Below are 57,671 nucleotides of genomic sequence, written 5' to 3'. Positions count from 1 at the left end.
CCAGACGGCCGTCGGTCCGTCGGGGGCATCGCGCCAGCGTTCGTCGACGCTCCGGCCCAGCATCACGTCGCCGACGAACCCGAGGCGTAGTGACGCGTCCGTCGGGACAGACGGCGGACACGACACGTCCGCGTCGTCGTCGGCACCTAGACACCCCGAAACGGCGGTGAGGCTCCCGAGTGCGGGGCCGCCGCTGGCGAGGACGGTTCGGCGGGTCGGTGCCACAGTGAATAGAACATCGGCTGGGACCGCCTTGAATCTCAGTGACGTAAAAACCATCCAGGGTGTGTCGTATTGAGACACACTCCGGACGGTTACTTTTAGTTACCAATCCTCTATCCAGGTATGTCAAGCGACACTGCACGGGACTACGACGGGGACGAAGAGTGTACGACCACGGAGTCGTTCGCCGACCACGGCCTCGACGACGGCAGCGTCCTCATCAGCCGGACGTACAACCGAATCGCGGCGGACGGCGAACCCACGTTCGAACCGCCCTCGGAGTTTTTCGACACGCTGGAGGCGGCGTTCATCTGGGCCTACGTCGGCACGATTGACGAACCTGGCGTCCCGCCTCATGTCGAAGCAGCTATCGAAGACGCTCGGGAGTTCACGCGCCGGGAGTTCGAAGACGACCCTGACGTGGGCCTTCGAACGGACGTGATTCCGACGTTCTACCAGCAGGTCGCCGGCTTCCACTGCGCCTATCGAGATTAAAAGAGCAACCGCAGGCGGACTGTTGGGTGGACCGCTCTATTCGAGGTGGTGATAGTCGAGTTCGTAGCCGACGTCGACCGCCTCGCTGACGGCCTCGCTCGGCTCGGCCACGCCGCGGGTCGTCAGTTCGAGCCCGGTGTCGCCGCGGTCCACGAGGATGTTCCGCCGCCACTCGGGGTCCACGCTGGGCGCGTCGGTGCGGTAGTGCGCGCCGCGGGACTCGTCGCGCTTGCGTGCGCTCAGCAGCAGGGCCTCGGCAACCGTGAGGCTGAAGAACAGATCGACGGCGAGTTCGAACGACAGGCTGGTCCGGTCGCCGTCGATACCGATGTCCCCAGTCCGTTCGCGAAGGGCATCGAGCGCGGCGAGGCCGTCCGACAGTGATTCGCCGTTACGGAGAATACCGGCGTGCTCCCACAGCAGGTCGCCGAGGTCCGCGAGTAGCCCTCCGGGCGTCTCGTCTCCGTCCGACGCCGCCAGTTCCTGCAGCGACCGGAACTCGCGCTCGGCGATGGCACGCTGACCAGCCGGCAGGGCGTCGTCGCGGTCGTCGTCTGTCACCTGCGCCGCGACGTGGTCGCCGACGAGCGCGCCGATGGCGACCGTCTCCGCCAACGAGTTCCCGCCTAGGCGGTTCGCGCCGTGGACGCCTGCGACCGTCTCGCCGACAGCGTAGAGCCCACTGACGCCGGTTTCCCCGGTCTCGAAGTCGATGTCGACGCCGCCCATCGAGTAGTGGGCGGTCGGCGCGACTTCCATCGGCTCCTCCGTGATGTCGACGCCGAGGTCCATGAACCGCTCGTACATCCGCGGCAGTCGGGACTTGATGTACTCGTCGTCGCGGTGGGAAATGTCCAGATAGACGCCGCCGTTCTCGGTCCCACGGCCCTCGCGGAGTTCCTGTGCGATGGCACGGGCCACCACGTCGCGCGCGTCGAGTTCCATCTGGTCCGGCGAGTACTCCTCCATGAACCGCTCGCCGTCGGCATTGAGCAGCCGACCGCCTTCCCCGCGGACCGCTTCGGTGACGAGGCGGCCGTCCCAGTCCTCGCCGTAGCGGTCGCCGACCATCCCCGTTGGGTGGAACTGGACGAACTCCATGTCCATCAGCGACGCGCCGGCTTCGAGCGCCAGCGCCGGGCCGTCGCCGTTGTTCTCCTCGTCGCGCGAGGAGTGGCGGTTATACAGCGCGGAGGAGCCACCCGCCGCCAGGACGACGTGATCCGACTCGAAGAGGATGAACTCGCCGCTCTCCATGTCGTAGCCGGCCGCGCCGTAGACGCGGTCGCCGTCGGAGAGCAGCCGCGTGATCATCACGTTGTCGCGGTACGGGATATCGAGCGACTGGGCCTTCGAGACGAGCGCATCCAGCATCGCCTCGCCCGTGCGGTCGCCGACGAAGCAGGTCCGGCGGAACGACTGCGCGCCGAAGTACCGCTGATTGATCTTGCCGTCCTCAGTGCGGTCGAACGCCATCCCCCAATCGTCGAGTTCCCGGATGCGGTCGGGCATATGCTTGGTCGTCAGCTCGACCGCTTTCGGGTCGTTGATGAAATGGCCCTCGTCCAGCGTATCGGCGGCGTGAATCGTCCAGTCGTCCTCGGGGTCGAGCGATCCCAGCGAGGCGTTGATGCCGCCGGCCGCCCAGGTCGTGTGTGCGTCGCCGTGGTCCCGCTTGCCGATGACCAGCGGTTCGACACCGTTCTGGGCAAGTCCGATAGCGACCCGCGCCCCGGCAGCGCCAGCGCCGACGACCAGCACTGGTACCGACACCGTCTCGTAGTCGACCGCCGGGCCTACGTCGGTCGCCCGACCGTCGGCAGCCTGCTCGCCGTCAGCGGATGGCTTCTGTGGTGTCATCGTCTAACGTAGGGGCTGTGGACTTATCAGGGCTTCGCGCGTACGCGCACGCGAGGGCCGCCAGCGTTCAGTCACGATCACACATTCACGACTGCTGGCAGCGCAAGGCGAATCAGTCCTCGCCTGCTGACACCGGCCCGGCACTACCGGACTGTCCGGGCGTGCTTTCGGCGTCGGTTCGGTCCGCATAGACGATCTGCCAGCCGGTGACCCCCATGAACAGAAGCACGAGCGGTGAGAGAAAGCCGAAGAAGTAGTACGGTGCGTATTCCAGCGTCGGGACGCCGAGCGTCCCGGCCATGAACAGACCGCCGCTACTCCACGGGATGAGCGCACTCGTCGTCGTTCCCGACGCTTCGATGGCTCGGGAGAGATTCTGACTCTTGAGCCCCTGTTCGTTGTACAGATTACCGAGCGTCATCCCCGGGACCACGATACTCACGTACTGTTCTGCTGCGAGAATGTTCATCGAAACAGCGGAAACAGCGGTCACGCCTGTGAGGCTCGCGACGTTGTGACAGAGTCGCCCGAGATGGTGAGAGAGGACCGCGAGCACGCCGGCTCGTTCGAGCAGTCCGCCCAGCGCGAGCGCGGCAATCGCAATCGTCACGATCCACGCGCCGCCGGTCAGCCCCCCGCTCTCTAGGAGTCCGTTCACGAGTTCCATGCCCGTCTCCGGCGCTGTTCCGGACTGTGCGGCCGACCAGGCGGCACCGAACCCGGTTCCCTGCACGAGCATCGAGGTTGCGACGCCAGCGAACACGCCCGTTCCGAGCGTCGGCAGTGCGGGGATGCCACGCAGCGCAAGCCCGAAGGTCACAACGACCGGTAAAAATACGAGCGGCGAGACGACGTACGTGCCCTCGATTGCCGCCTGGATGGACGCAACCCGGTCAGTAGGAATGGCCCCAGCGGCCCGCAGTCCGAGGCCGGCGTACAGGAGGACGGCAATCGTGAACGCGACGAGCGTGCCGGCCCGCATCGCGTTGATGTGTTCGTACAGGTCCGTGTCTGTCACTGCGGCGGCCAGGTTCGTCGTATCCGAGAGCGGGGACTGCTTGTCCCCCGTGTAGGCCCCGCTGAGGATGGCACCGGCGGTCATCGGCTCGGAAATACCCAGTCCCGAACCGATGCCGATGAGCGCCACCCCGAGTGTCCCGGCCGTCGTCCAGGACGAGCCGACGGCGAAGGAGATTATCGCAGAGAGGATGGCCGCTACTGGGAGAAACACTGTCGGCGTGAATAGCTCTAAACCGAAGTACATGAGGCTGGGAATCGTGCCCGCCTGAATCCACGACGCGATGAGCGCGTAGACGGTGAACATGATGAGAATTACCCGCATGCCCATGAGCAGGCTGCTGGCGATCCCGTCGTACAGGTCTTCCCACGACAGCCCGAGATGATACCGTGCGAACAGGCCGGTGAAGGCAATTCCCCAGAACAGCGGGAACTGTGGATCCAAGTCGAAGGCAATGAGGCCCACACTGAGGAACACAATCATTCCCGCAATCGGCACGAGAGCGGCACCCAGCGACGGCCGCTCAGCCGGATCGATATCGTCGAACAGCCGGGGTTCGAACTCGACCATCACTGCACCCCGTCGCGCCTAGCTGGCCGGACTCCGACATGGCTTTGGTTTGAAGCTGGGTGTTCCCGCCAGCCCTGTCGACACGCTCCGATACGCCTCTGCCGACCACCTGCGACGGCCCCGCGTGTCATATTTATATCGGCGATAACCACAGGTGGGTTAAAACAGGCTCCATTCCGGCGTGGGCGTGAGGATTGGTAGCTTACTACTGTCTGTCGACAGTGTGTGCGTCCGCCGGGTCGAAGCCGACTGTCACCGTGCCCGTCGGCGGGTCTTCGGCTCGTAACAGGATTTCTCGACCCTCCCAGTCGAGATGAACGCGCGTCGTCTCCCCGAGGAACTCCGCGCTCGTGACGGTCGCCGTCAGCGCGTTCCGGTCGGCATCGAGGGTAAGCCGCTCCGGTCGCACACAGAACGTGAGCCGGTCCCCGGCCGAGACAGCGGCCTCCGGGTCGCTGTCACCATCCAGGGCCACTGAGAGCGTCGTACTGTCGACCGTCACGTCCGCGATGGATCGTCCACTCTCGTCGCTGGAATCGTCAACCCTGTCGGTCGACCGAACTGCCGTCACCTCACCGCTGAGGACGTTGTTGTCGCCGACGAAGGTGGCGACGAACTCTGTCGCCGGCTCGCGGTAGATGGTCCGCGGCGGCGCGACCTGTTCCGGCGTCCCGTCTCGCATGACTGCCACGCGGTCTGAGACAGCTAAGGCCTCCTCCTGGTCGTGGGTGACGTAAATCGTCGTAATGCCCAGTTCCTGCTGAATCTCGCGGACCTGCACGCGCAACCGTTCCCGGAGCTTCGCATCCAGGGCGCTCATCGGCTCGTCGAGCAGGAGCACGTCGGGGCCGGGGGCCAGCGCGCGGGCCATCGCCACCCGCTGTTGCTGGCCGCCGGAAAGCGTGTCGGGGTCCCGGTCCGCCATGCCGCCGAGGTCCACCAGCTCAAGCAGTTCCCGAACCCGTGCCTCGTCGCTGCCGCCGCCGGGCGGGTCGGAGAACGAGAGGCCGTAGGCGACGTTCTCCCCGACGGTCATGTGCGGGAACAGCGCGTAGTTCTGGAAGACGACGCCCACGTCGCGGTCCTCCGGCGGGACGCCGGTGACGGACTCGCCGCCGAACCGGACTTCGCCCTGCGTGGGTTTCTCGAAGCCGGCGATGAGCCGGAGCGTCGTCGTCTTCCCGCAGCCGGAGGGGCCGACCAGCGTGAAGAACTCGCCGTCCCGAACGGAAAGCGACAGGTCCTCGACGGCGGTCGTCTCGCCGTAGCGTCTGGTGACGCCGTCGAGTTCGACGGCCGGCGGGGCGGTCCGGTTCACGGCAGCACTGTCCGACGGCGACTCCTTAGAACCCAACGTCGTCACCCCCCAGCCGGTCGATGAGCAGGAAGCTCGCGCTTGTGACCACGAGCAGGACGACGCCCATCGCTGTCGCGGGACCGAGCCGGCGGCCGATGAACCGCTCGATGGCGATGGGCATCGTGAACTGGTTCGTTCCCGAGGCGAGGACAATCGTCGCCGAGAACTCCCCGATAGAGATAGCGAACGCAAAGGCGGCCCCAGCGATGACCGCTGGCCACACGAGCGGCAGTTCGATGTCCAGCAGCGCTCTGGCACGCGGCGCGCCGAGCGCGCGGGCGGATTCGACCAGCGTGTGGTCGACTCCCTCGAGTCCGGGCGCGACCGTCCGGACGACGAACGGGTAGCCGGCGACGGCATGGGCGGCGACGATGGCGAGGCCGCCGCCGACGGCGAGACGAGTGTCGCTGACTTCGACGCCGAAGACGAGGCCTCGGAGCAGGCCGAGGCCGACGACGATGCCAGACACGGCCAGCGGGGCCATCGCCACGGCGTCGACGAGCTTCCGACCGCGGTAGTCCCGGGTCGTGAGGACGGCCACGACGACGCCCATCGGCAGGGCAACGGCGAGCGAGGCGACCCCGAACAGCAGTGAGTTCCTGACCGCATCCCACGGCTGGACCTGGAACGATGCGCCGGTCGTCTGGCGGTCGATGAGGAACTGATAGTTCGCCAGCGTCAGCCCCTCCGGGCCGCTGAGGCTGGCGAGCACCATGCTCGCTATCGGCGCGACGAACACCGCCAGCGCGACGACGGCGTAGACGGCGAGCCCCAGCCGGGGGAGCAGTTCCCGGACCGAGAACGACGGCGGTGTCAGCGGCCGCCGCGGAAGCGGTCGAATCCCCCGCGACCGGACAGTATGCTTGGCCTCGTACCGGAGGTACGCGTACAGCAGCCCCAGCGAGATGCCGAGTTCAATCAGCGCGAGGGCGGCCGCCTCGGCGTACTCCAGGTCTCGGATGAGCCGGTAGACGAACACCTCGACGGTCGCCAGCTGGAACCCGCCCAAGGCGAGGACGATGGGGAACGTACTGAAGGTGAACACGAACGTCAGTGCTGCGCCCATCAGCACCGACGGGTACAGCTGCGGGGCGACCACGTCGCGGAACGCTCGGACGGGGCTCGCGCCGAGGCTCCGGGCCGTCTCGACCGCACTGGCGTCGACGGACTCCCAGGCGGCGGTGGTCACCCGTGCCACGAGCGGGGCGTTGTAGAACGCGTGAGCGATGACGACGGCCTCCAGCGTGAACAGGAGATTGACCTGTCCCAGACCGAGCGCGCCGAGCACGGCGTTGAGCGTCCCGTTCCGGCCGAACGTGGCGACGAAACCGACGCCGACCATTATTGACGGGAGAACGAACGGGAGAATCGTCAGCGACCGGAGCGTCCGCCGTCCCGGGAACTCAAACCGGGCCAGCAGGTACGCCGCTGGCAGGCCGAGAGCGACGCTGGTGACGGTCGAGAGGGCCGCCTGATACGCCGTGAAGCCGATGACGCCCAGCCGCCGGTCCGACGACAGGACGCTCTCGATGACGGCCCCCACTGGTTCGCCGGCGAGCAACCGCGCCGGCTCTCCGAGGTAGAACGGATCCCGCAGTATCGAGACGAACACCCGGCCCGTCCAGCGGCCGTCGACGAGGACGCTGTCGATGAACACCGTCGCCACCGGGTAGTAGAAGATGCCGAGCAACAGCGCGATAGTGGCGACCGCGAGCCCGACGATTGCCCGACGCTCGATAGTGTTGCGGACGGTTCGGCCTCGCTTGCTGGATGGACTACTCGCTGTCTCTGTCATCTTTTCGCTGTCGGCACCATCCGCGCCGCCGTCGAAATCTCGGGCCACAGTCGGTCGTCGTTAGTTCGAGGCGAACTGCCGTTCCCAGTCGGAGATCCAGCCCGAGACGGAGCCCTTGAGTTCGTCGTAGCCGAACGTGACCGGCTCCGGGGGCTCCTGAGCCAGTTCGGCGTAGTCCTCGGGGAGGTCGGCGGATTCGGTCGCCGGGAACTGGACGTTCCGGACGGCGGTTTCGCCCTGAATCTCCGGGCGCAGCAGGAAGCCCATGAACTCCCGGGCGAGGTCGGGCGTGTCCGCTCCATCGAAGACCGCCATCCCTTCCGGGTTGGCGTAGCCCTGGTCGTTCAGGAAGCGGATCTGGTGTTCTTCCAGATTGGCGTCGTTCTGGTCCGCGAACACCTGGTCGGTGGAGTAGGAGACGACCATCGGCGCTTCGCCGCCCGACCACGCACTGTAGGCATCGCTCCATGAGCCAAGCACCCGAACGTCGTTCTCTTGCAGGTCGCTCCAGTAGTCCAGATAGCCGTCCGGGCCGAACTGCTTGACCGTGTGCAGCAGGAACGCCCGGCCGGTAGCCGAACTGGACGGATTCTGCGTGATGAGGTCGCCGGCGTGTTCCTCCGCAAGCAGGCCGTCGAAGGTCTCCGGTGCTGTGGTCTCCGTGCCGTCGAACACCAGGCTGATGTAGCCGGTGTCGTAGGGTATCGCCCGGCCGTCGGGGTCGAACTGCAGCCCCGGTTTGATGTCGTCCTGGCCGGCCACGTCGCCGACCCCGGGGAACAGCCCGTCGTCGAGGTTCTCGTCGACCCGGACGAGGTGGTCCGTGTTCAGCCCGAGGTACATGTCGGCCTCGATGTCGACGCCGGCGTTCCGGCGTTCGATGTAGTGGTTGACCTCGTTGCTCGGCGTCTGCCAGATCAGGCGGGCGTCGAACTCCTCCTCGAAGCGCTGTTTCACCCACGCGCCCGGACTCGTCGACGGCGAGTCGACGAAGGCGCTGTAGGTTCCGACGACGAGCGTTTCCTCTACATCGCCGGCGTCGCCGGTACTCGTTCCGGTCGCAGTCGACTCGTCCGTACTCGATGCCTCGGTGCTCGACTCGTCGCTACCGCCCAGCCCGGCACAGCCGGCAAACGAGACGGACACTGTCACACCGGCCGCTGTCAGGAAGGAACGTCTATCCATTACTCCGTGGTCACACCCAGTGGTACTTAACGCCGGTGTTCCCGAATCCTAACGCGTCACCCCTCAAAACACCGCAACAGCCGTTATCACCCCGCGGTACTGCAGGATGGTGACGGCGTTGTAAGCAACGACCGCGAGCGTCACCACGGCGAACAGGGCGAGAAACACCGTCGCGTTGTGTTCGGAGAGCAGTCGCCACCCGGCGACCAGCCACAGCATCGCCCCGAACTTCACCAGCCAGAGGCCCGCCAGCCCGAACTCCGCGAGCATCGTGCTGACGACGACGTTCCCCTCTTGCAGTCCGACCGTGAGCCCAGTCATCGTCAGGAGGATGTCCCCGACTGTTGCGACGAGGATGACGGTCCAGAGTACTGCATGTGTGTGCGACAGGTGGTGTTCCCACCAGAGTGTCACCGCACTCTCGTCCGTCTCCGGGTTCGCTTTGCCGGGCATCACCGACATATTGGACGGAAACAGCATGAATACTCGGGCCAGTCGTGTCGACGAAGGGACTGTTTTATTTTCGCCGTCGTGGAATCTCCCTCCAATGAATATCGTCGGCAAGTGCCCGCCGACCACAGCCAAGCTCGACGCCGCGGCCGACCGGGGCTTCGACAGCGTGGAACTCCACCTCCGGCCGTCGGACCTCGACGATGTCGGGGCTACAGCGGCGATGGTCAAACAGTCACCCGTCTCGGCGGCGTCGGTCCACACGCTTCACGCTCGCCCGGACGATCCGGAACCGTTCCGCCGGAGCGACGCGCTTGCCGAGCGACTCGACGCTTATCTCGTTGTCCACAGCCAGTACGCCCAGCACACGCACACCGCCCTGCTGGACAGCTACGACTTTGCCGCCCCCTGCGGCTACGAGAACAACCCTGGCGCGAGCCAGTTCTCGCTGGCGAATCTACTGCTCGACCGCAGCCACGATCTGGTGCTCGATACGGCCCACCTGTTCATGTCCGAGCCAGCGTATCTGGAGTCACTCTCGGACCTCTTGAAAAGCTACGGCGACCAGATTCAGGTCGTCCACTTCACCGACGGAACGCTGTTGAACGACGGCCTCCCCTTCGGCGACGGGGAGATACCCCTCGAACGAACAGCCGAAATTTTGGCTTCGGAGTTCGACGGCGACGTCGTGCTTGAAGTCATGCCCGACGACCAAGCCGACGCCCGCCAGCGCGCTGGAGTGGCTCAACTAAGCGGCGATGGCGGCCGTGGTCTGGGAAAAGGTCATTGAGACTGACGAATCCTTGTTCCGTCAGTGAATCAGGGCTCAGACACACCTTTTTGCCAGTCCGCACCGAGTGTGGTGATACGACATGGCAACCGACGTGCTCGATAGGGCGTACGACGACCAGGCGCAGGCGCTGGACGCCGATGGCGAGATCGTCGACCCGGACCTCATCCCAGACCTCTCTGACGAGAAACTGGTTTCGATGTACCGCGATATGCGCTTTGCGCGGCAGTTCGACGAGCGGATGATAAGTCTCCAGCGGCAGGGTCGGCTCGGCACCTACTCCTCGCTGGCGGGCCAGGAAGGGTCTCAGGTCGGGTCGACGTACGCGCTGGCCGACGAGGACACAATCTTCTATCAGTACCGGGAACACGGCGCGCTCGTCGCCCGCGGGCTCCCCTGGGAGTACGTCCTCTACTGGATGGGCCACGAAGCGGGCAACGCCGCTCTCGGCGACGTGAACGTGTTCCCGCTGAACATCTCCATCGGTGCACACCTGCCCCACGCCGTCGGGTGGTCGTGGGCGGCAAAGCGAAAGGGCGACGAGCGCGCCGGTATCGTCCACTTCGGCGACGGGGCCACCAGCGAAGGGGACTTCCACGAGGCGATGAACTTCGCCGGCGTGTTCGAGACACCAACGGTGTTCTTCTGTAACAACAACCAGTGGGCTATCTCCGTCCCGCGGGAGCGCCAGACCGCCAGCCAGACGCTGGCGCAGAAGGCCGACGCCTACGGCTTCGACGGCGTGCAGGTCGACGGGATGGACCCGCTGGCGACCTACACCGTCACCGAGGCCGCACGGGAGCGGGCCGTGGGAGCCGACGGACAGGAGCGGGGACCCGTTTTCATCGAAGCCGTCCAGTACCGCTTCGGCGCACATACGACCGCCGACGACCCGGACGTGTACCGGGACGACGCGGAGGTCGAGCAGTGGCGCGAACGCGACCCGCTGGACCGCATGGAGCAGTTCCTCAGGAACTGCAATCTGCTGGACGACGAGAAGATCGACGTGATGGACGACACCATCGACGAGCAACTCGGCGAGATTATCGACAACGCGGAGGCTCACGCCGCTGAACCGACGGATCTCTTTACCGACGTGTACGCCGAGTCCACGCAGAACATCGACGAGCAGCAGGAGTACTTCGAGGCGCTCCGCGAACGCCACGGCGACGACGCCTTGCTGGAGTCAGAGTAGCCGACCGAGCCTGTTATTGCCGTCCCGTCGCTTCCGTCTACTGTGACAGAGTGGCCACCGGTGGACCCTGCCGACGCAACGGCCGTTGCACAGCAGCGTGACGAACTGGTCGCGGCGGTCCGGGACCACGCCGGACAGGTCGCCTACCAGCTCGCCCGGCTGGAAGGCGGCGACTACGGGCAGGCGGACATCGAGACCGACCGCGGCGAGTGGACCGTCAAGTACGAGGGCGGCGATCTGGAGTATCTGCGGTTCTCGCCGTCGCGCGGCTCGGACACGTACGTCATCTCGACCAAACAGCCACCCGAGCCGGAGCCGCTGGCCGCCGCACTCGCCGACTACGACGCCTTCGTCGAGGGGTTCAACGACTACGTCGCGTCGCTCGACGGCGTGCTCGACGACGTATCGACCGAGTTCCCGGAAATTGCCACCACCGACGGCGTCGTGGCCGAGCGCGACCGTGTCCTCGGCCGCATCCGCGAGATTTGCGACCAGATTGCCCGGGAACTCCAGCGCTACGAGGGCGGCGACTACGGGACCTTCACCGACCGAATCGGCGGCACGCGCTGGGAACTCAAATGGGACACCGACGGCGCGTCGTACCTCCGGGTCGGCGGGAGCAACGGGCTCTATCTCCTCTCGCAGTACGAACCGCCGTCGGCCGCCGACATCCGGGAGTACGCCCCCCAGTTCGCGGATTTCGTCGACGCCTACAACGACCACGTCGACGAACTGGAATCGGACCTCGGAACCGTTGAACTCTGAGTCGGAGCGGTCTGTCCTGCTCTCGGTAGCGTTCCGCTCGGTGAGCGTGTGGTGTGTCAATTCGGCCAGCGCTGTCATTTTCGCATAATCGCTTTACTGAAGTCGAATTACCGTAGAATACCACCGAACAATATGTCGGCAGGGTTTTCAGGGGGCCTCACCCAAGCCGGGGTATGAGTTCGACCGAAACCGTCGACAGTTCGGCTGTTAGCAAGGGAACACTCGGTGAATACGCCGAAGCGATGGGGCCGTCCTGGATCGCGGGTGCAATCGCCGCCGGCCCGGCGACGATTGCCAGCCTCGTCACCGCTGGCGGTGCGTTCGGCTACAGCCTCCTGTGGGTCGTCGTCCTCTCCGCGGGGGCGGGGGCGCTGGCCCAGTACCTCGCGATGCGGCTGGGACTGCTGACCGAACGGGGCATCGTCGCCGTCGTCGAGGAGCACCTCGGCGACGCGTGGGCGTGGCTGCTGGTCGGCGACGCGGTGCTTGCGGCCGGCGTGGCACAGCTCGTAATCATGAAGACCGTCGCCACGGTCTCGGCGACGGTGACCGGTATCGACGCGCGTATCTGGGGCGTCGCCTGGGCGCTCGTTCTGGCGGCGGGGCTGGCCGGCGGCGGCTACCGGTTCCTCGAACTGGCCGCAAAAGTCCTCGTCCTGCTGGTCGTCGTCGCGTTCGTCGCCAGCCTGTTCGTCGTGCCAATCGACGCTGGCGCGGCGGTGAACGGACTGGTCCCGTCCGTCCCGTCCGGGAGCGCGCTGGTTGCGGCCGGCATCCTCGGCGGCGCGGTCCACATCACGCTCATCACGATGCACTCCTACACGATGCGGGCCCGAGGCTGGACCCGCGAGGACTACGACCTCGCGACGGTCGACGTCGGGGCGTCGATGCTGGTGGCGTTTGGGGTCTACAGCCTCGCTATCTTCCTCGTTACGGCGAGTGTGCTCACCTCCGGCGACCTTACGACGGTCGGCGCTGCGGAGGCCCTCGGTCCATTGGTCGGCGACAGCGCTCGCTGGCTGTTCCTGCTCGGCCTCTGGGGCGCGGCCGTGTCGACGCTTGGCGGCAACACCATCGTCCCGCCGTTCCTGCTCGCCGACAAGCTCGGCTGGGGCACCACTATCGAGGATAACCGTTACCGCGGCCTGCTCGCCGCCGTTGCGCTGCTGTCTGCTCCGGGCGCGTTCATCGGCGGGAACGTGCTCGGCCAGCTCGTCCTCGTGCTTGCGCTCGGCACCGTCGGCACCCCGTTCGTCATTGCCCTTGTCCTCTACCTCCTGAACTCCGACGCGGTCCCGGAGTCGAACTCGCTGGCGGCGAACGCCGGCGGGCTGGCGCTCATCGCAGTTTCGGGCGGGCTCGCCGGGAACTTCGTCGTCGAACAGCTCGGCGGCGGCGTCGGCCCGCTCTCCGGGTTCGTGCTGGCGTTTGCCATCGTCCTCGGCCTCGCCATGGCCGGCCTCGGCGGGAAGTTCCTCCGGGAGGAACTCCTCGCGTGACCGGCATTGGATTCCCACTCTCTGGGTCGACGCTCGTCACCGGTCCCTCCAACGCCGGCAAGACGCGGACGACCGCTGCCGCCATAGAGGCATGGCTCGACCGCGAGGGCACCGAGGGCGTTGTCGTCCTCGATTTCGCGCCCGAAATCGAACTGGACGGGACTGTATTAGGCGGCCGTCTTGATCGATTTATCAGCGTCCCGGAGTCGGTCTGGGTCGGCCGGATCGACGCCAGTGCGCCCCGCGCCGAGAGCGAGACGGCCGAGCAGGCGGTCGCACTCGCCCGGGAAAACGCCCGCCGTGCCGAGCGACAGATTGACGCGCTCCCGGAGAATCCCCGCGCGGTGTTCGTCAACGACGCGACGATTCCGTTCCAGCACGACGCCGCTGCGGTCAGCCGGCTCACTGGATACTGCGACCGGGCGGACGTGGCTGTCCTCAATGCCTTCGACAGCGACGAACTGGGCGTCGATGACCCGGTGTCCCGGGCCGAACGGGACGCGCTCGATAGGCTCCGGCGCTGGGCCGACCGGATCGTCGATCTGTCGTAGCGTCCCGTCGAACGGTGACCGGACGCGTCAGCGGCTGGCTACGACCCGCCGCGTTTCCGGAACCAGACGCGCTCGCCGACCGGATCTTCGTCGTCGCCGATGTCGAGCCGACTGACGAACAGGTCGCGAATGGCCATGGTGACGACGAGTTCAGTCGGCGCACCGGACTTGTTTTCGACGGTGACGACACAGTGGCCGTCTCGCTCCGCTATCTCGGTGATTGTACCGACGGTCCAGCTGTCGCGGTGGTGTGACGGTTCCTGCGCGTGAATGCGGTCGTGATTCATCGGGACTGCTGTGAGTTATCTCACCGGTTCCACTCGTAGAACCACCACGCGCCGCCGAGCACCATCAGGCCGATACCCAGCGTGGAGGTGGCCGGCTCAGGGATGATGAACAGTACGAGCCCGATGAGTACCATCCCGACCGGTTCGAGTTCGTCGAGATACTGGATGATGTCCATACGCGGTAGTTCACCCGCCTGCCGTATAGAGGTTCGTCCGGCTATCGGGGAGTGAGAACGAACCGGGAACGGCGACTGGATCAGCGGAAGCGGAACGTTTCGAGGTTCTCCGGCGCGAAGGTCCGGATGTTCTGGTCGTGGTACAGCGACGAGGAGAGGTCCTGTGTCGCGGATTCGTCGCCGTGGACACAGAGGATCTTCTCGGGTCGGGGGTTCATCGTCTTCACGAAGTTTTCCAGTCCCTGTCGGTCGGCGTGGCCGGAGAAGCCGTCGACCGTCTCGACGGTCATCTCCAGCGGGACCGTCTCGCTGCGCCCGTTGCCGCCGACGGGCGCCTCGTCTACGCCGCGCTGGATACGATTACCAAGCGTTCCCTGCGCCTGATAGTCGACGAAGGTAAGCGTCGAATCCGGGTCGGGGCCGAGCTGTTCGAGCCAGGACATGACCGGCCCGCCGGTGAGCATCCCCGAAGTAGAGAGGATGATAGCGGAATCGCCATCGGCGATCTCCTGTCGTTCCTCGTCCCCGCCGTCGATGTGGTTGAACTGATCGGCCAGGAACGGGTTCTGGTCTTCGTCGAAGAGACGGTCCTGCAGACCGTCGCGGAGATACTCGGGGTAGGTCGTGTGAACGGCCGTCGCCTCCCAGATCATCCCGTCGAGGTGGACCGGCATCTCGGGGATGTCGCCGTTCCGCATCGCCTCTTCGAGGACGAGCATGAGTTCCTGTGACCGCCCGACGGCGAAGGTCGGAATGAGCACTTTCCCGTCGCGGTCGTAGGCGTTCTGGATGATCTGTTTGAGCTTTCGCTCTGAGTCTTCCTGATCGGTCTGGTAGTCGTTGCGGCCGCCGTAGGTCGACTCCAGCACGAGCGTTTCCACCCGCGGGAAGTCGTTGACCGCGCCGTCGAACAGGCGCGTGTCGTCGTAGTGGATGTCGCCGGAGAAGGCGACGTTGTACAGGCCGTCGCCGACGTGGAAGTGACACACCGACGAGCCCAGAATGTGGCCGGCGTTGTGCAGCGTCAGTTTGATGTCGGGCGCGATGTCGGTCACGTCGCCGTACTCCAGCGGGATGGTGTGTTTGATGGCTTCGCGGACCATCTCGGAGTCGTACGGCGGGGTCCGACCGTCGTCCGCGGCAGTGTCCAGATAATCCAGCGTCAGCAGGCCCATCAGGTCCCGCGTCGGCTCGGTGCAGTAGATTGGGCCGTCGTAGCCGTACTCGAACAGCAGCGGGACCAGCGCGGAGTGGTCCAGATGCGCGTGGGTCAGGACGACGGCGTCGATGCCGTTGGTCCCGGCCCCGAACGCCTCCGGAATGTCCAGATACGGCTGCTCGCCGTTGGCACCGGGCTTGTTACCGCAGTCGATGAGGATTCGCGTGTCCGGCGTCGAGAGGATAAAGGCGGCGCGGCCGACCTCTCGGCAGCAGCCCAGCGTCGTGATGCGGACGTACTCGTCGTCGGACATCGGCTCGCGGTGGATCTGCCGGCCGACGCGTTCGAGGATGTCCCGGCGGTCCTCGCGCTCCTGTTTGAGGAAGTTCCGGACGTTCTCGACCGTCGAGGACTCGATGGGGGGCGTTCGAACGACTTCGGGCGTCCAGCCGACCTCTTGCGTGATGTCACGCAGGGTCGAGCCGCGCCGGCCAATGACGACGCCGGGCTTCTGGGCCTGGACGACGACTTCGCCGGTGTCGGTGTGGAAATTCAGGTCCATGACGCCGGCCTCCTCGGGGATGAGTTCCCGAATCGCCTCCTCAGCCTCGGCTGGCGGGGCCAGTACGTCCGGGTCCGGGCGGACCGTGATTCGCTTGCGGAGTTTCGACGCGAGCCGGCGAACGAGGTCGCTGTTCGCGGCGAACTCCTTCGGGTCCCGCGTGTATATGACGAGTTCCGGTCCCTCGTACGTGACATCCGAGACGGAGATACGGCGCGGGACTTCCTCGTCGATCGTTGCCTTCACGTCTTCGAGTTGCTTGTCTACAGTGCTCATAGCTCAAAACGGGGTGTCATCCCGGTAGCGGGGCCGTCCACGGCTGGCGCGGGCCGACCTGGTGCCGCGGGATGTACGCTCTCTAATAAAGTCATCAGTTATCGGTGAGTTGCCTCCGGACGTGGAGAGATGTCCGGAAAACCGTCCTCTATTTCTCAGTATTCCCCTCGTGTTATAAAAGCCTTCGCAATACGGAGGGTAGGGGGCCGGACCGTGGTCGACGCGCTGTTGCCCAAAGGAGTAAACGCACACCGTGTGAGACGCCGCCATGCGACTGACACCGGACACAGTCCGCGACGAGTACGAATGGGTACAGGACCGTCGTAGCGACGTCGTCCCGCTGGTGAACGAAACGCGAGCCCATCTCGGGTCCCAGTTCGACGTCGACGTCGAGCCGCTCACAGACGACGCCTACACGGCCGCCATCGACGAGGTGTTCGCCGACGGCGACCGTGCGGTCAACGTCGCCGCGCTGGTTCATCTGCTTCGAGAACTGGACGTCGAGAGCGATTACCCGGGCTTCGTCGTCGACGAACTGCTGGGCCGTGAGCTGGCAGCGATGATTGCCGGCGAGCAACCGCTCCGGCTGCTCGCGGAGGCCACCTTCCACGTCGCGGACGTGCGAACCCACGGGGACGACACAGCGGCCGCGGGTGCTGACGACCTCGACGCCGCACTCGCGGCCGGGGTTCAGACGCGGGTCCCGGGCTGGCCGTGGCAACAGACGGAGAGTCCGTTCGCCGTGGAGTGAGCCATGGTCCGCTCTCGCAACCGAACGACTGGTCGAGGCGGTCAGCCTCCCGAAAACGAGAACGAGGGTGTCGTCAGGAACGCCGTCTCGTACCCCTCGTGGCGGGACACCTGTGGCGGGGCGACGACGTCGACACCGACAGACGGCTCCTGGGTCGCCGTCTCGACGACTGCGCCGTAATGATACCCGAGTTCGGGGTGGACCCCAGCGGTCAGCGCGTCGTCGAACACCGTTTCGCCGTCGGCCTCAACACTCCCGTCGAGGGACATCATCGGGAGGGGAACGCGGTTGTACGGCGTCCGAGCCGAGACGGCGAGATACGACTCGCCATCGGAGAGGAACGCGGCGTCCTGTACCCACGTCACGGCGTACACGCCGTCGCTCCCTTTGTCCGTCCCGAGGACCGTTCCGGGCAGGGCCGACACTTCTGGGACCTGCGATGTCGGTACCATGTCCATGTTCATCAGGTCGACCGCCCCGCGCTCGCCCTGCGAGTCCGGGAACTCCTCGAAGGAGAGCTGGTCGCGGGTGGACTGTGCGAAGTCGAACTCGACCGTTGCCTCGCCGGCCTCGCCGAACCGACCGTCGAAGCCCCCCAGTCGGCGTTCCCCCATCCCGTTGACGCGGACGGAAAGCTGGTAGACACCGTCGCCGTCGAGCGCGTAGTTGTCGCCGTAGTGAAAGCCCATGTTCTGGGAGATCATCGGCCACGGGGACTTGTCGGCGACCGTCTCGCCGTCGCGTTCGATGGTGATCGAGAGGCCGGCAGACACCGGCAGGACCATCTCCGTCTCGGGGTCCCAGATGGTCGCCATCAGGTGGACGCTGTCCTCGCTCCGGATGTCGACCTTCTCGGCCGTCGTCCCGGTGACCGTCCAGAAGCGGTGGGGAAAGGAGTAGCTCAGCCCGACCATGTACTCGCCTGCCTGTGCCATCCCAGCCATCCCCATTCCCTCAGCGTGGGTGGGGCGATACGTGGCGTCGGGGCGGTTCTCGACCAGCGGCGGGGCGCGTGTCGACTGGGAACTCAGCGAACCACACCCCGCCAGGACCGTCGTGCCGGCGAAAGCGGCACTGGCGAGGAACTCTCGGCGATTCATGGACCGCCTTTGGGTCCTCATCTGAAAGACCGTTCTGGTACGATAGCCGAATGTCGTGGCGAGACCGAAACGGCACAAGATATTTGCTATCGGTCGGTGCAATCCCGGCCGTGTCCTCCAGAATCGCCCGCACTGCGGTCCTCGGCTTCGTCGTCCTGACCGCGGGATGTTTCGGCGCGCCGTCGCCGGGGTCACCGGCCTCGTCAGAAACAGCGACGACCGCTCCGCCCCTGACAGGGACTGTCGAGTTCCATGACGGTCCGAAGGACCCGCCCGACCGACCCGCGACACTGAACGAGTCCTCCGCCCGTGAGTTCGTGTCCGAGTACCAGTACCGGACCGTCTACAACGGTCTGTGGCAGGGCGAACACACCGAGATGAGCCTCGATTGCCGCGTCGACAACGTCACCGAGCGGTCGTGGGGGTACGACGTCGTCATCACCTGTACAGGGTCGTCGACGACCGACCCGCCGGCCGGCTCAACGGCGACGGACGGCCCGATATCCGACTACTTCACCCAGTCGTATCGCTACAGCGTCAGCGCCGATGGCCTATCCCGTGAATCAGTCGAGAACCGCGACCCGGTATCCTGACGGCACCAGGCCAGTCAGGCCGGGTCGGCCGGCGGGAGCGCCCGCAGGGCACGCGGCGGGAGCAGGTAGTTCCCGCGCCGAGTGACTGTCATGTACTGGAGAATGCCGTTGTTAACCCGCTGGCCGACAGCCGAGTCGGTAGCGACGTCCGTTCCGTTCATCGCCTGTTTCGTCGCGACGAAGTCGGCGATAGAGCGCTGCAGCGAGAGGAAGTGCAGCCCCGCTTCGCCGCCGTCGGTCGAACTGAAGTCCCGGCGGAGGATGGTCGGTGTTCCGTCGTCCCTGACGCGGGACATCTTCTGTGCGTGACCGACGACGCCCTCCCGTCGGCCGCTGTCGACCACGTCCTCGGGACACTCGCCGGCACCGTTGTCGGTGCCGAGGTTCTCGCCGACGCCTTCGACCCTGTCCTCGTCAGCGTGGGCCGGACAGAACATCTTCGAGACGCGCTGGTCCCGAGAGTCCTGTTCGTACCACTGCTGGAGCTGCAGCCGGATTTTCGAGAGGTGCTGGGTCGCGCCGCCGGCAAACGGTCCCGAATCGACCGTCACGCGGTCCTCGGAGGCCTGGTTTTCCTTGAACCCGGATTTGAACCCCATGAACAGCGGGGCCTCTTCGGGGACCGGGTCGGAGTCCGGAACCCCGTCGACGTCCTGGTTCTCGGCGGGGAGGCCGGCCCCGACGAACCCCGTCCGTCGCTCTGCCTCGCGCAGGACGCCCTCGAAGGTAGCGCTCATCTCGTGGTCGTTCGCAGTGTCCCGATTCCCCTTCAGTGCTTCTTCGGCCTCGATGACGGCTCGCTCGTCGTCACTGGCGAGGTGCAGGAGCGCGTCGGGCGTGTCGAGTTCCGGGTCTTCGAAGGGGGCAAGCGCCATCGGCTCTGGCAGGTCGACGCCGGCTACGTCGGCTTCAAAGCGGTCGAAGTAGGCCGGGCTGTACCCGAGCGTGAACAGTAGCCCCTCGTTGCTCCACTCGTAGGCCTGTTCGAGGTCGCGGAGCGCCGTATCGACCTGCTCGCGGTCGGCATCCGTCGGCGTTCCGTCGCCGGTGTAATCCAGCAGCAGGAGGACGTGGTGGCGCGACAGTCGGTGGTTCCCGGCGTCGTCGGTCGCCAGCGACGCGTCCCAGGCGTGCTGACGCGCCGGGAGAGACGAGGGGTCGTCGGTTCCCTTGGGTACCGTCCCCGACCCGCGGTCGAGACAGGCGGCCAGCGCCGCGGTGCCGCCGATGGCGACGGCGCTCTTGGCGAACTCGCGTCGGGAAATTCCGCGTTCAGTCATCACCCACCCTATGGACTGCCCGTGCAATTGGGTTGTGGTACGGGACTCGAAATCAGCCACTGTCCGCGGATAGTCGAACTAGCTGCTCTCGAAGAGTCGGTCGAGTAACCGGGTGAAGCGGTCCGACAGGCGGTCGGGGGCCGTGGGGTCCACCGTCGCGAGCAGCTCGACCGTCTGGTCACGCCGACAGAGCGCCAGCGTCACCCGTCCACCGTCCCGACGCTTTTCGACGATATCGTGTTCGACCAGGCCGCTGAGGTGGTGTTCGAGCGTGCTCCGAGCGATGTCGAGGTGGTCGGCCACTTCGCCGGGGCGATCGGCTTCGCGCTCTACGAGCGTGACGAGAACGTCTCTCGCCGTTTCGCGACGGAGGAAGGCGATGGCGTGGCGCTCCCAGGGGTCGAACGACGCCGTGTAGTAGTGCGTGCGCCCGTTGATCGACTCGCTGGTGATGCGGTCGAGTCGGCCCAGATGGTACTGTACCTGTCCCGTTGCGAGGTCCAGCGACCGGGTTAGCTCCCGGAAGTGAACTCCCGGATTGGACTCGATGTGCCGGTAAATCCGCGCTCTGGTGTCGCTCATAGCCCCTCCTCGTCGAGGCGTTTCTCGACTGTCCGGGCGTAGTACACTGCACCGAGGACGAGGACGACAAAGAGGGTATCGAGCGCGTGTTCGAGGAAATGGTGGGTCGGTCCTGAGACCAGTGCGAATCCGGACAGCAGCGCGATGAGTGGGCGGGCAAACAGCGCGGCGAGTGCGAGCACAATCAACAGATACGCACGCGTCCCGCGCTGGCGGTACGCGACCAGGGCAAGCCCACACAGGACCGCCCCGGCCACAGCGGAGAGGACGACGACGGCGGCGATGTCCCAGCTCCCGGCACCGAGATGGCCCCCAATACTGAGCGGTTTCATCAGGCGTTTACTTCGGAACCACGGTGCCTCAGTCGTTCGGTTTTGCGCGACTTTTTTATCGGACCGCTGAGACGTGGCGGTATGGACTGCATCGGCTTCATCTGCGAGCCTGAACACCCGGTGTTCGGTGCCGTCGCAGAGCGGCTCTCCGCCCGGGGGTTCGACGTCCAGTTTCTCCGCCCCGGAAACCCGGTGGCCAGAGCCGATATCGACGACCTGGCCGCACTCGTCAACACGACGCTCCGGCCCGAGTCGTTCAGCGCCCTTCGCTACGCCGACAGGGTCGGCGTCGAGACGTGGAACGGGTTCCTGCCGACGACGGCGCTGGCCTGCCGACTCGTCGCCCTCCACGGGCTGGAGCAGGTCGGCTGTCAGGTCCCGACCGTCTGGTTCGAAAAGCCGGATCACGACTACATCGCCCGGACTCGCTACGCCTGGGACGGGATACCGGCGAACAGTGACGAGGGCGATTTCTACCAGGCCCGGGTTCGGGAGGAGCCGGTGGAGTACAAGTACTTCGCCGTCAACGACGGCCGCGAAACCCATCTGCGGGCGATTCAGGTCCGGTCGGAAGTGTCCGGGCTGGACCACGTCATCAGCGAGGAGACTGTCGAGGTGACGCTCGCGGCCCGCGTCCGGGAGTTGCTGGACCGCTTTGGCGCGCGGGCACTCTGTGTCGAGTTCGTCGAGAGCAAGGAAGGGTTCTACGCGCAGGCTGTCGACCCCGCGCCGGGATTCACCGGGACGGGAATGGAACGCCGTGTCGCTGACTCTATCGCCTCGCTGACGACAATCGGTGCCTGAGTGTCGGCGCGGGGTGCGTTTGACAGCGCTGGCTCTGTTACCAAGGCACAAGATTATACAGGTTCACCGACGTGGTAGCGACCGGAGCCTTTCATGAGCACGTTCGTCCATCTCATCGCGGACTACGGCCCGGCCGATCCGGCATTCTCGGAGGTCGTCCACCGTCTCACTGCCGCCGACCCGACGATGACCGTCCAGTCGACCGAAGTCAAGCCGTTCTCGACGGTCGCCACGGGGTTCTGGATTGCGCAGCTCGGCATCCACAATCCGTCGTTCGACGACTTGCTGATTTACTCGAACACCGCGCCACGAACCATGGAGTCGACACCGGAGCGGGCCGACACTGGTGGGGCGCTCTGTTATCTCGAACTGGACAACGGCGTCCCCGTTGTCGCCGTCGACGCCGGCTACAACCTCTCGTTTATCGCCGACCACGCCACGACCTTCCGCGAGGTTGAACTCCCGGCGGACACCGGCCAGTTCCGCTCGCGAGACCTGTTCCCGCGTCGCGTCGCCGAGATAGCCAACGGGGACCGCTCGTCGCTGGGCGCGGAGCGCTCACTCGACGACGTCCCGGCCCCGCCCGAGTCCGTGGTCTGTCACGTCGACGGGTACGGGAACGTCAAGACCTCGATTCGAACCTCGGAGTTCGAACCCGGTAGTGACACAGTCGCTGTCGAACTCAACGGTGAGTCCCGTGAGGTCGTTGTCAGGGATGCTGTATCGAACGTTCCGGAGGGAGTCCTCGCTATCGTCCCAGGGTCGGCTGGTGGGAGTGACCCCTATCAGGAGCTGTTCTTGCGCGGCGGGTCCGCGGCATCGGCCTTCGGGACCCCGGAGCCCGGAGACAGTCTCTCTATACGGGCGGAATAGAGCTGAGATCGACCTCCGCTACGATGGTCCTCGCGGCGCGAAGCGGGGCATCGAACTGGTCCGGTCGGCGTGCCAGCGCCTCACCACCCTTCGGGGAGTTTATTAGCGCCGTGGGCCACGACACACCTAATGAGTGGCGAGCAGGAACTCGGAATTACCGAGAGCAAGGAGCATTCACCCGGCGAGTGGTACGCCGAGGTCGTCCAGAAGGCAGGCCTCGCGGACTACGCCCCCATGGGCGGGTTCATCGTCACGCGACCACGCGGCTACGCCATCTGGGAGCGTATCCAGAACAACCTCGACGGCTGGTTCAAGGACACCGGCGTCCAGAACGCCTACTTCCCGCTGTTTATTCCCGAGAGCTATCTGGAGAAGGAGAAAGACGTCGTCGAGGGGTTCGACCCCGAGGTCGCGTGGGTGACCCACGGCGGCCACGATGAACTCGAAGAGCGCCTCGCGGTTCGGCCCACCAGCGAGTCCATCATCGCGCCGTTCATGGCCCAGTGGACCCGCTCGCACCGGGACCTCCCTTTGCGGTTGAACCAGTGGTGTTCCGTCGTCCGGTGGGAGGCCACCGAGACGAAGCCGTTCTTCCGCACTAAGGAGTTCCTCTGGCAGGAGGGCCACACTGCCCACGCCGACGAGGACGGCGCGTGGGAGGAGACGATGACCCGTCTGGACCAGTACGCTCGCCTCTACGAGGAGGTCATGGCGATGCCGCCGCTGAAGGGCCGCAAGCCCCCTCACGATAAATTCCCCGGCGCGCACACGACGACTACCATCGAGACGTTGATGCCCGACGGCAAGACCGTTCAGGCCGCCACCTCTCACTATCTGGGGACCTCCTTCGGCGAGGCGTTCGACATCACATACGCCGACGCCGACGAGGAGGAGAACACCGCCCACACGACCTCGTGGGGGCTGTCCTGGCGCGCGATGGGCGCGCTCATCATGACCCACTCCGACGACCAGGGGCTCGTGCTCCCGCCCGCGCTCGCACCCGATCAGGTCGTCGTCGTCCCCATCTGGCAGGAGGACAACAAGGACGAAGTCATCGACTACGCCGCCGACCTCGCTGCCGAACTGGACGAGGCCGGCGTCCGCGTCGAACTCGACGACCGCGAGCACCGCAATCCCGGCTTCAAGTATAACGAGCACGAACTACACGGCGTTCCTCTCCGAATCGAAATCGGTCCCCACGAGGTCGAGGACGGGGAAGCCACGCTGGTCCACCGGCCCGACGGTGAGAACGCGACCGTCGACCGCGAGGGCATCGCTGACACCGTTACCGACCACCTCGACACTGTCCACGCCAAGCTGTACGCCGACGCCGAGGAGACGCTGGAGGGCGAAATCCGCGAGGCTGAGTCCCGTGAGGAGATTCTGGGCACTATCGGCCAGCACGGCGGCTACGTGAAGTGTGGCTGGTGTGGCGACGCGGACTGTGAGGAACCGATCAAAGACGCTATCGCGGCCGAAATCGTGATGGTTCCCCTCGACCGCGACGAGGAGCCGATCCACGACGACTGCGCCATCTGCGGTGAGGACGCCGAGGAGACGGCGTACTTCGCGAAGAGCTACTGAGAAGGCGGGTGCTTACTCCGGTATCCGGTCCAGAAACGCGCCGGCTTCGGCCCGGCCCGTTTCCATGAGGTCCTCGATGAACCGAGGGTCGCGGTCGCGCTTCGAAGCTGCTGTCAGCTTTTCATCGAGTCCCAGTCGCCGTATCTCGATGTGTTTGAAATCGTCCGGGAGATACCCCTTTCGACCCATTCGTTGACCTTCCGGACGAAGAACAGCTCCTGATTCAGCGAGAGATTCCCCGATAGTTCCTGCCGGCGGTCGGTGATCTCCGCAAGCGATGTCGGTCGGTCGTCGCGGGTCTGTGGCTCGATCTGGATGACCCAGATCTCGTCCGGTTTCGGTCGGTCGCTGGTCAGGAACTCCCGGATCGGTGGGTTCTGTGAGAACAGGCCGTCCCAGTGCCAGTGACCGTTCAGTTCGACGGCTTTGTACAGCAGCGGGAACGCGGCCGAGGCCAGTACCGTCCTCGCTGTGATGGCATCGTCGGTGAACGTCTCGAACACGCCGCTGTTGACGTTGACCGTGCCGACGGTCACATGCGGTGGTACCTCGTCGGCGAGACTGTCGAACTCGTCGAACTCGATGTGGCGGTCGAGCAGCGATAGGAACCAGTCGTGGCCGACCGCTCCTGGCGTCGCGTAGGGCGAGATGTCGGCCGCAGGGACCATGAGATTCTGTAGTCGCTTGCGCCAGACGAGCGACTCGTTCAGCAGGACCGAGGGCGGTGTCGTGGCGGCGACGTCACACCAGACGTCTCCCAGCAGCTTCTCGGCGTCGTCGGGGCCATCACTGAGCAGTCCGTACCAGGCCGTGACCGCACAGAGCGCGCCACCGGAAGTACCACTCAACCCCACGAGATTGTACTCGTTGTCGACAGTTGGTAGGAGTCGTTGCAGCACACCGGCGGTAAACGCACTGTGGCTGCCGCCGCCCTGACAGGCGATGGCGACGCTGGGTCCATGACCAGACATGGTTTAATTCATATACGAGGGGCTTGCATAGATAGTTGCCGGCCCACCGATACTGCCGGCTGTGAGCCGGTGAAGTGTCTTGCCACCTCTGGGTAGCGGGCATCTTCACTAACACAGCCGGCAGTATGAAGGAAGGATGGGGTCGGGGAGCGTGTGACATTTTCCTCCGTGCCCCCGATGACCACTGCTGTCTCTATGTATATAAATCGCCGTCAGACTACAGTCATACAAACGCCAAACGGCGAACAGATACCGTCGTGGGAACCGTGGATGTATCGCCCATTCTGGGTCATCAGCGGTGGGCCGACAGCCCCGACGTGATCGACCAGTCGGGATGCGGCGTCGGGGAGACAGCGAGCGACTGGTTGGGTGGTGCATTCGTCGGCGCGAGCGCAGAATATTAAGACCTTATATATTTCTCTGCATCGCTGCAATCGGTAAATATCCGGAACCAACACGGTTATACCTCGCCCTATGTTATCGGCTGTCATGGACGACGTGTTTGTCGGACGAATTATGTCATCGCCTGTCACCACTGTTGCTGCTGACGCGAACGCGAAAGCGGTCGCCAAGCGGATGCTCGACGAGAACATCAGCTCTGTTGTTGTCGTCGACGCTGACGGAGCGTTGTTGGGGATTCTCACTTCCACGGATTTCGTCGAAATCGCCGCAGAAGGTGGCGATACGACGGCGCTAGACGTGTCTGACTTCATGACGACGGAGCCGGTTACAGTAACGGCAAACGACCCCATCGAGGCGGCCGCAAGCCTGATGCTGGACCACAGTGTCCACCACCTCCCTGTCGTCGATGAGACGGAAGGAGTCGTCGGAATGTTGACGACGACTGACATGACGGCCTACGTTTCGGGTATCGAGCAGTCATCCGCTCCTGTGCTCAGCTGAACAGCGTGTGAACCGCCAGCCTGCGGACGACCGTTTATAAACCATGATACAGCCCCAACAATCGTTATAAATATATACTCCCTAATGTGGGGTTAAACAACACTAATACCATTAGGATTACCCTCTTATAGTGGCATCCCCAGTCGTGAAACACATGGTTGAGCGACAGACAGGTCTCTCTGCAGGCGACGCCGGGCTTGCAGATCCCACGGACGAACGGTCGAACTGTGGCGTCGGGGTCGTCATGGACCTCGACGGCCAGAGCGACCACTGGGTTGTATCGGACGGACTCGAACTCCTCGACAACCTCGAACATCGAGGGACGACAGGAGCCGAGCAAGATACGGGCGACGGAGCGGGCATCATGCTCCAGATCCCCCACGAGTTTTTCGCTGCCGAAGTCGACGCCGACCTGCCGCCTGCCGGCGAATACGCCGTTGGCACGCTCTTTCTCCCGAAAGACGACGAGGTCGCCGGGAGTCTGAAGGACCTCGTCGAGACGGAACTCGCCGCAGAGGGCCTGGACGTCCTCGACTGGCGCGACGTCCCGACTGACAACAGCGACCTCGGCGCGACGGCGCTCGAATCTGAGCCGGACATCGTCCAGTTTTTCGTCACTTCCGCGACGGGCAAGACCGGCGACGCCTTCGAGAATCAACTGTATATCGGCCGCCGGTCGCTCGAAAACACCGTCAAGGAAGCGAAACCACCGGGTCACGAGCGCTTCTATGTTGTCTCGCTCGCGACCGACGTAGTGGTGTACAAAGGCCTGCTCAAGGCCGAACAGCTCGAAGACTACTACCCTGACCTCGAAGACGAGCGGCTGCAGTCCACGTTCGCGATGGTCCACGCCCGCTTCTCGACGAACACGCTGGGCGCGTGGCACCTTGCCCACCCCTACCGCCGTGTCATCCACAACGGCGAGTTCAACACGATTCAGGGGAACATCAACTGGATGCGCGCTCGGGAGACTGACATCCAGAGCGACGAGTTCGAGGGCGACTTAGAGAAAATCAAGCCGATTATCGACGACCCCGAGCAGTCGGACACCGCGAGCGTCGACAACGCGCTCGAACTCCTGCTGCAGGGCGGCCGCGACCTCCCCCACGCGCTCCGGATGCTCATCCCGGAGGCCTGGCGCGGCGAGATGAACGACGTGACCGGTGACCGGCGTGATTTCTATGACTACCACGCCTCGCTGGTCGAACCCTGGGACGGCCCGGCGCTCGTCGCGGCCACCGACGGCGACCGCATCGGTGCCGTGCTGGACCGGAACGGGCTGCGCCCGTGTCGCTACGACGTGCTGGAGGACAACACGCTCGTGATGTCCTCGGAAGCCGGCGCGCTGGAACACGACGCCAGCGAGATTCAAGAGCGCGGCCGGCTCCAGCCCGGACAGTGTTTCCTCGCCGACCCCGAAGAGGGGCGTGTCATCCCCGACGCCGAAGTGTTCGACGACATCACGGACGACAAGTACGGCGAGTGGGTCGCCGAGGAACAGGTCGCCCTCGACGAGGTCGCCGACCGCGGGGACAACGCGCCCCGGGACCCCGCGGATGCCCTCCGAAGCCACCAGGCCATGTACGGCTACACGTACGACGAGGTCGACCACCTCATCGAGCCGATGGCCGAGAAAGGGAAAGACCCCGTCGGCTCCATGGGCGACGATACGCCGCTGTCGGTCCTCTCGCAGTTCAACCGTCCGCTGTTCACCTACTTCAAGCAGCTGTTCGCCCAGGTGACGAACCCGCCGCTCGACTACATCCGCGAGGAACTCGTCACCTCGCTGGAATCCCGGCTCGGGTTCCAGCGCAACATGCTCGACGAGAGCCAAGATCACGCCCGCCAACTCGTCCTCGACTCGCCGATCCTCACCGACGAGGAGACGGCGTCGATCAAGGACCTGAACGCCAACGGCATGTCCACGAAGGTCATCGATATTACCTACAAAGAGGGCGGCGACCTTCGTCAGGCCGTCGAAGACGTGCGGGCCGAAGCCGACGCCGCTGCCAAAGAGCACGACATCCTCGTGCTCTCGGACCGTTCGGCCAGCGAGGACCGCGTGCCGATTCCGAGCCTGCTGGCCGTCGGTGGCGTCCACCACCACCTCGTCCGCAACGGCCTCCGCAACCACGTCGGGCTCGTCGTCGAGTCCGGCGACCCGCGTGCGGTGCATCACTTCGCGACGCTCATCGGCTACGGCGCTGGCGCGGTCAACCCCTACCTGGCTTACCAGACCATCGAGGATCTGGTCGCTGGACCGGACGGCGCGGACCTCGCCGACGCTATCGACGCCTACATCACCGCCGTCGAGGACGGCCTTCTGAAGACGATGGCCAAGATGGGTATCTCCACCGTGGAGTCCTACCAGGGCGCTCAGATCTTCGAGGCCGTCGGCCTCTCCTCGGACTTCATCGCCGAGTACTTCGAGGGGACGACCTGCCGGACGGAGGGTATCGGCATCGAGGAGATCGAGGACGACCTCACCCAGCGCCACGAAATCGCTTGGAGCGAGGAAGAGCCGGAGATGCCCCGCCAGGGCGAGTACGAGTTCCGCTCGAACGGCATCCACCACCAGTGGAACCCCAACACGGTCGGCAAGATCCAGCAGGCTGTCCGCATGGGTGACTACGACACGTACAAGGAGTTCGCCGAGCTGGTCAACGACCAGAACGAGGAGCTCCAGACGCTCCGTGGCCTGCTTGAGTTCGACTCCGACCGCGAGTCCATCCCCATCGAGGACGTCGAGCCGGTCGAGGACATCGTCGAGCGCTTCGAGACGGCGGCGATGTCACTCGGGTCGCTGTCGCCCGAGATGCACGAGAACAACGCCATCGCGATGAACCGGCTCGGGGCCAACGCCAACACCGGCGAGGGCGGCGAGCCGCCCGAGCGGTTCGACACCGAGAAGGAGTGTACCACGAAGCAGGTCGCCTCCGGCCGCTTCGGCGTCACCTCGGATTACCTCGCGTCGGCCGACGAGCTCCAGATCAAGATGGCGCAAGGTTCGAAGCCCGGCGAAGGCGGCCACCTGCCCGGCAAGAAGGTCAACGAGATGATCGCCCACGTCCGGTACGCGACGCCGGGCGTCGGCCTCATCTCGCCGCCGCCGCTGCACGACATCTACTCCATCGAGGACCTCAAGCAGCTCATCCACGACCTCAAGGCCTCGAACCCCGAGGCCGACATCAACGTCAAGCTGGTCTCCGAGGACGGCATCGGGACCATCGCGGCCGGCGTCGCCAAGGCCAACGCCGACGTGGTCCACATTTCGGGCCACGACGGCGGGACCGGCGCGTCACCGAAGACCTCCATCAAGAACGCCGGGCTCCCCTGGGAGCTAGGTGTTTCGGAGGCCAACCAGATGCTCCGGGCCACCGGCCTGCGCTCGCGCATCAAGGTGACCACCGACGGCGGCATGAAGACCGGCCGTGACGTGGCCGTCGCCGCCCTGCTCGGTGCCGAGGGGTACACCTTCGGGACCGCCTCGATGGTCACCTCGGGCTGTGTGATGGCTCGGCAGTGCCACGAAAACACCTGCCCGGTCGGCATCGCCACGCAGAACGAGAACCTCCGCGAGCGCTTCCCCGGCGAGCCACAGCACGTCATCAACTACATGACGTTCGTGGCTCAGGAACTGCGCGAGATCATGGCCGAACTCGGCTTCGAGACTATCGACGAGATGATCGGCCGACCGAGCGTACTCAAGCAGCGCGACGACGTGAGCCAGCCCAAGGCCCAGAAGCTCGACCTCTCGGGAGTCATCGCTGAGCCGGCCGACAACGACGGCCGCTACAAGCAGCGCGAGCAGACCCACGAGGTCGACGAACAACTCGACTGGGACCTCATCGACGCCGCCGAGGACGCCATCTACAGCGGCGACCCGGTCGCTATCGACACCGATATCACCAACGTCGACCGTGCGGTCGGGGCGACGCTCTCGAACCGCATCTCCCGCGAGCACGCAAGTGACGGCCTCGCGGACGACACTATCCGGGTCGACTTCGACGGCACGGCCGGCCAGTCCTTCGGCGCGTTCCTCGCACAGGGCGTGACGATGGAACTGACCGGGACGGCCAACGACTACGTCGGCAAGGGGCTCTCCGGTGGGAAGCTCATCGTGAACACGCCGGATCAGGCCCCCTTCGATCCGTCGGAGAACATCGTCATCGGCAACGTCGCGCTGTACGGCGCGACGCAGGGCGAGGCCTACGTCAACGGCATGGCCGGCGAGCGCTTCGCCGTCCGAAACTCCGGGGTCAAGGGCGTCGTCGAGGGCGTCGGCGACCACGGCTGTGAGTACATGACCGGCGGCGCTATCGTCGTGCTGGGCGAGACGGGCAAGAACTTCGCGGCCGGGATGTCCGGCGGCGTCGCCTACGTCTACGACCCCGACGGCGAGTTCGCCGAGAAGGCAAACACCGGCATGGTGTCGCTGGCTGATACGCTCGAAGGCAAGGACCGCCAGATGATTACCCGACTCGTCGAGAACCACGCCGCCTACACCGACTCCGACCGCGCGGCGGAACTGCTCGATGACTGGGACGCCGAAGTGGAGAACTTCACGAAGGTGATGCCCGACGCCTACGCCGAGGTCATCGCCGACCGCGAGCGCGACGACGTGCGCAACGAGCCGCCGGCCAAGGCCGCGCCGAGTGCCGAAGCCGCCGAAGCCGACTTCGCCGCCTCGACAGACGACTGACGCGCGGTTATTCGTCGGTTTTGGATATCAGTTGGCAATAGCTCGCTTTTTTCGATCACAATTGAGAGGGAGGTCCGGTAGCCCTAGTGCGACACTGTGACAATCAACCGCTGGCTCTATAGCCGTCGGGCCAAAGTGCGGGACATGGTCCCTGTAAACCAACCGTGGTATCGCATCGGAGCACAGCATGAGTGACATCCCTGACCCTGGCCCTGATTCCGGGTCGGATATCGACATCGATGTCGGCCGCGGCCTCCGTATCGGCGTCAGCATCGTTGTTGCCCTTGCCGTCGCAACGGCCCTGTTCGGTGGCTATCATCAGGTCCCGAAGGCCACGTCGGCGTCCAGAAATCGTTCGGCGCGGTAACCGGCGCTGAATTCCAACCGGGCGCACACATCATCGTGCCTGTCAAGGACTCGGTCCAGGACGTGGAAATCCGGCCACGGACCTACACCATGGCCAACACCGAGGGCGAAGGCGACAGAGCGGCCCAATCCGATGCGGTGACCGTCCAGACGATAAACGGGACGACGGTCGACATCGACATCACCGTCCGGTACAAGGTCGAAGAAGCGGACGCGTCAGGGTTCGTCACGGAATGGCGGAACGTCGAACAGGCGGAGGAACGGCTTATTCGACCGTCCGTTCGGTCGCAACTCCGTGACGAGGCCGCCGGTATCCAGACAAGCGAAATATACACCAACAGCGGCCGCGAGCGGCTTGGTGAGGCGGCACAGCAGAAACTCGAATCCGCGTTTGAGGGCGAAGCGCTCGTCCTCGAAGAGGTACAGGTCCGTGACGTCGACCTCCCGGACTCGTACGACCAGGCGCTCAATGACAAGGAAATCGCCAAGCAACGCGTCGAAGAGAAGAAGTTCGAGATTCAACAGGCCGAACGCGAGAAGAAGCGTCAGGAGATTCAGGCCGAAGCCGACGCCCGGGTTATCGAGATCCGCGGCGAGGCGCTTCGGGACAACCCGGTCGTGCTGAAACAGCAGTACGTGCAGAGCATCGACGATTCGGATAAGGTCATTCTGGCGACTGACGACGAGGGGACACCGATTATCCTGCAGACTGGCAGGAGTAGCGGCGGAAACACTTCCAGTGCCGATACGGGGTTCTCGACAAACGTGACGAACGCAACGGGCGGGAACTGACCACAGGCAAGAAGGAGCGCCTCGTTCGTTTTTGTCCCGCTGTGCCGGGTACCTGTCGAGTCATGCAGTTAATTCCTGTCGGATAATAACCGCGTTCGACGGGGTGTGCACGACTCGGACGGTTACCGTGTCGCCCGACTGCAAGTCACAGTCCCCGCCTGCGATTCGGAAGATGATAACGTCACCGGGGCGGAACTCGTCCGTAACCAGTGCCCCGGTATCATCGGCACCGCGCTCCGTGAGCGAGCCAGTGCTCTCGTCGAAGAGATCGTCGCCCTCGATGTTGTCACTCTGTGGCCGGTCACCGGATTTCGCCGGCAGATTGACTAACCGCCCGTGCTTTTCAGTTCCGTCACCGCTACAGTCGGCACTGACTGCCACTTCGATATCCGAGACACGGACGACATCTCCAGCAACGTGCGTGATACGGACGATGCCCCCGTCGAACCCATCCTGTGCGGCGAACTCACCGTCTGATTGGCCGATTACGGGCGCTGTATCATCCAACGTCTCCGCGAGGTCAACCGTCGCCATAGACAGCACTGCCGCGAGAACGACAGTTACCGCCACGAGAAGGATAACTGAAATGACCGAAGAGACAGCACGCAACTGACCCGTCACTGGGTCTGCTACTATCCGGTTACATAAAAACACCCGCAACGGGACTGGCGTGAGACGTCGTCTTGAACCGTACATTGCCGGTTCTATCATCGCATTCTGCGGAGAAACCGGTCGTCTTGCCGCCCCGGCAAACAATCGGTATCGACTGTCGGACCTGCGGCAGACTCCGGCGGTGAGCCACACTGTTTTGCTGGTCCCGTCCGAGCACAGCGTATGGACAGCGTCCTCGTCATCGGCGGCGGCAGGTTCATCGGCCGACACACGGTCACCGAGTTCCGCGACGCGGGCTACGACGTGACGATGCTCACCCGCGGCCAGCGCTCGAATCCGTTCACGAACTCCGATGTCACTCACATCAAGGGCGACCGGAACGAGCGGGACACACTCGAAACCGCCCGCAAGCAGATCGATCCCGACGTAGTCGTCGACTGCGTAGCGTATTTCCCGGAAGATGTCCGGGCGGCGACCGACGTGTTTGCTGACGCCGAGGCGTACGTGTACGTCTCGAGCGGCGCGGCCTACGGCGTCGAACGGACGCCCAAACGGGAGGGAGAGACACCGCTTGCAGGCTGTACCGCCGAGCAGGCCACAACCGACAGCGCGGAGACCTACGGTCCCCGGAAAGCCGAGGGCGACCGCGAGGTGTTCGCCGCCGCGGAGGACGGCGTGCGGGCGATGAGCGTCCGGCCGACCGTCGTGTACGGCCCCTACGACTACACCGAGCGGTTCGCCTACTGGGTGGACCGCGTGGCCGAGTACGACCGGATCGTCGTTCCCAGCGACGGCCTCAGCCTGTGGCAGATGGCCTACGTCGAGGACGTGGCGAGCGCGCTTCGCCTCGTCGCGGAGCGAGGGACGGCCGGCGAGGCGTACAACGTCGGCGACGAGCACGCGCCGACGCTCCGGGAGTGGGTTGACCTGCTCGCCAGAGTACACGAGACGGACGTCGAGACCATCGGCGTCGGCGAGCGTGAGCTCGCGGCGGCGGGACTGGACCCCGACGACTTCCCCATCTACCGCGACTCGCCGCATCTGCTGTCGACGGCGAAGCTCCGCGACCTGGGCTGGTCGTCGACGCCCCACGAGACGGCGCTGGCCGTGACCGTCGCCGAGCATCGGGAGAACGACCGAACCGGCCGGGAGTTCGGCCCGGACCGAGACACGGAAGCGACGCTTATCGACCGCCTGACCGGGTGATCACTACGCCCGGCGGAGCGTCGTGTGCTTGACCTCGTAGTCCTCCAAGAACGCGCCGTATCCGCCGACAGCGATGTGGTCTTGTCCGGTATCGACGACCAGCGAGTTCTCGACCCCGAAGTCGCTGTTGTGCGGTTCGATGAGGTTCTGTCGGACATCGACCACCTCGCCGATTGTTTCAAAACACCTGCTTCGAGTGCGTCTCCAACTCCCCCGACCGCACCTAAACTGTTTTCACGCGTGCCCTGAGACAGGCAACCATGTTCGAGAAACGCACCTGGATCCGTCTCCCCCGGAACGTCGTGGTCGGGCACGGTGTCCTCGGCCGGACAATCGAGGCCGTGAGCGAGCTCCACCTGACCGGGCGGCCGCTCATCGTCTCCAGTCCGACGCCGCACAAGGTCGCGGGCGAGAAAGTGGTCGCACAGTTCGAGGACGAGGGGTACGACCCATCCGAAATCGTCATCGAGGAGGCCAGTTTCGACGCTGTCCAGCAGGTCATCGACCACGCGTCGGAGATCGATGCGGGCTTCCTGCTGGGCGTCGGCGGCGGGAAAGCCATCGACATCACGAAGATGGCGGCCGACGACCTCGGGCTGGGATTCGTTTCGGTGCCGACGGCCGCGAGCCACGACGGTATCGTCTCTGGTCGGGGGTCCGTCCCCGAGGGCGATACACGCCACAGCGTCGCCGCTGAACCACCCCTCGCCGTCATCGCCGATACTGAGGTGCTGGCCGAGGCCCCATGGCGGCTGACGACCGCCGGCTGTGCCGATATCATCTCGAACTACACCGCGGTCCGGGACTGGCAGCTCGCTCACCGGCTCAAGAACGTCCACTACTCCGAGTACGCCGGCGCGCTCTCCCAGATGACTGCCGAGATGCTCGTCGAGAGTGCCGATTCGATAAAACAGGGTCTGGAGGAGTCCTCGTGGATCGTCGTGAAAGCGCTCGTCTCCTCCGGCGTCGCGATGTCCATCGCCGATTCCTCGCGTCCGGCAAGCGGCGCGGAACACCTGTTTTCCCACCAGCTGGACCGGCTCGTCCCCGACGGCGCGCTCCACGGCCATCAGGTCGGTGTCGGCTCGATCATGACCGAGTACCTCCACAGCGGCCAGAAAGGCAAGTGGAAAGACGCCAGGGACGCGCTGGCGGCCATCGGCGCGCCGACGACGGCGGACGAGCTCGGCATCGACGACGAGACCGTGATCGAAGCGCTGACCACGGCCCACCAGATACGGGACCGCTACACGGTACTCGGGGACGGGATGAGCGAAGAAGCGGCGATAGAAGCAGCAACAGTCACTGGTGTTATCTAAACCAGTTCTGCGACCGCGACATCGCTCGAGTCGTCCCATCGAATCGACGCTTCGGCCTCATCGACCGTCTCGGCGTCACTGCCGCCGGGCGCGGCGCTGTTGATTTCGGCGTCGAACACGATACTGAGTCGATACACCGTCTCGGCGTCCTGATCTGCCTCGTTTCGCACGCCACAGATGGTCGCCCGAACGGCATCCCGAATGGTACACGAAACGCCGGCTGTCTCGGTGACGACTCGTTCGACCGCCGTCGCCGGCCGCTCGGCCCCCTGTGTCTGGCCCTGGGGAATTTCCCAGGACCCGTCGGCGTCGCTGAGTAGCACGTCACCCGACTCGTTGTGGACGAACGCGTGTACGTCCACCTGTCCCTCCCGTGAGCGCTCGACAGCACGCTGGTACGCCTCCGCACCGACCGAAAAGGTGGTCTGGTCCACCGGCGTCGAGCCGAACTCCTGTTCGAGCCGGGCGAGGCGTTCCTGCACCCGCGCTCGCGAGCGCTCGGCTATCTCCATACGAAACGGTGCTTCGGCAGCGTAATAAATCCGCCTGAACGCCCTCACAGTTTGAAACTACCCTGTGCGCCGGCTGTGATCCCCCGTAATACCGTCCGTCACAGCATTCGGCCGGACCTCTCAGACGTGCTCGTTGAGGAACTCGACGACAGCGGTGTAGGCCTCGATGCGGTTCTCCCGCTTGCTGATGCCATGTCCTTCGTCGTCGAAGACGAGCTTCTCCACGGGAACTCCCCGTTCGGCCGCCTGCTCGGCGATCTGCTCGGCCTCGCCGACTGGAACACGCGGATCGTTGGCCCCGTGGAGGACGAACAGCGGCGCGTCGATGCGGTCGACGTTGTTGATGGGCGAGATGGATTCGAGGAACTCGCGGTCTTCGTCAAGGGAGCCGTACTCGGCCTCGCGGAGTTCGCGTCGCCAGTCACCGGTGTTCTCCAGAAACGTCACGAAGTTGGCGATGCCGACCACGTCGACGCCGGCCGCCCAGAGGTCGGGGTACTCCGTCAGCGCCGCCAGCACCATGAAGCCGCCGTAGGAGCCGCCCATCGCCACGGTTCGGTCGGGGTCGACGGCCGGGTGGTCGTGGAGCCAGTCGACGCCGGCCCGCAGGTCCTTCACGGAGTCCAGCCGCTTTTCGACGTCGTCGAGGTGTGTGTAAGCCTTCCCGTAGCCGGTCGACCCGCGGACGTTGGGCTCAAAGACCGCGTAGCCTCGCGAGAGGAAGTACTGGGTCAGGCCCGAGAACGACGGGCGGCGCTGGCTCTCCGGGCCGCCGTGGATGTCGACGATGACGGGCGTGTCGCCGTCAGCACCGGCCCCGTTCGCACCGTCCGGCAGCGAGAACAGCGCCGGAATCTCTCGCCCGTCGAAGGAGTCGAACCGGACGACCTCTGGCTCGATGAACGTCTCGCGCGGGATGCCGGCCGTCGAAGCGGCCGTCCACTGTTCGCTCTCACCGGTTTCGGCCTCGACGACGAACACGTTGGTATTGACCCGCCGCCCGGTGACGCTAACGGCGAAACGCTCGGCGTTGGGTCCCCAGGCGACGCCGCCAGCCAGCCCGCCCGGCAGGTCCGGCGTCGGGAACGTCTCGATGGTCGTCGGCCCCGTCAGTTCGCCGACGGTGAGTTCGTTGTAGCCGTCGACGTTGCGCGAGTACACGAGACGGCCGCTGTCCTTGTCCAGCGCGACACCGTCGATGTTCCACTGGTCGTCCGAGCGCACGATGTCGAGGTCGCCGTCGACCGAGAGGCGGGCCAGTTCGAGCGTGTCGCTCTCGGCGTCGGTGACGAGATACACCGCATCGCCGTCCGGCCCCCACGACGCGCTCGTGTAGCGGACCTTCCCCTCGTGCGGCGTGAGATGGCTGAGGTCCCCGCTGTCGATGTCCAGCACGTAGATGTCCTGGTCGAAACTGGAGTGGGCTTCGCTGACCAGCAGGCGCTCGCCGTCGGGCGAGAACCCGCCCACGGAGAGCCAGCCGTCGCCCTCCCAGACCAGGTCCGCGTCGTCGCCGGTCGCGGCGCGGTCCTGCACGTAGATATCGAACACGGCCTTGTCGCGGCGGTTCGACGCGAAGGCGAAGCGTTCGCCGTCGGGCGACCAGCCGCCCCAGCGGTGCTTCGCGTCGGGCATTCCGGTGAGTTCGTGGACGCGCCCGTCCGCGTCGAGCCGGTACAGCTGCGCCCGCTCGTTGCCGCCCTCGTCCATGCCGAAGACGAGTTCCTGGCGCTCGGGCGAGTAGTCGACGAAGCTCACGGTGTCGTCATAAAAAGTCAGTTGCTCGGGCCAGCCCTGTGGCTCGGTAAGCGACCAGGCCTGGGCGACGCCGGTCGTGTTCATCAGGAAGGCGAGCGTCCCGTCCGGCGCGAACGAACTGCCGTAGGCGCTGCGGACGTTCAGATAGCGAGAGAGGTCGTACGCGGTCACAACCGGTGGGACGGCAGGGACCGGCAAAACCCTTTGTGGCGGCCGTGGTCTGATTCAGCGGAACGCGGCGGCTGTTACCCAGAAAGCCGCTTGAGCGGCTCCTCTCCCTGCCACCGGGCGTACGCGTACGAGGCGACGAGGAGGATGCCACCCAGCACGAGGAACGAGAGGGTCCGGGCGAGCGTATCGAGCCCCTGCGTATCGTAGAGGAACACCTTGGTTGTCACCAGGCCGAGGACGACGACGCCCTGGAGCCGGCGACTGCGGGCGTCAAACGCGAGGCCAGCCCCGACGAACGCGAGCCCCAGGACGGCCCATGCGACCGACAGCCCGGCCCCCGAAAGCTCCAGTCCCAGGAACACCACCGCGAGCCCGGTCGCTGTCCAGGCGTACGGAGCAGCCATAGAGAGTTCGCGGTCAATGCCGGGAACCGTCGTCGATGCCCCGCCGAACCACCGACCGAGCGCGTAGAAGACCGCGATTCCCAGCAGGTAGGCGGCTGGTCGCCCCATCGCGGTCGCCAGCGGGTCCGCGAGCGAGAACGCCGGTAATTCGGTCGCGTCCACGGCGAGCAGTTTGGCGACGGTCCCGACGGCGACGAGGTGCCCGCCGATACGAACTGCCCTCGCGTCGCGGCGAAATCCGAGCGCCAGCGCCCCACAGAGCAGGCCGAGAAGTCCGGCGGTCGCAAAGAACGGGTCGGCCGCGAGGACGACGCTGACCGCGAGTAGCACGACGGCAAGCATCCCAGCGGCGCTGTCTTGCTGTCCGAGGCGTGACCCCGTGACGGCGTAGACGCCGACAAGGGCGAGTCCGACTGCGCCGACAGCCACTCCGTCCGGCGCTGTCGGGATGAGTCGACGAACGACGCCTTCCAGCAGGATCGCGGCGAACACGGCATTGAGCCCGGTCGTCGCTTCCACCAGTCGGCGGTGCCATCGGTCCGTTCGGTCGCTTGCACGGAGCACGTACACACCAGCGGCGTAGACGGCGAACGTCGCGGTGAGTATGGCGGTGGCAACCGCTTCGGGTGGCTCTAGCCTGTTCATCCAGGCGATGTGGAGCACGTAGGCCGGGAGGACGCTGCCGAGGACGAGCCGGCTCCACGGCCGGACGGCGGCGATGGTCACCAGCCCGGCCGTGAGAAGCACGACGTAGGCCGGCGAGACGACGAAGGACGCGGCGTCGAGTCCGACGTAGGCCGTGACGTATCCCAGCAGGAACGCCTCGCCGGCGACGGCCGGCGCGTGGTCCCGCACCGAGACAACCGCTGTGGCGGCCACGAGAGCTGTCAGGACCAGCAGAACCACCCACAGCGGCGCTCCGATGGCGGCTCGATACGACTCGAAACCGTAGGCCGCGTAGACGCTGAAATACGCGATGGCGAGGCCGGTCCCCGCGACGAGCCGACCCCATCGGTCGTAGCCCTGCCGCTCGGCGGCGTACCGACCGCCCGCGAGCAGTATGAGCCCGCCCGCTGTGCCGGTGAGCACACGCCCGAGCGGGCCGAGGTAGCCCGCTTCGATAGCCAGACGAATGAAGAAGACGACGCCGACCACCAGCGCGAGCCCGCCGACCCCGCCGAGCCACTTCATCCCGATGTCGCGCTCCCAGTTCCGCTCGTCGACAGGCGCGTCGCTGTCGGCTGTCTCGCCGGTCTCTGGCGCTGTCCCCGAACCGTGTGTGGCCTCCGATTCGGGAGCCGCCGTGTCCGCTTCAGTGGTTGCAGTTTCGTCCCCGACAGACGGAGGCGGGTCGGTGTCCAGTTTCGATTCCAGGGCGGTGATGCGTGTCTGGAGGGCATCGACCTCGGCGCGGAGGTCACGTACTTCCGCTTCGAGGTCGTCATCATCGCTCATACACTGACACGTTGCAGAGTCGCTGTAATAAACATCCAGTCGAACGACAGTTCCGACGGCCAATCCGCCATCTGTCGCCGTCAACCGCGAACGGGTGGATTTTTGAGCGGCCACGTCGTCGCACCTGTATGCGTGTCGCGGTCGTCGCCATGGAGACGAGTCAGTACCGGGACACAGTGGGCCGGACCCGGCTGGAGCGGGTGGCTACCGAACTCGCCGCTGCCGGTCACGACGTGACCGTGTTCTGTTCGCAGTGGTGGCCGGGATTCGACAATCAGCGCGAGCGCGACGGCGTCACGTACCGCGCCGTCACCGTCTCGCCGACCGTCCCCTCCTTCTGTGTCCGCCTTCCGGCCATGCTCGCCCGGTTCCGCCCGGATGTCGTCCACGTTCACCCGACGCCGTCGTCGGTCGCACTCGCGGCCAAGACCGGTGCAACGCTGTCTCGCGCGCCGCTTCTCACGGAGTGGTATGGGGACGAAGACGTGCCCGAAAGCCGCCGGGCCAACCTCGCGCTCCGCGCGTCGGACTGTCTCGTCACCCCCTCCGAACTCGTCCGCACGCGGGTCCGCGAGCGGGGAGCGACGGCGGACCAGACCGCGATTCTCCCACAGAGCATCGACATGGATCTTGTCCGGGAAGTCGACCCCGACGAGGAGATCGACGTGGTGTACGCCCACCGGCTGGACGGCAGCGCGAACGTCGAGTCGCTGCTGCTCGGACTGGCGGAACTCAGACAGAAGGGTTGGTCGGCGACGATCATCGGCGACGGCCCGGAGCGGGAGTACTACGAACAGGAGGCGGCCGACCTCCGCATCGACGACCGCGTGACCTTCGCCGGCGCGTGCGACATCGAGGAGCGCGTCTCGATCTACAAGGGCGCGCACGTATTCGTCCAGACGGCGTTCCGAGAGTGTTTCGCAACGGACCTCCTCTGGGCGATGGCCTGTGGCTGTATCGGTATCGTGGAGTACCAGGCCGAGTCGTCGGCCCACGAACTCATCGAGCAGCGCGACCGCGCCTTCCGGGTGACGAACCCGCAGGAAATCGCCGACAAAATCGCCGAATCGGCCGACTTCGAGCGCCGGACCGTCGACGAGTCCTGTGCCGAGTTCGACCACGCACAGGTCCGTGCAGAGTACGAGGACCTGTACGAGTCACGTATCGAGGAGACCGGTCTTTTCTAATCGGAACGCCGTTCAGACGCGCTGACGACGGGGACAAATCGCCACCAGTCAGTACGGGATGACGCGGAACCCTTCGGGGAGCACCAGCCCGAACACGAGGAACAGCGCGGCCGCGATACCTGCCGCGATGAGAGCGTAGGGCGCTTGACTCCGGACGTGGACCATGTGGTCGCTCCCGCTCGTCGACGACGCCAGAACGGTCGTGTCGCTGATGGGCGAGGTGTGGTCGCCGAAGATGCCGCCGCTGAACACCGCGCCGAGGACGAGCGGGAGGTTCGCGCCCGTCGAGAACGCGAGCGGGATGGCGATGGGGAACATGATGCCGTAGGTCGACCACGACGAGCCATCGGAGAAGCTAACAAAGGAAGTCACGAGGAAGACGCCCACCGGAATGATGAACGCCGGCACGCCGCCGAAGACGTTCGTCACGAACGACGAAATACCCAGTATCGTCACCGCGTTCTGGATGGAACTGGCGAACATCAGGATGACGGCCGCAAGGAGGATGCCCTTGAAGCCGACCATCATCGCGTCGGTGGCATCGTCGTTGGACGGGATGTCGCCCTTCCAGCGATACAGCAGGAAGGCGAGGATGAGTGCCGAGAAGGACGCGAGACCCAACTGGACGCCGCCGATGTTGAACGCCCACGGGCCGCTCGGCGGCGTGATGAGCTGCCAACTGCCGAGCTGGAGCAGCGTGGCCCCCATCCCTTCCTTCCCCTTGACGTAGATGACGGGGCTGGCCCGCCAGAACATCGCGCCGAGGCCGACGACGATCATGGTGAGAATCGGCCAGGCGAAGTTCCGCCAGTCCGGCGTCGCGGTCTCTGACACCTCGTACTCGTCCATCTCCGCGGAAATCATCGGGTCGGCGTCGTCGCCGACGACTTTCCCCTCGTTTCTCGCTCGGGATTCCTCCGTCCCCATCCCGTAGATGTTTGGCACGACCTGCCACGCGACGAGTCCCGCGAGACCGAGCGCGATCCAGGAGTAGAAGCCGGTAAACAGCGTGTTGAAAAACAGCGGCCAGACGGCACCGGTCGCCGCGGTGACCTGCTCGCCGCCGGTGTTCACGAAGTTGGTCATGCCCGAGGGCAGCGTCCCCTGCTGCTGTGCCTCGACGAGGCCGCCTCCGATGAAGCCGACCATCGCCGCTCCCCACGTCGAGTAGAACGCGAGCCGGGACGCCGGGGACCCCGCTGAGTCGACGTAGTAGGCCAGTTTGGCCCGCGAGACGTCGAACTTGTCGGTCAGCGGCCGCATCATCGAGCCGACCACGAGGCAGTTGAAGTAGTCATCGATGTGGATGGCGATCCCGGCCAGGAACGCGGCCTTCTCGGCGTCTGCGGCGGATTCAGCCCGCTCCACCAGCGCCTCCAGCACGCCCTGTATCGCCCCAGCTCGGATCATCAGTCCGATCAGCCCGCCGATGGCGAAGATGGCGAGCAGAACGTTCTTGACGTACCATTCCCCGAACAGCGGGGCCGTGGCGATGATTTCCGGCACGAGCTTCAGCCCGAAGAGCGCTCCGAGTACGATGCCACCGACGCCGACCGTCCAGGGACTCCCGTCTTCTGCCTGTGGCTGAACGGTCGCCACCTCACCGCCGGCGGTGATCAGATCGGACGGGACCCCGACAGCCTGGGGGTGTAATGCGCCGACCAGCACGCCTGTGATGACGATGCCCACGAACAGCCCGATAAGAGCGTCCCGGGTGTACCAGGCGAGACCGATGGCGACGAGCGCGGGCACGATCGACCACGGTCCAGCCGCGATTCCCTCAACCATGCCGGCAGGTCTAGGTGGCGCTATATTAAGGTATGTATTCACACCCGCGTCAGGGACGGTCCAGACGAAACCCGTTTGAGCGTCGGTCCCCTCCATTTGGTAGTGACAGTCGAGGAGCCAGCAGACCGAGACGAGGACTCGGACCCCGCAGAACTCGAACTCGACGCCGTCTACGACGCTATCGATGCCGTCGGCCGCCCACATCTGACGGCGACGGAGTTCTCCCGGAAAACGGACCTGACGCCAGACGAGGCCCGGGAAGCACTGGATCGCCTCGCCGACGACGGCGACATCGAGCGCCAGGACGTGTCCGAGGTCGAGTCCGTGTGGTACCCGGCGGACATCGCCGAGGTGACAGACCGCGAGCGCGTCGTTCTGTTCCCCGACCGCCGCGAAGTGGTCGTCGAACACCCCGACCAGTTCACGCGGGCGCAACTCTCACAGTTCGCGCGCCTGCAGGACACCAACCGTTCGGGTGGGTACGTGTACGAACTCCGCGAGGAGGACATCTGGGCCGCGCCACACGAGTCTCTAGACGCCCTCCTGACGACGATGCGGGACGTGCTGGGCGAGCGCTCGCCCCACCTCGAAGAGTGGGTGACGAGCCAGTGGGAGCGCGCCCGGAAGTTCCGCCTGAAGACCCACGAGGACGGCTACGTCGTACTCGAAGCCGAGAGTGACGACCTGATGGGCAACGTCGCCCGGCCGAAACTCGACGACGACCACCTCCGGGCCCCCATCTCGGATTCGGAGTCGTGGGTCAACGAGGACGCGACCGCCGAGATCAAGCGCACGCTGTACGAGGCGGGCTATCCGGTCCGGGACGACCGCGACTTAGAGACCGGCGACGCCATCGAGATGGACCTCCGCCTGCGCCTGCGGGATTACCAGCAGGACTGGGTCGAGCGGTTCACCGAGCAGGGGTCGGGCGTGTTCGTCGGCCCGCCGGGGTCGGGCAAGACCGTCGCCGCGATGGGGGCGATGGCCGCTATCAGCGGTGAGACGTTGATTCTCGTCCCCTCGCGCGAACTCGCGACCCAGTGGCACGACGAACTGGTCCGGCACACGACCCTGACCGACGACGACATCGGCGAGTACCACGGCGGCGAGAAGAACATCCGGCCGGTCACCATCGCAACCTACCGCACCGCGGGGATGGACCGCCACCGGAAGCTGTTCGACCAGCGCAAGTGGGGCCTCATCGTCTTCGACGAGGTCCATCACGTCCCCTCGCCGATTCACCGCCGGAGCGCGGACCTCCAGACCAAACACCGCCTGGGTTTGACCGCCACGCCGACCAGAGAGAGCGACGACGAGGAGGAGATATTCACGCTCATCGGCCCGCCTATCGGCACCGACTGGGGGAAACTGTTCGACGAGGGCTACGTGGCCGAACCCGAGGTCGAAATCCGCCTCGTCCCGTGGGGCAACGAGACGGAGCAGTCCGAGTACAGTTCCACGTCGGGCCACGACCGCCGACAGGCCGCCGCCAGCAACACCGGGAAAATCGACGAGATACGCTACGCACTGGCCGAGAACCCGGCCGCGAAGGCGCTCGTGTTCATCGAGTACCTTGACCAGGGCGAGGCCATCAGCGAGGCCATCGACGCACCCTTTATCAGCGGCGAGACGCCACACGCACGTCGGGAGAAACTGTTCGACGAGTTCCGCCGGGGCGAACTGAACACGCTGGTCGTCTCCCGTGTCGGCGACGAGGGTATCGACCTGCCCGACGCCGAACTCGCTCTCGTCGCGTCTGGACTGGGTGGGTCCCGTCGGCAGGGCGCACAGCGGGCCGGACGGACGATGCGCCCCGCCGGCGACGCCCGGATGGTTATTCTCGCGACACGCGGGACGACGGAGGAGGACTTCGTCCGCCGGCAGATGCGCCACCTCGCTTCGAAGGGCATCCGCGTGACCGAGACGGAGGCCGAGGCCGTCGAGCCGCCCGAAGTCGAGGAGTAAGCCAGACGCGCTGACTGTGGGTCGAGCTTATTCCGTGTCGGTATCGAGCCGGCGCGCGGTCTCGGCCACGTCCCGAATCTTCGCCGTCTGTTCTTCGTTCGTCGCCGCGAGGTCGTCCAGTTGTGCCGTCATGTCGTCGATGCCGCTCGACAGTTCGTCGATCATGCTGGCCACCTCCTCGGTCGACGCCGCCTGGTCGTCGGTGGCCGCCGAGACCTCCTGGATGCCCTGTGCTGCCTCGTTGACCGCCGACACGATCTCTTCGAGTTGTTCGGCCGCCGTCTCGACCTGATCGATGCCCTCCGTCACCTGCTCTGTCACGGTTTCGAGGCTCTCGACGGCGTCGACGGTCTCGTCTTGGATCTCTGTGACGGTGTCCTCGATCTGGTTCGCGTGTTCCTGTGAATCTCCGGCGAGCGTCTTGATTTCGTCGGCGACAACGGCGAACCCGTCGCCCGCCTCGCCGGCGCGTGCGGCCTCGATAGACGCGTTCAGCGCGAGCATGTTGGTCTGGTCCGCGATGTCGTTGATCACCTCGACGATGTCGTCGATCTCGTCGGCCTGCTCCCGGAGGCCGGCGATGTCTGTGGAAACCGTATCGACAGCGTCGTCGACGTCGTTCATCATGGCCGCGGCCTGCTGTGCGGCTTCGTTCCCGCGTTCCGCCTTTTCCTCGGCCGATGTGCTGGTACTCGCGACTTCTTCGGCGGTCGAGGCGATCTCCTCGATGGTTGCGCTCATATCCGCGACCTCGCCCGCCACCTCGTCCATCGACTCGGACTGTGTCTCGGCTGTGTCGGTGATTTGTTGGTTCGTCTGGGCGACCTCCTCGGCTGAGGCGCTCAGTTCGTCGATGGGCTGCTGGAGTCCGCTCTCGACCTCCTCCATCAGCGCCTGCTGGTCATCGATTGCCGATTCCAGACGCTGGCTGTACGAGTCGATGTAGGTGTCCATCGCCACCTGCTGATCGAGGTTGAGGAGTTTGAACACGGACAGCGCCCGCGCCTGCATCTCTTCGAGTGCCTCGTCCCGGGCGGCGTCGCCCGACTGTAGGTCCTCGACGATTGTCCGCAGGAAATGTTCGAAGTAGATGCTGTAGGCCCCGAGATAGATCTTCGGGCCGAGGTCGAGCATGTCGTGAATCTTCCCGATACGGGCCCGGTTCTCGAAGTACTGTTTGTCGTAGCTCCCGGCGACGAGGTCGCGGAGGTACTGTGACTGTGTGTTTTTGAGCTGGTCGACCGACTTGGTGGACCGCCCGAAAATCTCGATGGTTTCGTCAAACGATTCGAGGTGATCGTAGAAGTCGTCGACGACAGATTCGGCCCGGGCGTTCGTCTTCGCTTCCATCGCGGTCAGATTGTTGATGTCCGACTCGTCGAATCCGGTAAACTCCTTCCGCCAGCGTATCTCCCCGGCGTCCAGTCCGATACGATCGGTAAGCGTGCTACCGTCGACGCGGGACCTCTCAGATTCAGTGATACGTTTCCGAGAGCCCGTACTCTCGCTCTGGAATGCCATGGCGGGGAGTCGACCCACACAGGGGTTATATGTTCGCCCCTAATTCTCATCATTGAGAAATATAAAACAGAAAATCAAAATTTAGGGTTAGCAGTCACGTCCGGCGATTCTCTCCTTGCTGTTTGGCTATTCAAATCAGTCTTTGAATTTCTGTGGATCACTGGCCGCCTCAGCGACCCGAACCGCGGCAACGTTCTCCGGGACGTCGTGGACGCGAACGATGTCGGCCCCCCGTTCAGCCGCCAGCGTCGTCCCGGCGATAGTCGCCTCAAGACAGTCGCCCGCTTCCTGCCCGACCAGTCCGAACAGCGACTTGTGGGAGTGGCCGACCAGGACGGGACAGCCGAGTGCCTCGAACTCCGGGAGGCGGTCGAGCAGTTCGAAGCTCTCCGTGGCAGATTTCCCGAAGCCGATGCCCGGGTCGACGATGATCTGCTCGCGGTCGAGTCCGACCTTTTCGGCGAGCAGGACGCGCTCCGTCAGCTGGTCGATGCAGTCCCCCACCACGTCGTCGTAGTGGATGTCGCTGTCGGGGTCGACCGGCGTCTCGATGGAGTGCATCACGACCACCGGCACGTCGTACTCGGCGGCGACGAGGCGCATCTCGGGGTCTTCGAGGCCAGACACGTCGTTCAGGATGTCTGCCCCGGCGTCGAGTGCTGCCCGCGCGACTGGGGCCTTCCGCGTGTCGACGGAAATGGCGACGTCCAGCTCCGAAAGCGCCTCGATGACCGGCACCACGCGGTCGATCTCCTCCTCGACCGGGACCGGTTCGGCACCGGGCCGGGTCGACTCCCCGCCGATGTCGAGGATATCCGCGCCGTCCTCGACCATTTGCTCGGCGCGGGCGACGGCGTCCTCGACGGCGTTGTACTCGCCGCCGTCGTGGAAGGAATCCGGGGTGATATTGCAGATACCCATAACGGCTGTGCCGTCATCCCAGGGATACGCTGCCGACGTGTCTGGCTCGGACTGTTGGATGGACAGCGCCCCCCGCAGTTCGTCGGCGAAGGACGCGAGCCCGTAGGGCTGGCCGTCCAGCTTCTCCGCGAGGCGCTTGTACTGGGCCATCGTCGCCATCATGACCACGTCGGTTGATTCCTCCTCTCGGCCGTCCAGCCCAGAGACGGCACATTCGCCGCCCAAGGACAGCAGTTCCTCCTTGAGATACTGGGCCTGTCGCGGCTGGACGCGGGTACGCAGGACGCGGTGGACGCCCTTCCCCCGCATCCGCCAGCCCCCGGTATCGGTGACGTGGGCGCTCTCGATGGTCTCGCGGGCCTCGGCCAGCGAGTCGACCTGCTTGGGGATCAGCGAGCGCGACCAGTCGGTCCGGGCCTCCCGGACGGCGTACAGCGACCCGGTCACGAGGACCGCATCACCGGAGTCCGCGGCGTCGAGTGCGATATCGAGCGCCCCGGATACGTCGTTTCGCGTCTCGATGGTGGCGTCGGTCGCGTTCTCAACGGCGGTCGCGACGACGTGGTGAGACTCCGCCCGGTCGACGTTGGGCTGGCAGGCGACGACGTGGTCCGGGTCCGGTAACGCCGCGGCGATGCGCTCGTGGTCCTTGTCGACCATCGCCCCGATGACGACGTGGAGGTCGTCGTAGTCGAACGAGGACAGCGTCTCCGCGGTGCGCTCGATGCTCCCGGGGTTGTGTGCCCCATCGAGGACGACCAGCGGCGACTCGTTCATCACCTCGAACCGACCGGGCCAGTGGGCGTTTCGCAGGCCGCGTTCGAGATCGGACTGCGAGACGTCCGCGACCTGCCGGCACAGTGTGGCTGCGATTCCGGCGTTCTGTGCCTGATGTGCGCCCAGCAGCGGGAGGGAGGTATCGACGCTCCAGTCCGGGCCGTCGACCGAGACCGACCCCTCCAGCCCCTCACGACCGCCGTAGTTCACGGATATATCGGCCTCGCTCTCGGCCGGGCTCTGGTCTGTCTCGACGGCGCTCCCAACGGTCACGACATCGTCGGTGAACTCGCGGACGGCCGCGAGCGCGTCGCCTGTCATCCCGGTCACCAGCGGATTGCCGTCCGGGGCGACGTGGGCCTTGTCGTGGGCGATTTCCTCGACGGTATCGCCGAGGATGTGGGTGTGTTCGAGCGTCACGGACGTGACGGCGCTTGCGACCGGATCGACCACGCTCGTGGCGTCGTACCGGCCGCCGATACCGACCTCCAGCACTGCAACGTCGACGTCCTGGCGGTCGAACTCCCACAGCGCCATCGCAGTCATCGTCTCGAAGAAGGTGGGCGAATCATTGGCCGCACCCTGCTCGGTCACGTACGTCTGAACCGATTCGACGAACTCGACGAGCGCGGCCTCGGAGAGCTTCCGGCCGTTGATACGGATTCGCTCGCGCACGTCGTCGAGATGCGGGGACGTGTACAGTCCGACATCGAGGCCTGCTTCCCGCAACGTTCGTTCGACCATCCGCGCGGTGGACCCCTTCCCGTTGGACCCCGCAATCTGGACGCAGCGAAGCCCCTCCTGTGGGTCACCGAGCGACGATAGCAGGTCCTGCGTGGCATCAGTACCGGGTCGCGAGGCGAACCGGCGCAACTCGAAGAGGAAGTTCGCGGCCTCGTGGAACTCCATGGTCGGGCTATCGGAGCCGCTCGCTTTAGCCTGTCGGACTGTTGCGTGTGTCCGGCGCGAAGACGCCCCGAACAGCCTGCTTACCCAACTGGTCTCCCACTGGCCTGCCGGCGACAGTTACGCCTGGTCGCTACGCTCGCGCGTGGCCCACCGACCGAGCGCGCTCGACAGAATCAGGAACGCGGCACCCAGCAGCGGTGCCGGGTCGATCTTCGCTTCCGGTCGCTCGTCCGTGTCCGTCTCAGTGGGCTCCGTCTCCACTTGTTCCAGAGTGTCCGTCTCGGTCTCTGACTTGGGAGCGCCAGATAGCTCCGTACCCGTCCCAGTATCCTGCCGCCGTGACTCGGACTCAGTCCGTGGCATCTCTGTGGCCAGCGACGTTTCCTGCGCCTCTGGAGCCGGCGTCTCCTCGGCGTCTTCTACCGCTGCTGTCGGCTCGAACTCCGTCTCGGCCGGTGATGGCGTGTCGACGCTCGGTTCAGCCGGTGGTGGCGTTTCGTCTGGACGTTCCGTGGCCCATTCCGACGCGTCCTCGTCGGTGCTCCTGGCATCGGTTCCATCAGCGTTGCGGCGGCGGTACCACCAGAGCCCAGCCGTTGCCGCGCCGAGCGCGATGAGGGACAGCCCCGTGCCGAGCAGCCCCCACTGTCGCCACAGCGACCCGAGGCGGTCCGTGAGACTGGGGCCGGAATCCTCGGCCCCGTCCGGCCCCGCCGGTCCCGGTGATGGGCCAGTAGTGGTATCGTCGACAACGGCGACGCCGGGAACGGCGTCGAGCGCCGAGGCGATGGCGTCTCGCTCCACCTCGACTTCGAGAAACGTGGGTGCGTCCATACGTGACCCGTCGTCGGGCGACTATGTAAAACCCGCTCAGGCTATTCCCGGGCGGGCTCGTACTCGGTGTCGGTCGCCGCGGTCCGCGGTAGGTCGGTCTCCATGTCGACGGCGTCCAGCAGTTCAGAATCCGGGTTCTCTGACTCGCCGAGAAGCGCCTGCAGTTCCCGCTCGTACTCGGCCTCGGAGAGGTCCCCCTCGACGTACCGGCGCGTCAACGCCTCGTGTCGCTCCTCGACTGTCGGCTCCGGCGGCGCGAACACGTCGGCGAGGCCGAGCGACGCGAGCGGTGGCACGACTGATTCGAGACGGGTGAGCCCACCAGCGACGCGCTGACTCTTCGGTACCGACGCCCGCCGGGCCAGCGCACGGACCAGCGCGACCGAGAAGACGATGTCGACGCCCACTAGGAGCAATGTGCCAAGCAGGAACCCGGCGAAAGTCTGGATGACCGCGCCGCCGCCGAGAAGCGCCCCGACTGTCGCGACGACACCGACGATTCCCAGCCCGACAGCGCCCAGCGTCGTCAGAACGACGGCGGCGAACAGAAGCAGCAGCCGGTTATCTCTCACCCAGTTCACACCAACGATAGCCGGAGGCCGTTGAAATGGTTTGTGTCAGCGCTCGTTCTCTCGCGACTCCGGATCGCTTTGGGGAATTTCGTCGGTCGCCGGCACGTACGAGCGGCCCGAAGCGGACCACCCGCCCCAGATCCACTCCCGGATGGTGAGCTGGCGCTTGGACCCCTGATCTCGCGCTGTTTCGAGCCGCCGTTCGGTCGTATGGAAGTAGTTGACGACGGTCACGAGCACGACGCCGCCGACGGAGTTGCCGAGAAGTACCGGGAGAACGAACTGCCAGAGGCCGACAGACAGCGCCAGCTCGCCGATGAACACCAAGTAGAACATCTCCGTCGCGGAGACGACGACGTGATAGAGGTTTCCGAAGGGAATCGCCAGGAAGGCGATGTAAATCAACACGAGCCGGGAGATGCTGTCCCGCAGCGAGTAGTCGACCCAGACGACGCCGGCGACGATGAGGCCGGCGAACACCGCCTTCGAGAACAGCGTTAGCTGAGAGGTCGCGATAGCTTTCTGGGCGAAGCCGGCGGCGGCCGCCGCCGCGTCGGCGGAGAGAACGTCGGTCGTCGCCAGCGCGAGCGCGCCGAGCATCCCGCCGAAGAGGTTCGAAATCAGGACGACGACCCAGATACGGAGCAGCGACGGGATGCTCGCCAGCCGTTCGAGGACGAGCGCGACCGGTGGGAGTGTATTCTCCGTGTAGAGCTGATAATCCCCGAGAATGATGAAGACAAACCCGAGTGGATACAGGAGCGCGCTCAATATCGGGTCGCCGCCGGTCTTCGCGTACAATGACGCGTACAGCATGAACGTCACTGTGATAGCGAACCCGCCCGCGACGCCGGCGAAGAACATCTCGCGAGTCCCGACTGTCACCTCCTCGTCGGCCGCGACGATGATGCGCTGGAAGATCTCGTCCGCGGAGAACCGGTCACGGATGACACTCCCACCCGCCGGGGCACCGCTCCGAGAGACGTCCACAGCGTCGCGGACAGCTTCCTCCCTGTCGTTGTCGTTTGCCATCGGGAGCGGGTTCTAAAGCCTCGACAAAACCTCTTTCGTTGCCGGCTACCGGTTGCGCTGCGGTCCCGCTCAGTCGTGCCGGAACCACCGATAGACTCGTGCCACTCGTCTACCGAGGCTCAGACACGCTCTCGCTACCGCTCAGTCGTGTCTGAACGACCGCTGCCCGGTGAACACCATCGCCATGTCGTGTTCGTCCGCGGCCTCGATGACGCTCTCGTCGTTCTTCGAGCCGCCGGGCTGGATAACCGCCTCGATGCCGGCGTCGGCGGCCTCTTCAATGCCGTCCGGGAACGGGAAGAAGGCGTCCGAGGCCATCACCGCGCCCTCGGCGTCCTTCCCCTCGGCGTGCTCGTCGGCCTTCATCGCGGCCAGCCGGACGGCGTCGACCCGGGACACTTGCCCCATGCCGATGCCGACCGTTTCCGTCCCGTCAGCGAAGAGAATGCCGTTGGACTTGACGTGTTTGAGCGTGTGCCAGGCGAACAGCATCGACTCGATCTGCTCGTCGGTCGGCTCGCGCTCGGTGACGACTTCAAGATCGTCGACTGAGAGGTGCTGGGTGTCCCGCTCCTGAACGAGTCGGCCCCCAACGAGGGGCTTTTCGGTCAGGCTGTTGGTGACCTCGAAGTTCTCGTTGACATCCAGCACGCGGAGATTCTCCTTCTCGAACAGCACGTCGAGCGCGGCGTCGGTGTAGCCGGGCGCGACGACGACCTCTTTGAATGAGTCGATAATCTGCTCGGCGGTGGCGGCGTCGCACTCGCGGTTCAGCGCGACGATGCCGCCGAAGGCGCTCATCGGGTCTGTCGACAGTGCCTTCTCGTAGGCGTCGGCCACGGAGTCGGCAGTCGCACAGCCGGCCGGGTTGGTGTGTTTGATGACCGCCGCGGCGGGCTCCTCGAACTCCTTGATGAGGTTCAGCGCGCCGTCGGCGTCGTTGTAGTTGTTGTACGACAGCGCCTTCGCACCCTCGTTGAGCTGGTCGGCGTGGACGACGCTGGCCTCCGAGACGGTCGTGTCAGTGTACAGCGCGGCGTTCTGATGGGGGTTCTCCCCATAGCGCAGACTCGATGCGAGGTCATCCGAGACGATGCGGCGGGCAGGGAAGTCTCCGCCCTCGTCGCCCTCTACTGAGACCGTGCCTGCATCCCAGTCGATGGTGACGCGGTCCTCGGCGAACCACTCGATGACGCGCGGGTAGGCGGTGAACTCGCCTTCATAGAGCACGCGCTCTTTGAGACTGTCCTCGTCGTCACCTTCGAAGACGGGAATCGGTTCCTGCGTGACGATGGGGCCGCCGTCGACGCTTTCATCAAGGACGTGGACGGTACAGCCCGTCACCTTCACGCCGGCGTCGAGGACCTGCTCGTGAGCGTTCGCCCCGGTGAAGTTCGGCAGCAGGCTTGGGTGGACGTTCAGCGCGGTCGGTGTCTCGTCGAGGAACGTCTCGCTGAGGACGCGCATATACCCGTCCAGCGTGACGAGGTCGAAGTCGTACTCCGAGAGGGCGTCGAGGACGCGCTCCTCGTGGGACTCGCGCGACTCGTCCGCGTCGTGCTCGACGACCTCGGTCGGGATGCCGCGCTCGGCGGCTGCTTCGAGCACCGGCGCGTCGGCGTCATTGGTCAGAACGACGGCGAACTCCGCCCCGCCCGGGGCGCGGTCCGCGATGTTCATGAGATTTCGGCCGCGGTTACTGGCCATACCGGCGAGTTTCATGTGGGACTGACCGACCGGACCGTGCAAAGTTGTTGCGAAACCCCCGGCCGGTCTGTGGCGTGCGACCGAGCCACATTAGCTATGTCTGTATTCTCGGCGTGTACCGGTTCGGTGCGCATTTGTAGCCCGCCGCCAACTCGCCCGTATGGCGAAGCTACGGTGTCAGCGCGCGGGTGCGGTCGCCGCCGTCGGTGGTGTCGTCTGGGTTGGCTGGGCCGTGGTGCTGTCCGCGACCGGTCAGACCGAAATGAGTACCTCCATCCTCGCCGGAACCGCCCTCTCCGCACTCGGTGTCGTAGCCGGTCACTATGCCATTGAGGATTTCTACGGCGCACGGATGAAGCGGCCAGGGACCATCGGTGCGTGGGCCGGCGGCCTCGGCGGCCTCGTTTTCGCCGTCGGACAACTGGTCCGCCTCCTCTCCGGTGGTGGCGAGGCGGTCATCGCGGTCGGCGTACTCGTGCTGGTCAGCGGGTCGTTACTGGTCACCGTCGGTCTCGTCAGGACGCGCATCCAGCCGCCGTGGCTGGGCGTGTTGCTTGGCCTCGGGACTATCGCGTTCCTCGGGTTCGAAGTCCAGCCAGCGGCGGCAACCGTCTACGGCCTCGCGTGGGTCGCACTTGGACAGGACCTCTATCGCTTTGACCCACCGGATGGCCGCTTTGGCGATGCCGACGGCGACTACGGCTGGCTGAGTTGAGGATTGGCCGCTAGCGGGACAATCTCTTCACTCCCTGTCGAAGGTATTTCGATGTGGACGAAAATATGGTTACTTGATATATGTCATCGGCTTCGGCAGCAGCGGCAGTTATTTAAAATTATTCTGGACTTAGATTGACGCAGCCGAGTAACCACAATATCAGGGGTGCGGACCTCCTCGCTCGCGAAGATATTGTAGCTCAAAAACCATAATATTCATTAGTAAGATATCCTATGTTAATAGTGTAATGCAAGCAGTACTACTAGAAGAGTTTCAGGAGCCGCTAACAGTACAAGAAGTCGAACGCCCCGAACCGGAGCCGGACGGTGCCGTCGCCGAGGTCATCGGCTGTGGTATCTGTCGGTCCGACTGGCACTGCTGGCAGGGGGACTGGGACTGGTTCGGGTACCGGCCTGACCCGCCACACGTCCTCGGTCACGAGCCGACAGGCCGGATTGTCTCTGTCGGCGAGGATGTCGAAAACATCGAGGAAGGACAGGAGGTCGCCATCCCGTTCAACTTCGCCTGCGGGACCTGTGACCTCTGTCGGAACGGGCGCGAAAACATCTGTGAGAACCACATCGGCCTCGGGTTCATGAATCAGGCCCCCGGCGCGTTCGCCGAGGAGGTCCACATTCCCAACGCCGACCTCAACGCCGTTCCGCTCCCGGACGGTATCGACGCCGAGTCGGCCGCCGGGATGGGCTGTCGGTTCATGACCTCGTTCCACGCGATGGCCCACCGCGCACCGGTCAGTGCCGGCGACGACGTTGTTATCCACGGCTGCGGTGGCATCGGGCTCTCGGCGGTTCACATCGCGAACGCCCTCGGCGGCAACGTCATCGGAGTCGACCTGATGGACGAGAAACTGGAGCGCGCGGAAGACCTCGGCGCTGTCGCCACCGTCAACGCACAGGCGGTCGACGACCCCGCAAAGGAGGTCAGGGACATCACTGACGGCGGGGCCGACGTGTCCGCAGACGCCCTCGGTATCGCAACGACCTGCCAGAACGCGGTGAACTCGCTCCGCAAAGGCGGCACGCACGTCCAGATCGGACTGACCACCAGCGAGGAGGCGGGGATGGTGTCGCTCCCGACCGACGAGTTCGTCGCCAAAGAAATCGATTTCAAGGGCTCACTCGGGCTCCAGCCATCGCGGTACAGCGAAATGCTGGACATGGTGGAATCGAGCAAACTCGACCCGACGGCGCTGGTCGAGGACACGGTCGACATCCACCAGGTACCCGACGAACTGGCCGCGATGAGCGACTACAACACGGTCGGTATCCCGGTCTGCAACGAGTTCAGCAACTAACGACGCGGCCTCCTCTTTCACCCGAATCCCCGCTCCCCACCTTTCTCGCCGTCACACCACGCCTCGCTGCCGCACCGCGTCGCGGTTGCGGGAGAACGACACGCTTTTTCGCGCCTCCCGCGCACACTCGGGTATGACCGAGAGAGGGCCACTGGCCGCCGTTTCGCCGCTCGACGGCCGATACGCCCGCTACACCGAACCGCTCGTCCCGTACGCCAGCGAGCGGGCGCTGATGCGCGCCCGCGTGGAAGTCGAAGTCGAGTATCTCATCGCGCTTGCCGACCTCGACGCCACGCCGCTGTCAATCGACGACGGCCAGCGCGCGACGCTCCGGGCGCTGTACGAAGGGTTCGACGACGAGGACGCGAGCGTCGTCAAGCAACTCGAAACCGAGGGCTACGGCGAGTACGCGGCGACCAACCACGACGTGAAGGCCATCGAGTACTTCATCCGGCTGGGGATGCCCGACGACCTCGACGCCGCCAACTGGATTCACTTCGGCCTGACCAGCGAGGACGTGAACAACCTCGCCCAGCGGCTGCTCGTCAAGCCCGCCGCCGAGGTGGTGCTGGTGCCCGAACTCCGCGAGATTCGGGATACGCTGGTGGAGATGGCCCACACCTACGCTGACGTGCCGATGCTGGCCCGCACACACGGCCAGCCTGCGACGCCGACGACGTTCGGCAAGGAGATGGCCGTCTACGCCTCGCGGCTGGGGCAGGCCATCGGTCGTGTGGAGCGTGCTGCTGAGGGCCTCTCCGGAAAGCTCGCCGGTGCGTCGGGAACCTACGCGGCCCACGTCGCCGCCTACCCCGACGTGGACTGGCCAACGTTCGCCGAATCCTTCGTCGGCGACCTCGGCCTGGAGCACGAACCGCTGACGACGCAGGTCAACCCCTGTGACGACCTCGCGGTCCTGTTCGATGCGCTCCGGGGCGCGAACAACATCCTGCTGGACCTCGACCTCGACGTGTGGCTGTACGTCTCGGACCGCTATCTCGGCCAGGAAGCCGTCGAGGGCGAAACGGGGTCCTCGACGATGCCCCACAAGGTCAACCCAATCGACTTCGAGAACAGCGAGGGGAATCTCTCGAAGGCCAATTCCGACCTCCACTTCCTCGGCGACTACGTCACGAACTCCCGGCTCCAGCGGGACCTCTCGGACTCGACGGTCAAGCGCAACATCGGGGCCGCCTTCGCCCACTGTCTCATCGGCTACAGCAAGTGCCAGAACGGGCTGGCGAAGGTCGTCCCCAACGAGCAGGTGATGCGCGACGACCTCGCCGCGACGCCGGAGATCATCGGCGAAGCCGTTCAGACGATCCTCCGGCGCGAAGGGTACGCCGACGCCTACGAGCAGGTCAAAAAGGCCACTCGGGGCCGCGAGGTCACCATCGAGGACTTCCACGATATGTTTGCCGACCTCGACGTGAGCGACGAGGTCCGGGCCGAACTGGAGGCGCTGACGCCGACCGATTACACGGGGATCGCGGCGCAGCAGGCCGACGACATCTGAGCGCCGCTGTCTCGCCGGTGCTGTTTTCGGGTCGACGTACCACCGCGGGGAACGCAACTATCACGAGTGTGGCCGCCTTCGTCAGGGGTAGATGGTCCTCGGCACTGACACCCGGGTCCTGACGCTCGCGTTCGCTCGGATGGCGGACGCGCTGGGCAACTCGTTTCTCATCATCGTGCTCCCCCTGTACATCGCCAGCGGACAGGTGTCGCTCGCCGGTATCGCCGGCCAGCAGATACTCGGGTTCACCCTCCAGACGGAGACGCTCATCGGTCTGGTGCTCTCCCTGTTCGGCCTGTTGAACAGTTTCGGCCAGCCTTTCACCGGGCGGCTCTCGGACCGGACCGGTAAGCGCCGGATTTTCGTCCTCACCGGGCTGGTGCTGTTCGCTATCGGCAGCGCGGCCTACCCGTTCCTCTCCTCGTACTGGACGGTCCTCGCCGCGCGGGCATTTCAGGGACTCGGTGCGGCGTTCACGATTCCGGCGACGGTGGCGCTGGTAAACGACTACGCGGCGAGTGACGCCGAGCGCGGCGGGAACTTCGGCGTGTTCAACACTTTCCGGCTCATCGGCTTCGGGTTCGGGCCGATAATCGCCGGCGTCGTCATCACCGGCGGACTCGCCGCGAACGACGTGGTGACCTACCGATTCGCCGGCACCGCGATATCCGGCTTCACCGCCGCCTTCGCCATCGCCGTGCTGGGCGCTGTCGTGAGCTTCGTCCTCGTGTGGGCCCTGATTCAGGATCCACCGGTCGATGCCGAAGCGGGCAAAGACCTCTCGATAGCGATTCTGGACCGAGAGGGGGAGGGGCTCGATTCAGTGTTCGTCCTCGGCGTCGGCACGTTCATGATGGCGACCACTATCGCGCTGTTTGCCACGCTCGAAGGACCGATTCGGATGCGGCTGGACGAATCGACGCTGTTATTCAGCGTCCAGTTCGCCGCCGTCGTCATCGCGAACGTCGTCTTTCAGGTGCCCATCGGCCGAGCGAGCGACCGGTTTGGTCGACGGCCGTTCATCGTCGCCGGGTTCGTCATCCTTGTTCCGTCGGTGTTCGCACAGGGTGTCGTGACAGGCCCGTGGAGCATGCTTCTGGCGCGGTTCGTCCAGGGCATCGCCGTTGCGCTGGTGTTTGCCCCGTCGCTCGCTCTTGCCGGTGATCTGGCCGGCGCGAGAGGGTCCGGGACGACGCTGTCTGTCCTGACAATGGCGTTCGGTCTCGGCGTCGCTATCGGGCCGCTGGCGTCGGGCCTGCTGTACAACTTCGGGTCGTTCAGCACGCCCTTCACTGCCGGTGCCGCGCTCGCGTTTGTCGGTCTCGTTCTGACGTACACACAGGTCGAGGAGACGCTGGCCCTCGGGCAGGAACCCGACCAGCCGGCACCGCAGGACTGAGACCGAGGACTGCGACCGACTGCTCAGCCGGCCGTCAGCCACGAAGACCGCTAACCGGAACGATTAGGATGTACGATTCCATATAATGTGGTATGTTCACAGACCGCTCGGATGCGGCGCAACAGCTTGTAGCCGCGCTGCGCCAGCGGGATGTCGTCGGCGATGTCGTTGTCACGCTCGCACCGAACGGCGTCCCGGTCGGCAACGTGGTCGCTGACGCGACCGGACTTC

49 protein-coding genes and 2 pseudogenes (2 of these 51 only partly in view) are annotated in these 57,671 nt (G+C 65.3%); 24 read left to right on the top strand and 27 right to left on the bottom strand.

What is annotated here, in order from left to right; genetic code table 11:
• Positions 1-225: the 5' portion of a CapA family protein gene (locus Har1131_RS13245; RefSeq protein ID WP_050038280.1), read on the bottom strand. 903 nt of this gene lie to the left of the window's left edge; the window shows 225 of its 1,128 coding nt (coding positions 1-225); its start codon is at positions 223-225; the stop codon falls past the left edge of the window.
• Positions 226-345: 120 nt separating this feature from the next.
• Between Har1131_RS13245 and Har1131_RS13240 the strand changes: the two genes are divergently transcribed.
• Positions 346-717: a hypothetical protein gene (locus Har1131_RS13240; protein WP_151146809.1), complete on the top strand. Its 372-nt coding sequence runs from the start codon at positions 346-348 to the stop codon at positions 715-717.
• A 36-nt stretch (positions 718-753) separates the two neighbouring features.
• Here Har1131_RS13240 and Har1131_RS13235 read toward each other — a convergent pair whose 3' ends face one another.
• The 6 genes from Har1131_RS13235 to Har1131_RS13210 all read right to left on the bottom strand — a co-directional run bounded on the left by Har1131_RS13235 (position 754) and on the right by Har1131_RS13210 (position 8,982).
• On the bottom strand, positions 754-2,577 hold the full coding sequence (locus Har1131_RS13235; RefSeq protein WP_151146806.1) for an L-aspartate oxidase: 1,824 nt from the start codon (positions 2,575-2,577) through the stop codon (positions 754-756).
• A 112-nt stretch (positions 2,578-2,689) separates the two neighbouring features.
• On the bottom strand, positions 2,690-4,165 hold the full coding sequence (nhaC, locus tag Har1131_RS13230) for a Na+/H+ antiporter NhaC (protein ID WP_129754886.1): 1,476 nt from the start codon (positions 4,163-4,165) through the stop codon (positions 2,690-2,692).
• Between the two features lie 205 nt (positions 4,166-4,370).
• Positions 4,371-5,483, bottom strand: coding sequence for an ABC transporter ATP-binding protein (locus tag Har1131_RS13225; protein ID WP_151146803.1), 1,113 nt, complete (start codon positions 5,481-5,483; stop codon positions 4,371-4,373).
• A 25-nt stretch (positions 5,484-5,508) separates the two neighbouring features.
• Entirely contained in the window at positions 5,509-7,365 is a 1,857-nt protein-coding gene (locus Har1131_RS13220) for an iron ABC transporter permease (RefSeq protein ID WP_151103054.1), read from the bottom strand.
• Positions 7,366-7,377: 12 nt separating this feature from the next.
• Positions 7,378-8,502, bottom strand: coding sequence for a thiamine ABC transporter substrate binding subunit (locus Har1131_RS13215; protein ID WP_151146800.1), 1,125 nt, complete (start codon positions 8,500-8,502; stop codon positions 7,378-7,380).
• A gap of 63 nt (positions 8,503-8,565) precedes the next feature.
• Positions 8,566-8,982 carry a DUF5658 family protein gene (locus Har1131_RS13210; protein WP_369814889.1) on the bottom strand — a complete coding sequence of 139 codons (417 nt, stop codon included), beginning with the start codon at positions 8,980-8,982 and terminating at the stop codon, positions 8,566-8,568.
• Between the two features lie 67 nt (positions 8,983-9,049).
• Here Har1131_RS13210 and Har1131_RS13205 point away from each other — a divergent pair, with 67 nt between their 5' ends.
• The 5 genes from Har1131_RS13205 (at position 9,050) to Har1131_RS13185 (ending at position 13,752) form a co-directional block, all read left to right on the top strand.
• A complete protein-coding gene (locus tag Har1131_RS13205) occupies positions 9,050-9,742 on the top strand; it encodes a sugar phosphate isomerase/epimerase (RefSeq protein WP_225308120.1) in 693 nt (230 codons plus the stop codon).
• A gap of 82 nt (positions 9,743-9,824) precedes the next feature.
• On the top strand, positions 9,825-10,937 hold the full coding sequence (gene pdhA, locus Har1131_RS13200; protein WP_014039819.1) for a pyruvate dehydrogenase (acetyl-transferring) E1 component subunit alpha: 1,113 nt from the start codon (positions 9,825-9,827) through the stop codon (positions 10,935-10,937).
• 60 nt (positions 10,938-10,997) lie between these two features.
• Entirely contained in the window at positions 10,998-11,702 is a 705-nt protein-coding gene (locus Har1131_RS13195) for a hypothetical protein (RefSeq protein WP_014039820.1), read from the top strand.
• A 173-nt stretch (positions 11,703-11,875) separates the two neighbouring features.
• Positions 11,876-13,201 (top strand): divalent metal cation transporter, encoded by a 1,326-nt coding sequence (locus Har1131_RS13190; protein WP_014039821.1) that lies wholly within the window; start codon positions 11,876-11,878, stop codon positions 13,199-13,201.
• Positions 13,198-13,752 carry a hypothetical protein gene (locus Har1131_RS13185; protein WP_151146794.1) on the top strand — a complete coding sequence of 185 codons (555 nt, stop codon included), beginning with the start codon at positions 13,198-13,200 and terminating at the stop codon, positions 13,750-13,752. Before Har1131_RS13190 ends, Har1131_RS13185 begins: the two co-directional genes overlap by 4 nt.
• Positions 13,753-13,790: 38 nt before the next feature.
• Here the strand turns inward: Har1131_RS13185 and Har1131_RS13180 are convergent, their stop codons facing one another.
• From Har1131_RS13180 to Har1131_RS13175, 3 genes are all read right to left on the bottom strand, one after another.
• On the bottom strand, positions 13,791-14,039 hold the full coding sequence (locus Har1131_RS13180; RefSeq protein ID WP_050037716.1) for a hypothetical protein: 249 nt from the start codon (positions 14,037-14,039) through the stop codon (positions 13,791-13,793).
• Positions 14,040-14,059: 20 nt separating this feature from the next.
• Positions 14,060-14,215, bottom strand: coding sequence for a hypothetical protein (locus tag Har1131_RS21810; protein ID WP_008310249.1), 156 nt, complete (start codon positions 14,213-14,215; stop codon positions 14,060-14,062).
• An 80-nt stretch (positions 14,216-14,295) separates the two neighbouring features.
• Complete coding sequence (locus tag Har1131_RS13175; RefSeq protein ID WP_146417476.1) at positions 14,296-16,212, bottom strand: beta-CASP ribonuclease aCPSF1; 1,917 nt, start codon at positions 16,210-16,212, stop codon at positions 14,296-14,298.
• 268 nt (positions 16,213-16,480) lie between these two features.
• Between Har1131_RS13175 and Har1131_RS13170 the strand changes: the two genes are divergently transcribed.
• Positions 16,481-16,963 carry a hypothetical protein gene (locus Har1131_RS13170; RefSeq protein WP_064288361.1) on the top strand — a complete coding sequence of 161 codons (483 nt, stop codon included), beginning with the start codon at positions 16,481-16,483 and terminating at the stop codon, positions 16,961-16,963.
• A 41-nt stretch (positions 16,964-17,004) separates the two neighbouring features.
• Here the strand turns inward: Har1131_RS13170 and Har1131_RS13165 are convergent, their stop codons facing one another.
• A complete protein-coding gene (locus tag Har1131_RS13165; protein ID WP_151146791.1) occupies positions 17,005-18,063 on the bottom strand; it encodes a hypothetical protein in 1,059 nt (352 codons plus the stop codon).
• Positions 18,064-18,173: 110 nt separating this feature from the next.
• Here Har1131_RS13165 and Har1131_RS13160 point away from each other — a divergent pair, with 110 nt between their 5' ends.
• Complete coding sequence (locus Har1131_RS13160) at positions 18,174-18,656, top strand: hypothetical protein (RefSeq protein ID WP_225308119.1); 483 nt, start codon at positions 18,174-18,176, stop codon at positions 18,654-18,656.
• A 14-nt stretch (positions 18,657-18,670) separates the two neighbouring features.
• On the opposite strand, the gene Har1131_RS13155 is transcribed toward Har1131_RS13160, so the two are convergent.
• The 3 genes from Har1131_RS13155 to Har1131_RS13145 all read right to left on the bottom strand — a co-directional run bounded on the left by Har1131_RS13155 (position 18,671) and on the right by Har1131_RS13145 (position 20,850).
• Complete coding sequence (locus Har1131_RS13155) at positions 18,671-19,936, bottom strand: Dyp-type peroxidase (protein WP_151146788.1); 1,266 nt, start codon at positions 19,934-19,936, stop codon at positions 18,671-18,673.
• Between the two features lie 78 nt (positions 19,937-20,014).
• On the bottom strand, positions 20,015-20,518 hold the full coding sequence (locus Har1131_RS13150; protein WP_151146785.1) for a helix-turn-helix domain-containing protein: 504 nt from the start codon (positions 20,516-20,518) through the stop codon (positions 20,015-20,017).
• On the bottom strand, positions 20,515-20,850 hold the full coding sequence (locus tag Har1131_RS13145; RefSeq protein WP_014039830.1) for a hypothetical protein: 336 nt from the start codon (positions 20,848-20,850) through the stop codon (positions 20,515-20,517). Before Har1131_RS13145 ends, Har1131_RS13150 begins: the two co-directional genes overlap by 4 nt.
• Before the next feature lie 81 nt (positions 20,851-20,931).
• On the opposite strand from Har1131_RS13145, the gene Har1131_RS13140 reads away from it, so the two are divergent.
• From Har1131_RS13140 to proS, 3 genes are all read left to right on the top strand, one after another.
• Positions 20,932-21,654, top strand: coding sequence for a hypothetical protein (locus tag Har1131_RS13140; RefSeq protein WP_014039831.1), 723 nt, complete (start codon positions 20,932-20,934; stop codon positions 21,652-21,654).
• 93 nt (positions 21,655-21,747) lie between these two features.
• Positions 21,748-22,527: an S-adenosyl-l-methionine hydroxide adenosyltransferase family protein gene (locus Har1131_RS13135; protein ID WP_151146782.1), complete on the top strand. Its 780-nt coding sequence runs from the start codon at positions 21,748-21,750 to the stop codon at positions 22,525-22,527.
• Between the two features lie 129 nt (positions 22,528-22,656).
• Positions 22,657-24,111, top strand: a complete 1,455-nt coding sequence (gene proS / locus Har1131_RS13130; protein WP_151146779.1) for a proline--tRNA ligase — start codon at positions 22,657-22,659, stop codon at positions 24,109-24,111.
• A 12-nt stretch (positions 24,112-24,123) separates the two neighbouring features.
• Here the strand turns inward: proS and Har1131_RS13125 are convergent.
• Positions 24,124-25,082 (bottom strand): annotated as a pseudogene (locus Har1131_RS13125) (patatin-like phospholipase family protein).
• Between the two features lie 489 nt (positions 25,083-25,571).
• Here Har1131_RS13125 and Har1131_RS13120 point away from each other — a divergent pair.
• The 4 genes and pseudogenes from Har1131_RS13120 to Har1131_RS13110 all read left to right on the top strand — a co-directional run.
• On the top strand, positions 25,572-25,985 hold the full coding sequence (locus tag Har1131_RS13120) for a CBS domain-containing protein (RefSeq protein ID WP_050006892.1): 414 nt from the start codon (positions 25,572-25,574) through the stop codon (positions 25,983-25,985).
• A gap of 154 nt (positions 25,986-26,139) precedes the next feature.
• Positions 26,140-30,687, top strand: a complete 4,548-nt coding sequence (gltB, locus tag Har1131_RS13115) for a glutamate synthase large subunit (RefSeq protein WP_151146776.1) — start codon at positions 26,140-26,142, stop codon at positions 30,685-30,687.
• Positions 30,688-30,874: 187 nt separating this feature from the next.
• Positions 30,875-31,054: a hypothetical protein gene (locus Har1131_RS22165; RefSeq protein ID WP_225308118.1), complete on the top strand. Its 180-nt coding sequence runs from the start codon at positions 30,875-30,877 to the stop codon at positions 31,052-31,054.
• A gap of 17 nt (positions 31,055-31,071) precedes the next feature.
• A pseudogene (locus Har1131_RS13110) lies at positions 31,072-31,845 on the top strand (prohibitin family protein); the annotation flags it as partial.
• Between the two features lie 60 nt (positions 31,846-31,905).
• Here the strand turns inward: Har1131_RS13110 and Har1131_RS13105 are convergent.
• A complete protein-coding gene (locus Har1131_RS13105) occupies positions 31,906-32,466 on the bottom strand; it encodes a type IV pilin (RefSeq protein ID WP_023843170.1) in 561 nt (186 codons plus the stop codon).
• A gap of 213 nt (positions 32,467-32,679) precedes the next feature.
• Here Har1131_RS13105 and Har1131_RS13100 point away from each other — a divergent pair, with 213 nt between their 5' ends.
• A complete protein-coding gene (locus Har1131_RS13100; RefSeq protein WP_151146773.1) occupies positions 32,680-33,663 on the top strand; it encodes an NAD-dependent epimerase/dehydratase family protein in 984 nt (327 codons plus the stop codon).
• 3 nt (positions 33,664-33,666) lie between these two features.
• Here the strand turns inward: Har1131_RS13100 and Har1131_RS13095 are convergent, their stop codons facing one another.
• Positions 33,667-33,837: a TrmB family transcriptional regulator sugar-binding domain-containing protein gene (locus tag Har1131_RS13095; RefSeq protein WP_225308134.1), complete on the bottom strand. Its 171-nt coding sequence runs from the start codon at positions 33,835-33,837 to the stop codon at positions 33,667-33,669.
• 86 nt (positions 33,838-33,923) lie between these two features.
• Between Har1131_RS13095 and Har1131_RS13090 the strand changes: the two genes are divergently transcribed.
• Complete coding sequence (locus tag Har1131_RS13090; RefSeq protein WP_151146770.1) at positions 33,924-34,982, top strand: NAD(P)-dependent glycerol-1-phosphate dehydrogenase; 1,059 nt, start codon at positions 33,924-33,926, stop codon at positions 34,980-34,982.
• Here the strand turns inward: Har1131_RS13090 and Har1131_RS13085 are convergent.
• The 3 genes from Har1131_RS13085 to Har1131_RS13075 all read right to left on the bottom strand — a co-directional run bounded on the left by Har1131_RS13085 (position 34,979) and on the right by Har1131_RS13075 (position 39,282).
• A complete protein-coding gene (locus Har1131_RS13085) occupies positions 34,979-35,494 on the bottom strand; it encodes an NUDIX hydrolase (RefSeq protein ID WP_151146767.1) in 516 nt (171 codons plus the stop codon). The genes Har1131_RS13090 and Har1131_RS13085 overlap by 4 nt on opposite strands.
• A 120-nt stretch (positions 35,495-35,614) precedes the next feature.
• Complete coding sequence (locus Har1131_RS13080; RefSeq protein ID WP_151146764.1) at positions 35,615-37,423, bottom strand: S9 family peptidase; 1,809 nt, start codon at positions 37,421-37,423, stop codon at positions 35,615-35,617.
• A gap of 74 nt (positions 37,424-37,497) precedes the next feature.
• Positions 37,498-39,282: a DUF2339 domain-containing protein gene (locus tag Har1131_RS13075; RefSeq protein ID WP_151146762.1), complete on the bottom strand. Its 1,785-nt coding sequence runs from the start codon at positions 39,280-39,282 to the stop codon at positions 37,498-37,500.
• Positions 39,283-39,410: 128 nt separating this feature from the next.
• Between Har1131_RS13075 and Har1131_RS13070 the strand changes: the two genes are divergently transcribed.
• Positions 39,411-40,469, top strand: a complete 1,059-nt coding sequence (locus Har1131_RS13070; RefSeq protein ID WP_014039847.1) for a glycosyltransferase — start codon at positions 39,411-39,413, stop codon at positions 40,467-40,469.
• 48 nt (positions 40,470-40,517) lie between these two features.
• Here Har1131_RS13070 and Har1131_RS13065 read toward each other — a convergent pair whose 3' ends face one another.
• Positions 40,518-42,257: a Na+/H+ antiporter NhaC family protein gene (locus tag Har1131_RS13065; RefSeq protein ID WP_151146759.1), complete on the bottom strand. Its 1,740-nt coding sequence runs from the start codon at positions 42,255-42,257 to the stop codon at positions 40,518-40,520.
• 102 nt (positions 42,258-42,359) lie between these two features.
• Between Har1131_RS13065 and Har1131_RS13060 the strand changes: the two genes are divergently transcribed.
• A complete protein-coding gene (locus tag Har1131_RS13060) occupies positions 42,360-44,222 on the top strand; it encodes a DEAD/DEAH box helicase (RefSeq protein ID WP_058990808.1) in 1,863 nt (620 codons plus the stop codon).
• A gap of 27 nt (positions 44,223-44,249) precedes the next feature.
• On the opposite strand, the gene Har1131_RS13055 is transcribed toward Har1131_RS13060, so the two are convergent.
• The 6 genes from Har1131_RS13055 to purH all read right to left on the bottom strand — a co-directional run bounded on the left by Har1131_RS13055 (position 44,250) and on the right by purH (position 52,510).
• Entirely contained in the window at positions 44,250-45,743 is a 1,494-nt protein-coding gene (locus Har1131_RS13055; protein WP_050037728.1) for a globin-coupled sensor protein, read from the bottom strand.
• 135 nt (positions 45,744-45,878) lie between these two features.
• Positions 45,879-48,350 carry a dihydropteroate synthase gene (gene folP, locus Har1131_RS13050; protein ID WP_151146756.1) on the bottom strand — a complete coding sequence of 824 codons (2,472 nt, stop codon included), beginning with the start codon at positions 48,348-48,350 and terminating at the stop codon, positions 45,879-45,881.
• A gap of 117 nt (positions 48,351-48,467) precedes the next feature.
• A complete protein-coding gene (locus Har1131_RS13045) occupies positions 48,468-49,184 on the bottom strand; it encodes a hypothetical protein (RefSeq protein WP_064288379.1) in 717 nt (238 codons plus the stop codon).
• Between the two features lie 41 nt (positions 49,185-49,225).
• Positions 49,226-49,765 carry a hypothetical protein gene (locus Har1131_RS13040; protein WP_014039855.1) on the bottom strand — a complete coding sequence of 180 codons (540 nt, stop codon included), beginning with the start codon at positions 49,763-49,765 and terminating at the stop codon, positions 49,226-49,228.
• A gap of 36 nt (positions 49,766-49,801) precedes the next feature.
• Complete coding sequence (locus tag Har1131_RS13035) at positions 49,802-50,788, bottom strand: formate/nitrite transporter family protein (protein WP_014039856.1); 987 nt, start codon at positions 50,786-50,788, stop codon at positions 49,802-49,804.
• 141 nt (positions 50,789-50,929) lie between these two features.
• Positions 50,930-52,510 (bottom strand): bifunctional phosphoribosylaminoimidazolecarboxamide formyltransferase/IMP cyclohydrolase, encoded by a 1,581-nt coding sequence (purH, locus tag Har1131_RS13030; protein WP_151146753.1) that lies wholly within the window; start codon positions 52,508-52,510, stop codon positions 50,930-50,932.
• Between the two features lie 145 nt (positions 52,511-52,655).
• Between purH and Har1131_RS13025 the strand changes: the two genes are divergently transcribed.
• From Har1131_RS13025 to Har1131_RS13005, 5 genes are all read left to right on the top strand, one after another.
• Positions 52,656-53,210: a hypothetical protein gene (locus Har1131_RS13025; RefSeq protein WP_004963012.1), complete on the top strand. Its 555-nt coding sequence runs from the start codon at positions 52,656-52,658 to the stop codon at positions 53,208-53,210.
• A gap of 247 nt (positions 53,211-53,457) precedes the next feature.
• Positions 53,458-54,525 carry a zinc-dependent alcohol dehydrogenase family protein gene (locus tag Har1131_RS13020; protein WP_129754920.1) on the top strand — a complete coding sequence of 356 codons (1,068 nt, stop codon included), beginning with the start codon at positions 53,458-53,460 and terminating at the stop codon, positions 54,523-54,525.
• Positions 54,526-54,658: 133 nt separating this feature from the next.
• Positions 54,659-56,041 carry an adenylosuccinate lyase gene (gene purB / locus Har1131_RS13015; protein ID WP_050037734.1) on the top strand — a complete coding sequence of 461 codons (1,383 nt, stop codon included), beginning with the start codon at positions 54,659-54,661 and terminating at the stop codon, positions 56,039-56,041.
• Between the two features lie 91 nt (positions 56,042-56,132).
• A complete protein-coding gene (locus Har1131_RS13010; protein WP_151146750.1) occupies positions 56,133-57,440 on the top strand; it encodes an MFS transporter in 1,308 nt (435 codons plus the stop codon).
• Between the two features lie 92 nt (positions 57,441-57,532).
• On the top strand, positions 57,533-57,671 hold the start of the coding sequence (locus Har1131_RS13005; protein WP_004962999.1) for a phosphoribosyltransferase. It continues 506 nt past the right edge of the window; 139 of the gene's 645 nt are visible here — the first part of the coding sequence; the start codon lies at positions 57,533-57,535; its stop codon lies off the right edge, out of view.

The sequence above is a fragment of the Haloarcula sp. CBA1131 genome (assembly GCF_008728975.1).
Classification (GTDB): domain Archaea; phylum Halobacteriota; class Halobacteria; order Halobacteriales; family Haloarculaceae; genus Haloarcula; species Haloarcula hispanica.
This window is presented reverse-complemented; position numbering and strand designations above follow the sequence as displayed.

What these genes read in the sequence shown, in the direction of transcription:
- Har1131_RS21810 (WP_008310249.1), bottom strand. Translation starts at nt 14,215, where the DNA reads ATGGACATCATCCAGTATCTCGACGAACTCGAACCGGTCGGGATGGTA.
- purH (WP_151146753.1), bottom strand. Translation starts at nt 52,510, where the DNA reads ATGAAACTCGCCGGTATGGCCAGTAACCGCGGCCGAAATCTCATGAAC.
- Har1131_RS13150 (WP_151146785.1), bottom strand. Translation starts at nt 20,518, where the DNA reads ATGAGCGACACCAGAGCGCGGATTTACCGGCACATCGAGTCCAATCCG.
- Har1131_RS13120 (WP_050006892.1), top strand. Translation starts at nt 25,572, where the DNA reads ATGGACGACGTGTTTGTCGGACGAATTATGTCATCGCCTGTCACCACT.
- pdhA (WP_014039819.1), top strand. Translation starts at nt 9,825, where the DNA reads ATGGCAACCGACGTGCTCGATAGGGCGTACGACGACCAGGCGCAGGCG.
- Har1131_RS13240 (WP_151146809.1), top strand. Translation starts at nt 346, where the DNA reads ATGTCAAGCGACACTGCACGGGACTACGACGGGGACGAAGAGTGTACG.
- Har1131_RS13020 (WP_129754920.1), top strand. Translation starts at nt 53,458, where the DNA reads ATGCAAGCAGTACTACTAGAAGAGTTTCAGGAGCCGCTAACAGTACAA.
- Har1131_RS13035 (WP_014039856.1), bottom strand. Translation starts at nt 50,788, where the DNA reads ATGGCAAACGACAACGACAGGGAGGAAGCTGTCCGCGACGCTGTGGAC.
- Har1131_RS13070 (WP_014039847.1), top strand. Translation starts at nt 39,411, where the DNA reads ATGCGTGTCGCGGTCGTCGCCATGGAGACGAGTCAGTACCGGGACACA.
- Har1131_RS13205 (WP_225308120.1), top strand. Translation starts at nt 9,050, where the DNA reads ATGAATATCGTCGGCAAGTGCCCGCCGACCACAGCCAAGCTCGACGCC.
- Har1131_RS13075 (WP_151146762.1), bottom strand. Translation starts at nt 39,282, where the DNA reads ATGAGCGATGATGACGACCTCGAAGCGGAAGTACGTGACCTCCGCGCC.
- Har1131_RS13090 (WP_151146770.1), top strand. Translation starts at nt 33,924, where the DNA reads ATGTTCGAGAAACGCACCTGGATCCGTCTCCCCCGGAACGTCGTGGTC.
- Har1131_RS13025 (WP_004963012.1), top strand. Translation starts at nt 52,656, where the DNA reads ATGGCGAAGCTACGGTGTCAGCGCGCGGGTGCGGTCGCCGCCGTCGGT.
- gltB (WP_151146776.1), top strand. Translation starts at nt 26,140, where the DNA reads ATGGTTGAGCGACAGACAGGTCTCTCTGCAGGCGACGCCGGGCTTGCA.
- Har1131_RS13140 (WP_014039831.1), top strand. Translation starts at nt 20,932, where the DNA reads ATGGACTGCATCGGCTTCATCTGCGAGCCTGAACACCCGGTGTTCGGT.
- Har1131_RS13190 (WP_014039821.1), top strand. Translation starts at nt 11,876, where the DNA reads ATGAGTTCGACCGAAACCGTCGACAGTTCGGCTGTTAGCAAGGGAACA.
- Har1131_RS13100 (WP_151146773.1), top strand. Translation starts at nt 32,680, where the DNA reads ATGGACAGCGTCCTCGTCATCGGCGGCGGCAGGTTCATCGGCCGACAC.
- folP (WP_151146756.1), bottom strand. Translation starts at nt 48,350, where the DNA reads ATGGAGTTCCACGAGGCCGCGAACTTCCTCTTCGAGTTGCGCCGGTTC.
- Har1131_RS13055 (WP_050037728.1), bottom strand. Translation starts at nt 45,743, where the DNA reads ATGGCATTCCAGAGCGAGAGTACGGGCTCTCGGAAACGTATCACTGAA.
- proS (WP_151146779.1), top strand. Translation starts at nt 22,657, where the DNA reads ATGAGTGGCGAGCAGGAACTCGGAATTACCGAGAGCAAGGAGCATTCA.
- Har1131_RS13155 (WP_151146788.1), bottom strand. Translation starts at nt 19,936, where the DNA reads ATGACTGAACGCGGAATTTCCCGACGCGAGTTCGCCAAGAGCGCCGTC.
- Har1131_RS13045 (WP_064288379.1), bottom strand. Translation starts at nt 49,184, where the DNA reads ATGGACGCACCCACGTTTCTCGAAGTCGAGGTGGAGCGAGACGCCATC.
- Har1131_RS13175 (WP_146417476.1), bottom strand. Translation starts at nt 16,212, where the DNA reads ATGAGCACTGTAGACAAGCAACTCGAAGACGTGAAGGCAACGATCGAC.
- Har1131_RS13085 (WP_151146767.1), bottom strand. Translation starts at nt 35,494, where the DNA reads ATGGAGATAGCCGAGCGCTCGCGAGCGCGGGTGCAGGAACGCCTCGCC.
- Har1131_RS13170 (WP_064288361.1), top strand. Translation starts at nt 16,481, where the DNA reads ATGCGACTGACACCGGACACAGTCCGCGACGAGTACGAATGGGTACAG.
- nhaC (WP_129754886.1), bottom strand. Translation starts at nt 4,165, where the DNA reads ATGGTCGAGTTCGAACCCCGGCTGTTCGACGATATCGATCCGGCTGAG.
- Har1131_RS13145 (WP_014039830.1), bottom strand. Translation starts at nt 20,850, where the DNA reads ATGAAACCGCTCAGTATTGGGGGCCATCTCGGTGCCGGGAGCTGGGAC.
- Har1131_RS13010 (WP_151146750.1), top strand. Translation starts at nt 56,133, where the DNA reads ATGGTCCTCGGCACTGACACCCGGGTCCTGACGCTCGCGTTCGCTCGG.
- Har1131_RS13165 (WP_151146791.1), bottom strand. Translation starts at nt 18,063, where the DNA reads ATGAATCGCCGAGAGTTCCTCGCCAGTGCCGCTTTCGCCGGCACGACG.
- Har1131_RS13135 (WP_151146782.1), top strand. Translation starts at nt 21,748, where the DNA reads ATGAGCACGTTCGTCCATCTCATCGCGGACTACGGCCCGGCCGATCCG.
- Har1131_RS13180 (WP_050037716.1), bottom strand. Translation starts at nt 14,039, where the DNA reads ATGAATCACGACCGCATTCACGCGCAGGAACCGTCACACCACCGCGAC.
- Har1131_RS13215 (WP_151146800.1), bottom strand. Translation starts at nt 8,502, where the DNA reads ATGGATAGACGTTCCTTCCTGACAGCGGCCGGTGTGACAGTGTCCGTC.
- Har1131_RS22165 (WP_225308118.1), top strand. Translation starts at nt 30,875, where the DNA reads ATGAGTGACATCCCTGACCCTGGCCCTGATTCCGGGTCGGATATCGAC.
- Har1131_RS13065 (WP_151146759.1), bottom strand. Translation starts at nt 42,257, where the DNA reads ATGGTTGAGGGAATCGCGGCTGGACCGTGGTCGATCGTGCCCGCGCTC.
- Har1131_RS13210 (WP_369814889.1), bottom strand. Translation starts at nt 8,982, where the DNA reads ATGCTGTTTCCGTCCAATATGTCGGTGATGCCCGGCAAAGCGAACCCG.
- purB (WP_050037734.1), top strand. Translation starts at nt 54,659, where the DNA reads ATGACCGAGAGAGGGCCACTGGCCGCCGTTTCGCCGCTCGACGGCCGA.
- Har1131_RS13235 (WP_151146806.1), bottom strand. Translation starts at nt 2,577, where the DNA reads ATGACACCACAGAAGCCATCCGCTGACGGCGAGCAGGCTGCCGACGGT.